Source organism: Clostridium sp. CM028 (assembly GCF_030585565.1).
GTDB lineage: Bacteria > Bacillota > Clostridia > Clostridiales > Clostridiaceae > Clostridium_AD > Clostridium_AD estertheticum_B.
Window position 1 is genome coordinate 3,251,887 of the sequence record NZ_CP077766.1, and the last position, 57,671, is coordinate 3,309,557.

Annotated in this window: 51 protein-coding genes, 1 pseudogene and 1 other annotated feature (1 of these 53 running past the window's edge); of the genes and pseudogenes, 31 read left to right on the forward strand and 21 right to left on the reverse strand. The window is 31.9% G+C overall.

Translation table 11 applies throughout. The features are described from left to right. Positions 1–155: 155 nt before the first annotated feature. Positions 156–302: pseudogene (locus tag KTC94_RS15355) on the forward strand (ATP-binding cassette domain-containing protein); the annotation flags it as partial. A 7-nt stretch (positions 303–309) separates the two neighbouring features. On the opposite strand, the gene KTC94_RS15360 reads toward KTC94_RS15355, so the two are convergent. From KTC94_RS15360 to rsxC, 7 genes are all read right to left on the reverse strand, one after another. Continuing rightward, positions 310–693, reverse strand: coding sequence for a DUF3888 domain-containing protein (locus KTC94_RS15360; RefSeq protein WP_220319636.1), 384 nt, complete (start codon positions 691–693; stop codon positions 310–312). 340 nt (positions 694–1,033) lie between these two features. Then, positions 1,034–1,885: an RnfABCDGE type electron transport complex subunit B gene (locus tag KTC94_RS15365; protein WP_220319664.1), complete on the reverse strand. Its 852-nt coding sequence runs from the start codon at positions 1,883–1,885 to the stop codon at positions 1,034–1,036. A 6-nt stretch (positions 1,886–1,891) separates the two neighbouring features. Then, positions 1,892–2,479, reverse strand: coding sequence for an electron transport complex subunit RsxA (gene rsxA / locus KTC94_RS15370; protein WP_220319637.1), 588 nt, complete (start codon positions 2,477–2,479; stop codon positions 1,892–1,894). Positions 2,480–2,504: 25 nt separating this feature from the next. After that, positions 2,505–3,197, reverse strand: coding sequence for an RnfABCDGE type electron transport complex subunit E (locus KTC94_RS15375; RefSeq protein ID WP_216301992.1), 693 nt, complete (start codon positions 3,195–3,197; stop codon positions 2,505–2,507). Continuing rightward, the gene (locus KTC94_RS15380; RefSeq protein WP_165411699.1) at positions 3,197–3,763 is read right to left on the reverse strand and encodes an RnfABCDGE type electron transport complex subunit G; all 567 of its coding nucleotides are present in this window, start codon (positions 3,761–3,763) and stop codon (positions 3,197–3,199) included. The genes KTC94_RS15375 and KTC94_RS15380 overlap by 1 nt, the downstream gene beginning before the upstream one ends. Next, positions 3,764–4,684, reverse strand: a complete 921-nt coding sequence (locus KTC94_RS15385) for an RnfABCDGE type electron transport complex subunit D (protein ID WP_216301993.1) — start codon at positions 4,682–4,684, stop codon at positions 3,764–3,766. 15 nt (positions 4,685–4,699) lie between these two features. Continuing rightward, the gene (gene rsxC / locus KTC94_RS15390; protein WP_220319638.1) at positions 4,700–6,022 is read right to left on the reverse strand and encodes an electron transport complex subunit RsxC; all 1,323 of its coding nucleotides are present in this window, start codon (positions 6,020–6,022) and stop codon (positions 4,700–4,702) included. A gap of 387 nt (positions 6,023–6,409) precedes the next feature. On the opposite strand from rsxC, the gene KTC94_RS15395 reads away from it, so the two are divergent. The 3 genes from KTC94_RS15395 (at position 6,410) to KTC94_RS15405 (ending at position 10,619) form a co-directional block, all read left to right on the forward strand. Then, positions 6,410–8,041 carry a YceG family protein gene (locus KTC94_RS15395; RefSeq protein WP_304518661.1) on the forward strand — a complete coding sequence of 544 codons (1,632 nt, stop codon included), beginning with the start codon at positions 6,410–6,412 and terminating at the stop codon, positions 8,039–8,041. Positions 8,042–8,147: 106 nt separating this feature from the next. Then, entirely contained in the window at positions 8,148–9,248 is a 1,101-nt protein-coding gene (locus KTC94_RS15400; protein ID WP_220319640.1) for a toxic anion resistance protein, read from the forward strand. A gap of 51 nt (positions 9,249–9,299) precedes the next feature. Next, positions 9,300–10,619 (forward strand): replication-associated recombination protein A, encoded by a 1,320-nt coding sequence (locus KTC94_RS15405; RefSeq protein WP_220319641.1) that lies wholly within the window; start codon positions 9,300–9,302, stop codon positions 10,617–10,619. Positions 10,620–10,863: 244 nt separating this feature from the next. Here the strand turns inward: KTC94_RS15405 and KTC94_RS15410 are convergent, their stop codons facing one another. The 4 genes from KTC94_RS15410 to KTC94_RS15425 all read right to left on the reverse strand — a co-directional run bounded on the left by KTC94_RS15410 (position 10,864) and on the right by KTC94_RS15425 (position 14,176). Further along, positions 10,864–11,205 (reverse strand): hypothetical protein, encoded by a 342-nt coding sequence (locus KTC94_RS15410; RefSeq protein WP_220319642.1) that lies wholly within the window; start codon positions 11,203–11,205, stop codon positions 10,864–10,866. Between the two features lie 30 nt (positions 11,206–11,235). Next, entirely contained in the window at positions 11,236–11,712 is a 477-nt protein-coding gene (locus KTC94_RS15415; protein ID WP_220319643.1) for a YtxH domain-containing protein, read from the reverse strand. A 174-nt stretch (positions 11,713–11,886) separates the two neighbouring features. Beyond that, complete coding sequence (locus tag KTC94_RS15420; RefSeq protein WP_220319644.1) at positions 11,887–13,494, reverse strand: Na/Pi cotransporter family protein; 1,608 nt, start codon at positions 13,492–13,494, stop codon at positions 11,887–11,889. Between the two features lie 148 nt (positions 13,495–13,642). Then, complete coding sequence (locus tag KTC94_RS15425) at positions 13,643–14,176, reverse strand: ECF transporter S component (RefSeq protein WP_216302001.1); 534 nt, start codon at positions 14,174–14,176, stop codon at positions 13,643–13,645. A gap of 361 nt (positions 14,177–14,537) precedes the next feature. Here KTC94_RS15425 and hcp point away from each other — a divergent pair, with 361 nt between their 5' ends. The 16 genes from hcp to KTC94_RS15505 all read left to right on the forward strand — a co-directional run bounded on the left by hcp (position 14,538) and on the right by KTC94_RS15505 (position 29,282). Continuing rightward, positions 14,538–16,181 carry a hydroxylamine reductase gene (gene hcp / locus KTC94_RS15430; protein ID WP_220319645.1) on the forward strand — a complete coding sequence of 548 codons (1,644 nt, stop codon included), beginning with the start codon at positions 14,538–14,540 and terminating at the stop codon, positions 16,179–16,181. Between the two features lie 299 nt (positions 16,182–16,480). Beyond that, the gene (locus tag KTC94_RS15435; protein ID WP_216302003.1) at positions 16,481–17,317 is read left to right on the forward strand and encodes a PRD domain-containing protein; all 837 of its coding nucleotides are present in this window, start codon (positions 16,481–16,483) and stop codon (positions 17,315–17,317) included. Between the two features lie 304 nt (positions 17,318–17,621). Next, a complete protein-coding gene (locus KTC94_RS15440) occupies positions 17,622–18,113 on the forward strand; it encodes a PTS glucose transporter subunit IIA (RefSeq protein ID WP_165411712.1) in 492 nt (163 codons plus the stop codon). A gap of 12 nt (positions 18,114–18,125) precedes the next feature. Continuing rightward, positions 18,126–18,389 carry an HPr family phosphocarrier protein gene (locus KTC94_RS15445; RefSeq protein ID WP_216302004.1) on the forward strand — a complete coding sequence of 88 codons (264 nt, stop codon included), beginning with the start codon at positions 18,126–18,128 and terminating at the stop codon, positions 18,387–18,389. A gap of 12 nt (positions 18,390–18,401) precedes the next feature. Continuing rightward, complete coding sequence (ptsP, locus tag KTC94_RS15450; protein ID WP_216302005.1) at positions 18,402–20,111, forward strand: phosphoenolpyruvate--protein phosphotransferase; 1,710 nt, start codon at positions 18,402–18,404, stop codon at positions 20,109–20,111. Positions 20,112–20,297: 186 nt separating this feature from the next. After that, entirely contained in the window at positions 20,298–21,503 is a 1,206-nt protein-coding gene (locus KTC94_RS15455) for a DNA polymerase IV (protein ID WP_216302006.1), read from the forward strand. 120 nt (positions 21,504–21,623) lie between these two features. Continuing rightward, entirely contained in the window at positions 21,624–22,487 is an 864-nt protein-coding gene (locus tag KTC94_RS15460) for a hypothetical protein (RefSeq protein ID WP_165411716.1), read from the forward strand. A 35-nt stretch (positions 22,488–22,522) separates the two neighbouring features. After that, on the forward strand, positions 22,523–23,890 hold the full coding sequence (locus KTC94_RS15465; protein WP_253198084.1) for a CCA tRNA nucleotidyltransferase: 1,368 nt from the start codon (positions 22,523–22,525) through the stop codon (positions 23,888–23,890). 369 nt (positions 23,891–24,259) lie between these two features. Beyond that, positions 24,260–24,490, forward strand: coding sequence for a DUF1292 domain-containing protein (locus KTC94_RS15470; protein ID WP_165411717.1), 231 nt, complete (start codon positions 24,260–24,262; stop codon positions 24,488–24,490). A gap of 67 nt (positions 24,491–24,557) precedes the next feature. Then, the gene (locus KTC94_RS15475; RefSeq protein ID WP_165411718.1) at positions 24,558–24,716 is read left to right on the forward strand and encodes a hypothetical protein; all 159 of its coding nucleotides are present in this window, start codon (positions 24,558–24,560) and stop codon (positions 24,714–24,716) included. 173 nt (positions 24,717–24,889) lie between these two features. After that, a complete protein-coding gene (locus tag KTC94_RS15480) occupies positions 24,890–25,519 on the forward strand; it encodes an HD domain-containing protein (RefSeq protein ID WP_220319646.1) in 630 nt (209 codons plus the stop codon). Between the two features lie 147 nt (positions 25,520–25,666). After that, positions 25,667–26,536 carry a radical SAM protein gene (locus KTC94_RS15485; protein WP_220286035.1) on the forward strand — a complete coding sequence of 290 codons (870 nt, stop codon included), beginning with the start codon at positions 25,667–25,669 and terminating at the stop codon, positions 26,534–26,536. A 47-nt stretch (positions 26,537–26,583) separates the two neighbouring features. Beyond that, positions 26,584–27,573 carry a biotin--[acetyl-CoA-carboxylase] ligase gene (locus KTC94_RS15490; protein WP_216302009.1) on the forward strand — a complete coding sequence of 330 codons (990 nt, stop codon included), beginning with the start codon at positions 26,584–26,586 and terminating at the stop codon, positions 27,571–27,573. 135 nt (positions 27,574–27,708) lie between these two features. Beyond that, on the forward strand, positions 27,709–27,951 hold the full coding sequence (locus KTC94_RS15495; RefSeq protein ID WP_216302010.1) for a DUF1292 domain-containing protein: 243 nt from the start codon (positions 27,709–27,711) through the stop codon (positions 27,949–27,951). A gap of 110 nt (positions 27,952–28,061) precedes the next feature. Beyond that, positions 28,062–28,553 carry a UPF0158 family protein gene (locus KTC94_RS15500; RefSeq protein ID WP_220286034.1) on the forward strand — a complete coding sequence of 164 codons (492 nt, stop codon included), beginning with the start codon at positions 28,062–28,064 and terminating at the stop codon, positions 28,551–28,553. 27 nt (positions 28,554–28,580) lie between these two features. After that, positions 28,581–29,282: an MgtC/SapB family protein gene (locus KTC94_RS15505; RefSeq protein ID WP_165411724.1), complete on the forward strand. Its 702-nt coding sequence runs from the start codon at positions 28,581–28,583 to the stop codon at positions 29,280–29,282. Between the two features lie 310 nt (positions 29,283–29,592). On the opposite strand, the gene KTC94_RS15510 is transcribed toward KTC94_RS15505, so the two are convergent. Both KTC94_RS15510 and KTC94_RS15515 read right to left on the reverse strand, forming a co-directional pair. Beyond that, entirely contained in the window at positions 29,593–31,164 is a 1,572-nt protein-coding gene (locus KTC94_RS15510) for a DEAD/DEAH box helicase (protein WP_216302048.1), read from the reverse strand. A gap of 121 nt (positions 31,165–31,285) precedes the next feature. Further along, the gene (locus KTC94_RS15515; RefSeq protein WP_187351392.1) at positions 31,286–31,810 is read right to left on the reverse strand and encodes a QueT transporter family protein; all 525 of its coding nucleotides are present in this window, start codon (positions 31,808–31,810) and stop codon (positions 31,286–31,288) included. Positions 31,811–32,097: 287 nt separating this feature from the next. Here KTC94_RS15515 and KTC94_RS15520 point away from each other — a divergent pair, with 287 nt between their 5' ends. From KTC94_RS15520 to KTC94_RS15530, 3 genes are read left to right on the forward strand one after another with little or no spacing between them, the layout of a single operon-like run. Then, entirely contained in the window at positions 32,098–33,348 is a 1,251-nt protein-coding gene (locus tag KTC94_RS15520; protein ID WP_216302012.1) for a pitrilysin family protein, read from the forward strand. Between the two features lie 2 nt (positions 33,349–33,350). Further along, on the forward strand, positions 33,351–34,235 hold the full coding sequence (gene recX, locus KTC94_RS15525; protein WP_258876395.1) for a recombination regulator RecX: 885 nt from the start codon (positions 33,351–33,353) through the stop codon (positions 34,233–34,235). Next, a complete protein-coding gene (locus tag KTC94_RS15530) occupies positions 34,210–35,394 on the forward strand; it encodes a transglutaminase domain-containing protein (protein ID WP_220319647.1) in 1,185 nt (394 codons plus the stop codon). The genes recX and KTC94_RS15530 overlap by 26 nt, the downstream gene beginning before the upstream one ends. 19 nt (positions 35,395–35,413) lie before the next feature. Here the strand turns inward: KTC94_RS15530 and KTC94_RS15535 are convergent, their stop codons facing one another. The 3 genes from KTC94_RS15535 to KTC94_RS15545 form a co-directional block, all read right to left on the reverse strand. Then, a complete protein-coding gene (locus KTC94_RS15535) occupies positions 35,414–35,770 on the reverse strand; it encodes a tetratricopeptide repeat protein (protein ID WP_216302014.1) in 357 nt (118 codons plus the stop codon). Between the two features lie 92 nt (positions 35,771–35,862). Next, positions 35,863–36,663 (reverse strand): ABC transporter permease, encoded by an 801-nt coding sequence (locus KTC94_RS15540; protein ID WP_216302015.1) that lies wholly within the window; start codon positions 36,661–36,663, stop codon positions 35,863–35,865. Further along, entirely contained in the window at positions 36,647–37,390 is a 744-nt protein-coding gene (locus KTC94_RS15545) for an ABC transporter ATP-binding protein (protein WP_258876398.1), read from the reverse strand. Before KTC94_RS15545 ends, KTC94_RS15540 begins: the two co-directional genes overlap by 17 nt. A gap of 754 nt (positions 37,391–38,144) precedes the next feature. Here KTC94_RS15545 and KTC94_RS15550 point away from each other — a divergent pair. Then, complete coding sequence (locus KTC94_RS15550; RefSeq protein WP_220319649.1) at positions 38,145–42,425, forward strand: 2-hydroxyacyl-CoA dehydratase; 4,281 nt, start codon at positions 38,145–38,147, stop codon at positions 42,423–42,425. Between the two features lie 391 nt (positions 42,426–42,816). On the opposite strand, the gene KTC94_RS15555 is transcribed toward KTC94_RS15550, so the two are convergent. The 4 genes from KTC94_RS15555 to KTC94_RS15570 form a co-directional block, all read right to left on the reverse strand. Continuing rightward, positions 42,817–43,215: a hypothetical protein gene (locus KTC94_RS15555; protein ID WP_220319650.1), complete on the reverse strand. Its 399-nt coding sequence runs from the start codon at positions 43,213–43,215 to the stop codon at positions 42,817–42,819. Between the two features lie 2 nt (positions 43,216–43,217). Then, positions 43,218–43,430, reverse strand: coding sequence for a helix-turn-helix transcriptional regulator (locus KTC94_RS15560; protein WP_216302022.1), 213 nt, complete (start codon positions 43,428–43,430; stop codon positions 43,218–43,220). A 197-nt stretch (positions 43,431–43,627) separates the two neighbouring features. Continuing rightward, positions 43,628–44,221, reverse strand: a complete 594-nt coding sequence (locus KTC94_RS15565) for a hypothetical protein (protein ID WP_220319651.1) — start codon at positions 44,219–44,221, stop codon at positions 43,628–43,630. A gap of 348 nt (positions 44,222–44,569) precedes the next feature. Further along, positions 44,570–45,592, reverse strand: coding sequence for an ABC transporter substrate-binding protein (locus tag KTC94_RS15570; RefSeq protein WP_216303287.1), 1,023 nt, complete (start codon positions 45,590–45,592; stop codon positions 44,570–44,572). A gap of 173 nt (positions 45,593–45,765) precedes the next feature. After that, positions 45,766–45,991 (forward strand) — a binding site (T-box leader). Positions 45,992–46,074: 83 nt separating this feature from the next. Between KTC94_RS15570 and KTC94_RS15575 the strand changes: the two genes are divergently transcribed. The 7 genes from KTC94_RS15575 to KTC94_RS15605 all read left to right on the forward strand — a co-directional run bounded on the left by KTC94_RS15575 (position 46,075) and on the right by KTC94_RS15605 (position 56,944). After that, positions 46,075–48,717, forward strand: a complete 2,643-nt coding sequence (locus KTC94_RS15575) for a valine--tRNA ligase (protein WP_216303286.1) — start codon at positions 46,075–46,077, stop codon at positions 48,715–48,717. An 892-nt stretch (positions 48,718–49,609) separates the two neighbouring features. After that, on the forward strand, positions 49,610–50,527 hold the full coding sequence (locus KTC94_RS15580; RefSeq protein WP_216303284.1) for an ABC transporter permease: 918 nt from the start codon (positions 49,610–49,612) through the stop codon (positions 50,525–50,527). Positions 50,528–50,543: 16 nt separating this feature from the next. Next, entirely contained in the window at positions 50,544–51,482 is a 939-nt protein-coding gene (locus KTC94_RS15585; RefSeq protein WP_165413896.1) for an ABC transporter permease, read from the forward strand. 14 nt (positions 51,483–51,496) lie between these two features. Further along, on the forward strand, positions 51,497–52,507 hold the full coding sequence (locus KTC94_RS15590; protein WP_216303283.1) for an ABC transporter ATP-binding protein: 1,011 nt from the start codon (positions 51,497–51,499) through the stop codon (positions 52,505–52,507). After that, positions 52,507–53,484 carry an ABC transporter ATP-binding protein gene (locus tag KTC94_RS15595; RefSeq protein WP_220319652.1) on the forward strand — a complete coding sequence of 326 codons (978 nt, stop codon included), beginning with the start codon at positions 52,507–52,509 and terminating at the stop codon, positions 53,482–53,484. Before KTC94_RS15590 ends, KTC94_RS15595 begins: the two co-directional genes overlap by 1 nt. A 95-nt stretch (positions 53,485–53,579) precedes the next feature. Continuing rightward, the gene (locus KTC94_RS15600; protein WP_253198198.1) at positions 53,580–55,268 is read left to right on the forward strand and encodes a peptide ABC transporter substrate-binding protein; all 1,689 of its coding nucleotides are present in this window, start codon (positions 53,580–53,582) and stop codon (positions 55,266–55,268) included. Between the two features lie 323 nt (positions 55,269–55,591). Further along, positions 55,592–56,944, forward strand: a complete 1,353-nt coding sequence (locus tag KTC94_RS15605) for a folylpolyglutamate synthase/dihydrofolate synthase family protein (protein ID WP_216303281.1) — start codon at positions 55,592–55,594, stop codon at positions 56,942–56,944. Positions 56,945–57,482: 538 nt separating this feature from the next. On the opposite strand, the gene KTC94_RS15610 is transcribed toward KTC94_RS15605, so the two are convergent. Then, a protein-coding gene (locus tag KTC94_RS15610) for a TIGR03905 family TSCPD domain-containing protein (RefSeq protein WP_216303280.1) crosses the window boundary here: on the reverse strand, positions 57,483–57,671 show its 3' portion. 60 nt of this gene lie beyond the right edge of the window; the window shows 189 of its 249 coding nt (coding positions 61–249); the start codon falls outside the window, past its right edge; it ends in the stop codon at positions 57,483–57,485.

Genomic DNA, 57,671 nt, shown 5'->3' on the forward strand with positions numbered 1-57,671 from the left:
TGAAATTTCAATGTTCCTGCACTTCTTATTTCAAGTCACTTCCGGAGAAATTTCCTATCCTTTTACTATGCTTCGAAGGGGGAGAACACCTTTTCACAATATTACAAGTTTCATAAATCATAATTCTATGATTTATGAAACTTGTAAAAAAGAGTATGGACGTATTATCAATACAAAATTTAAATAAGAGATATGAGAAATTTGAATTGAAGAATGTTTCGTTTTCTGTGCAGCATGGAACGATTATAGGTTTTATCGGACGTAATGGTGCAGGAAAGACTACCACATTAAAAGCTTTACTTAAGCAATTTATTCCGCCTTATGTTTAAAGTTTACGACTTTAGTACCCATTGGACTTGTTAGTATAGTTATTGTTTCTATAGCCATTGGAGGGTTATGTGGCCCAGTAAAGGTTTCAACTTGTACGGTTATTTCGTACTCAAACATTTCTGGCGTTTTTTTTATACTTGATATTTTTGCATCCCATAAGTCATATTGTTTAGGGTGACCATAATATTTATCTACTTCATCAGAGATATAAGGACTTAAAAGAGACAACAGACTACCTTTGTATAGTTCTTGTTGATTAACATTTTTCACTTGACTTGTATAACAATTAGTATAAGAATAAACATTTTTTGGACTTAAACTTATTAATATTATTAATAATACTGAAATAAATGCTTTTTTCATAAAATCAACTCCTTATGTATTATAGTTTGTGTAAGAAGTATTATTTTATTAGTAAATCATATTTTTTCATATGATACTCAGTAAATAAAGAAAGTATAATAATAAAATTTAGTATTATAGTTAAGACGTCTTTTTCTTAAATAGTTAACCAATCGTAATTATACGATAGTTAAACAATTGTATATTGTGGATTTAAATATGAAAGAAAAAGTAAGAATAAAATTTTATCGGAAAAAAATTCGTTGAATTTCTTGATTAAAAGATACTATAATATTACACAACATTCCTGAAATGAAAAAGATAAGCAGAAGGTTTAAAACCTTCTGCTTATCTTTTCTCATTATTTACTTACTACACTCTCGTCTTTAATAGTGACTTTACTTAAGTTTTCACGAGCTTTTAATGGTTTTGAAATAACCTTTGTAGGACATTTAGTAGAACATAGTCCACACTGTGTACATTTTTCAAAGTCTATTACAGGTAAGTTATTAACCATAACAATCGCCTTAGATGGGCAAACTCTTGCACACATTCCGCAAGCAATGCATCCAACGCCGCAATTATCTTTTACTGTTTTACCCTTTGATTTTGAGTTACATTCAATAAGTACTTCTTGAGTAGCGGGAACGAATTCTATTAAGTTCTTAGGGCATACTGCAATGCAGGCGCCACAAGCTACACAATTATCATTATATACTACAGCTACACCATCAATGATGTGAAGGGCATTGAACTCACAAGCTCTTACACAACTTGCAAAACCTAAACAACCATCAGCGCAAGCTTTAGGACCACCACCAGGAGCAATAACTGCTTGGCGGCAATCTTTGATTCCATCATACTCATATTTTTCTTTAGCAACCGTGCAAGTTCCTTTACATTTAACAAAGGCAACTTGTGGATTAGCGGTTTCAACGGATACGCCCATTATTTCCCCGATTTTTTCAGCAACTGAAGCTCCACCTACTGAACATAAATTTAGGGGTGTATCACCCTCAACTACGGCTGCAGCATAAGCATCACAACCAGCAAATCCACATGCACCACAATTTGCACTAGGCAATGCTTCTCTAACTATTGGTATTTTAGGATCAACTGGTACATGAAATTTTTTATTTGCATAACCAAGTACTACTCCAAATACAAGTCCCATACCACCAATGCTTATTACTGGGTAAATTAAATTATTTATGTCCATTTAAATACCCCCCAATTTTAAACCACTAAAGCCTAAAAATGCGATAGCCATGAGTCCAGCTGTAACTAGAGAAATAGGAAGACCTCTAAATGCCAATGGCATATTATCATTCTCTTCCATTCTTTCTCTTAATCCTGAAAGAAGTACAATGGCAAGCATGTATCCAAGGGCAGCTCCAAGAGCATTAACCATGGATTCTACTAGGTTATATTTTTCACCTATATTTATAACTGCCATACCAAGAAGTGCACAGTTAGTTGTTATTAATGGGAGATATATTCCAAGAGCTTTATAGAGACTTGGCTGAGTTTTTTTGATAACCATCTCAACAAATTGCACGAGTGCTGCAATAACTAGCACGAATGATAGTGTTGATAAATAAGTTATGTTTAAAGGAACTAAAATCCAGTTATAGACTCCATAAGTCATGAATGAGGCTATGAACATAACAAACACAACTGCTAGTCCCATACCTTTTGCAGTTTCGGTTTTTTTAGAAACTCCAAGAAAAGAACATACTCCAAGGAATTTAACTAATAAGAAGTTATTTACCAAAAATGCACTTATAAAAATTGAAAAAAGTCTCATTTCCATCCACCTTTCTTAAAAAAAATTATTTTTTGCAACTATGAGCACAAGACCCACATCCAGTACACGCGCCAGTCACTGGATCGATTTCATGAAAATGTGCAATTTTATCATTAACTTTATTTGTTTGATTAATTGCTTTTTGGTTTAATAGAGCCATTAAAATTCCTAGAGTAATAAAAGCTCCAGGTGCTAGAACCATAATTATAGCAGGTTGAAAAGAGGCTCCCAATAATTTAAATCCGTATATTGAACCAGCGCCTAGTAATTCCCTTATTGCACCCAGAATTGCTAAAGCTACTGTAAACCCAAGTCCCATTCCGATAGCATCAAAAATTGAAGGAAGTGCTTTGTGTTTTGAAGCATATGATTCAGCTCTTCCAAGAATTACACAGTTAACAACTATAAGTGGAATAAAAATTCCGAGTGACTTATATAGAGATGGAACAAAACCTTGCAATAAAAACTGAATTAATGTTACAAAAGCAGCTATTATTGTAATGTAAGCTGGTATACGAACCTTATCAGGTATTGCATTTCTTAATAATGATATAAAAAGATTAGAAAAAATCAACACTGCTGTAGATGCTAGTCCCATACCTATGCCGTTTTTTACACTTGTGGTAACAGCTAGGGTAGGGCACATAGCGAGAACTTGCACAAATATTGGATTTTCGGTTACAATACCATTTTTTAATCTTTCAGAAAATACGCTCATTATTTTTCAGCTCCTTTCAATGAAGAGTTGTAAAAATCAATAGCATCGCTAACACCAAGAGTTACAGCTTTTGATGTAATAGTTGCACCTGTAATAGCTTGTATTTGGTTGTCCTTTGAAGGAGCTACTTTTACAACTTCTAATTTTTCGTTTATAGGTTTATTCTTAAATTGATCTGAAAACTTAGGTTCTGGAGCATTAGCACCAAGACCGGGAGTTTCAGTGTGGGCTAAAATTTTAATCCCAGTAACTTTTCCCTCGTTTGATATTCCAACCATGATTTCTACTGGGCCAGCGTATCCTTTTGGAGCAACTTTTATAGCATAACCAGCTATTTCATTACCCTTTAGGCCAGAGTTAACCTCAGAAATTTTTTCATTGATTTTCACGTCTGTCTTTTCAAATTTATCAGCTGTGGGTAATATTGCTTTCATAGCAGCTTGCTTATCAGCAGCAATCGAATTAGCAATAGGTGCTTTTGTTATTTCATAGGCACCGCCTAGTAAGAAGCCCGCAACTCCAGTAATTAAAAGTAAAATCAAACCTAATTTAATATTTTCTTTCAATTATTTCACCTCCCCAAAAATACGTGGAGCAGTAAACTTATCAATAAATGGAACAAATAAGCTCATTATTAATATAGAGTAGGATACTCCTTCAGCATAACCACCATATAAACGTATAATTGTGGTTAAAACTCCACATCCAAGTCCAAAGATAAGTTGTCCTTTTTTAGTCATTGGCGAAGTTGAATAATCAGTTGCCATAAAGAAAGCACCAATCATTAAGCCTCCAGCACAAATTTCATATAATGCATTTCCAGTCATTAAACCATCTCTACCTAATATAGCAGTTAAAACAAATACAGTACCAATAAATACTACTGGAGTATGCCAGCTTATTATTTTCCTATATAGTAGATAGGCTCCACCGATTAGTAATGCAAGTACAGAAGTTTCACCAATGCAACCACCGACATTACCAATAAAAACGTTCATTAGACTAGGTAAATTGTCACCACCAGTTTTAAGTATTCCAAGTGCCGTAGCAGCGGAAGTACCATCAACGGTAAAATTAGTCATGTGAACTGGCCAAGAAGCAAGTAAAAATGCTCTAGCGGCTAAAGCGGGGTTCATTACATTTTGTCCAATTCCACCAAAAAATTGTTTTACAATAATTATTGCGAAAAATCCTCCAATTGCAGGAAGCCAAAGCGGAACAGCAGCGGGCAAATTAAATGCAAGTAATAAACCAGTTACCACAGCACTAAGATCTCCTATTGTAATTTTTCTATGAGTTAGTTTCTGCCATAAAGCCTCTGCCGCAATACATGATAGCACAGATACCAATGTAACTAAAAATGCTTGCATTCCAAAAAAATATATGCCGGCAAAGGTAGCAGGTAGTAATGCTATTATTACGTCTCTCATTATGCCCTGCACAGAATCATTTGATTTTATGTGTGGGGATGAAGATACTGTATACATATAAGTCACCTCTATCTATTTTTTTCGTCTATTGATATTTACTGTTTGTTTACCTTCACGGCAAGTTTGAGTTAAATGACGTTTTGCTGGGCATACATAAGAGCAACAAGCACACTCAATGCAATCCATACCATGGTATTCTTCAAATTCATCGTACTTACCTCTTAAAACTAAAGAGTTAAGTTTTGTAGGGTTTAAAAACATAGGACAAGCGTTCATGCATTTTCCACATCTTATGCAGCTAGATTCTTGTTCTAATTTAGCTTGCTGTTTTGTTAAACAAAGTATCCCCGAGGTACCTTTAATAACGGGAGTTTTTAATGAACTTAAAGCCATTCCCATCATAGGTCCACCGGATATTACTTTAACGGGGTCTTCTTTAAATCCACCAGCAGCCTCGATAACTTCTTCTATAGAAGTTCCAAATTTTACTCTTAAATTAAGTGGTTCTTTAACTGCTTCTCCGGTTACGGTTAGTACTCGCTCCATAAGTGGTCTACCGTTTACTACAGCGTTATATATCTCAAACACAGAATCAACATTTTGAACTATGCATCCAACGTCTGCAGGGAGCTTACCAGAAGGTAATTCTCTACCAGTAATTGCATAAATTAATTGTTTTTCTGCACCTTGAGGATATTTTGTAATAAGTGGAGTAACTTGTACATTATCCATGCTTTTGCAAGCTTTTTTCATAGCTTCAATTGCATCAGGCTTATTATCTTCTATTCCAACATATCCCTTTACACCAGGGAACATTTGAAGAATAATTTTTAAGCCGAGAGCTATTTCAGCGGATTTTTCCATCATCATTCTGTAATCGCAAGTTAAATATGGTTCACACTCTGCAGCATTTATTATAATGCTGTCGATAATTTTTCCCTCTGGAGGAGTAAGCTTAATATGTGTAGGAAAACATGCCCCACCCATACCTACTATACCAGCTTCTTTAATGATAGTTACGATTTCATTTTTTGATAGCTTTTCATAATCATTGTGAGGTGTCATGGTTAGCACTTCTTCATAAGTGTTATCGTTTTCGATAATGACAGACAACACCATTGCTCCATTACTATGTAGCCACGGCGCTACGTCTTTTACAGTCCCAGATACGCTTGAATATATTGGCGCAGATACAAAAGCTTTGGATTCACCTATTTTTTGTCCCACCAATACTTTATCACCTTTTTTTACTAAAGGTTCGCAAGGTGCACCTATATGTTGTTGCATAGGAAATACTAAGTTGCCCTTTGGAAGCAAATCTTGAATTGCTTTGTGCATACTTAAGTCTTTACTACCACTCGGGTGAATACCTTTTTTAAAAGTCAAAAGTCCCATAATAAACCTCCTTGTAGTTCTCTGAGAGGCATAACAATTATCAATTGTTACCCTCTTTAGTGGTTTATAGTAGTATAACAATAATTAACTGTTATACTACTATAAAATTATAGCTAAGATTGTAAAAAATAAAAAAGTGTAAAAGCTTAATGCAGTTACAACTAAAATCCACTATACCATATATATTATACCTTTTGTATGTATAAAAGAATACCTTTTATGAAAAAAAACTTTTATGAAAAAGTGAGATTATTCCAATAACTCCACTGGTATAAAATGTGTTCTTAAGGAATATTACAATGAAAAATATAAGATTAATATGGATAATAAACTATATTTACGAGAAAATATAATTGAAAAGGTAAGGTGAATATGGAGAATAATAGTTTGAATAATTTGGAGATCCAAAGTGTGAATTTAGACATTAATGAGGATATCATAAATAGTTTAAAAACAGAGATTTATAAAAGAAGCAAATTTGAATATAATTCTAATGTTATTACTATTCCCAATTATTTTTATAGGTTTATAGGTATAAAAAACAATGAGAAAGATTACTATGAAAATTTACATAGTTTAGACAGTGAATTAAAGAAAATAGGGTCATGTTACATACGGTTTGGTGAGGGATTAGATAAAGACATTAGCATAAGACTTCAAAATGTATTAAATGACATTTGGATAAAAGTATTCAAAAGAGAAGTTCTAGATGTATCCTTAATTATAAATTTAATAAGTGATAATGGACTTTTTCCGAATTTATCTAATAAAGTTTTGCTCAGACAAATTAAAAATAATTTAAAGGGACTAATAGAGTATTATATTAAGAGCAATGAAATAATTGATAATCATAAAATTAAAGTTATTATCAATTATGTGATTCATTGGATAAATATTTATTCTAAAGAGTTATTCGAAGAGTTTGATTATATGAAAATTAATCCTAAGGTAGTCTTTTATGGAGAAATTTCAAGAGAAGAAGTTTTTTATTTAATATTATTATCAACCTTGGGTTGCGATATTTTATACTTTAATCCGAAAAACGCTGGAGCTTTTCATGAAATTGATAAATATAATGCTTTTTCAAATGAAATTGTTTATAATTGTAACTATGAAATAAAACCGTTCCCTTCTAATATTGAGGATAGAATTAAGACCACTGCATACAATGCTAAAGAAGAGCTTAATAAGACATTGTATACGGATGATTCTGGGTTTTATAGACCGTGGCAGTTTTCAGATTATAATGTAGAGGCAGTAACCCTTAATACTACATATGAGGAAATATATATTTGGATTAAGGAAAAGGCATACATAAGGGAAGGGTTTAAGGTTAAAGACTCAACTGTAGTCGTGCCCAACATGTTCTCAAAAATTTGTGGCACTCATGAAAATATTGATATTTACTGGAAGGAAATTAACGAGGTATCAACTGGGAAATTTACTAAGTTTTATAATGAACTACCTATAATGGATGTAGTACATTTGGAATATGGAAAATTTAATAAAATATACCCGAGTAATATTTTTTCAGGGTTCAATGTTTCGGAAATGCTTAATTCATCTTGGTGGAAATACAAGGAGCTCAGGTCTGGACTTCAAAAAACTATGGCAGAAAAAATTAAAGACTTATGCCTTAATCCTGTAATAATAAACGTTGAACAGGAAGATTTAAGGGATTTGCAAGTGGATATTTTCTCAGTGTTAATAAATTTAGATACAACATTACTTGAATTACTGCAAGCATATGATTACCCAGAAGAAGTTCCTAAAATTGTAGTTTATAATAATGAAGAAAATGGGAACTTATCTTTCGAAGATTGTATAATGCTTGCCTTTATGAATTCTATGGGAATAGATATAATTATATATAACCCTTCAGGGTATAACGACATAGAAAATTTTATATTTCCTGAGAAATATGACATTCATAGATTAGAAAATGTAAGTTTTAAGTTGCATTTTAAAAAACATGTTGAGAAGAAGAAAGGTTTTTTTGAAAATTTGTTTCGTAGTTAATATTTTGATAGTTGAAAAGTGAAAGCTGATTTTTATGCTATAGCACAAAAATCTTAAAAATAAGTTAGAAAAACATAGGCGCACGAGATATTAGGGGGAGAAAAACATGGAAAAAAATAATCAAATACTTAAAATCGAGGATGAAAACATTGAAGATAAGGCTATAGAGCAAAAAGCAATAAGCATAAGTCGGCAGCTTAAAGTCTCACCACAAGTGATGCAAATTGCAGCCAATATAAATATTAAAGATGCAAATGCAATATTAGAATTTGGAAATGAACCGGCTCAGCAAATATCAAAATTTGCGGATCAAATATTAAATTCTATTAAAAGCAGTAGTGTTGAAGACTCAGGTGTTATGATAAAAGAACTTACAAGTATAATGAAGAAATTTGATAAGCAAGATTTTGAGGAAAACAAAACGGGTTTCCTTGCAAAGCTATTTAGTAAACCAGGTAAGGCAATTGACAAAATGATGGGTAAGTATAAAACCATCGGAGGAGAAATAGACAAAATTTACACGGCGCTTAGTGGTTATAAGGCGGAAATAAATAGTTCTAACTTATCACTTGAAAACTTATATAATCAGAATTTTGAGTATTATGGAGAATTAGAAAAATACATTGCAGCAGGAAATATGGTTGTTGAAAAAAATGAAAATGGAGATATTCCTAGACTTGAGGCGTTAGCAGCGAGTGGTGAACAAATAAATATGATAAATTACGAGAATGCTAAAGCCACTGTTGAAATGTTAAAACAGAGAATTTATGATTTGGAAATGGCTAAGATGGTATCATTACAAACTGCCCCTCAAATTAAAATGATTCAAAGAGGAAATTATAAGTTGATATCTAAAGTTCATTCTGCTTTTATAATAACTATACCTGTATTCAAAAATGGAATAATTCAAGCTATTGCTTTAAAAAAGCAAAAGCTAGTATCAGATTCTTTAGCAGAGCTTGACAGAACTACTAATGAATTATTAATGAAAAATGCCGAAAATATAAGAAGTCAAAGTGTTGACATAGCGAAACTCGCTGGAGGAACAAGTGTAAAAATAGAAACGCTAGAGAAAACTTGGAATACTATTATGCAAGGGATAGAGGAAACAAAGAACATTGAAGATGAGAATAAAAAATTAAGAGAAGCCGGAATAGTTAAATTACATGATATGACAGAAAAACTAAAACAAAAATCTTTAAGCTAATTAATTATAATAGAGCGTTTTAAACTAAACGAAAGATTTAAAGGTGATTATATGGATCTGTTTGAATTACAAGCACAAAAGAACTTACAAAAAGAAGCACCGCTCGCTGAGAGATTAAAACCTGAAAAATTAGAAGACTATGTAGGACAAGAGCATATTTTAAGCAAGGGAAAGCTTTTACACCGAGCTATAAAAGCGGATAAGATAACTTCGTTACTACTTTATGGTCCGTCAGGTACAGGTAAAACTAGCTTGGCTAAAGTTATTGCAAATACAACGAAATCTAATTTTGTTAGACTTAATGCTGTAACAGATGGGCTAAAAGAATTAAGAGAAGTGGTAGCTGACGCTAAGAATAATTTAGGCATGTACAATACTAAAACCATATTATTTATAGATGAAATTCATAGATTTAATAAAGCTCAACAGGATGCATTGTTACCTTTTGTAGAAAAAGGCACAATAGTTTTAATTGGAGCAACTACGGAAAACCCGTATTTTGAAGTCAATAATGCATTAATATCTAGATCTATGCTATTTAAATTAGAACCATTAAGGAAAAAACATATTGAAAAGATTATTGCACGTGCGCTTGTTGATAAAGAAGTAGGATTTGGGAACACCGATATTTGTATGGAGAGTGAAGCTATAAGTTATCTTGCAGATATGGCAAATGGCGATGCAAGACGTGCACTTAATGCTTTGGAATTATCAGTACTCACTACGGATAGAGATGAAGATGGTAAAATAAAAATAACCCTTGCAGTTGTTCAGGAATGTCTCCAAAAAAAGCATATAAAATATGATAAGAATAGAGACGAGCATTATGATGTAATTTCTGCGTTTATTAAAAGTATGCGAGGATCGGACCCTGATGCTACAGTACATTACCTTGCTAGAATGATATACGCTGGGGAGGATCCAAAGTTTATTGCCAGGAGAATTGTAATAGCTGCATCCGAGGATGTGGGAAATGCTGATCCTATTGCGCTACTCGTAGCAAATAATGCAGCACAAGCGGTTCAGTTTATAGGCATGCCAGAAGCAAGAATTATTTTAGCACAGGCTGCAATTTATATAGCTTCAGCTCCCAAAAGTAATGCATCTTATATGGCTATAAATAATGCAATTAAAGATGTAGAAGAAAAAAATATAGGGGAAATACCTGTACATCTAAGGGATCAAAGTTATAGTGGTGCAAAGAAACTAGGACATGGAGTAGGATATTTGTACCCGCATGATTATGAGGGGAATTATGTAGCGCAGCAATATTTGCCTGATGAGCTAATTGGCAAAGTATATTATGAAGCCCTTGACAATGGATATGAGAAAAAAATTAAAGAACGCCTTAAGTCACATTCAAACAAATGAAGCCGATAACATAAACTTAGGTTTATGTTATCGGCTTCATTTGTTTGAATGCGCAAAAAAAAGTATATATTACGTATAATGCATTTAAGCGAGCTTTAGAACTTCTTGTTTTATTTTTAATTAAGATGCGTTAAGAAAAACATATGTTTGAGCGACAGCGAGTTTATGTTTTTAAGCAGATTAACTAAAAATAAAATTAGTAGTTCTTAGCGAAGTGAACGCATTAATAGTAATATATACTTGTTTATTTTTTAGTTGAAAATATTTTTTTTATAATAGTTAAAATATCTACTATATATACTAAATATTTTTCAAAATATTCTGTTGTACCAATGGCAGAGGCAGTTGTTTTAACTACTACTTCAGTAACATCTTTTATGTTGTCTGTTACCTCATATAAGTTTTTAAATGTTTTTGGTAAAACAGACAATATTTCATCTATATTATCTTCATTTTTTTCGATAATTGAGTTTACACTTGATATAGTTTTAATAAGTTTTAATAACCCTATTATAAGTATAATTAAAATGACTACACCAAGAAAAAGCAATAAGCCTTGTCCTAATTTAAAAAAGTTTATATACATTAATAACACCACTATTCTATAAAATTTTGATTATTTTTTAGTTTCATTTTCAACTATAACAGGTTGTCCTACAACGGTATCTAAATCTTCATTGTCAGTTATAGTCATATCATCTTTTGTTTCAGAAATTACTTTTGAAGTCTTTTTTTCATTTAAATATTGAGAAACTTTAACTTTAGCATCTGTTACACTATCTTTGGCATCTGAGACTTTACTGTTAAGAGATTCTTTAAGGTCAGCACTTTTTTGTTTAATTTTAATTTTAGCATCTGTTACACTATCTTTAGCATCAGAGACTTTATTATCAATGGTTCCCTTAAGCTCTTTTGATGAACGAGCAATATCTTCTCTAGTTTCTTTTCCGGATTTTGGCGAAAAAAGTAAACCACCTAATAAACCACTAAGACTTGCAGCTGCGGTAGCAATAAGTATTTTTTTCGCAGTTTTAATTTTTGATTTTCTTTCTTTTTCTTTTTTTTGTTTTTTATACCAATTTGAAAATATCATAAATGTTTCCTCCTCTAAATATAAAAACATTATATGGTTGTATATTATACAATATGTAGACTTTTGTCAATACATATAGGAAATGTAAAAAAATATACTGACAAGTACAAATTAAAACAAAAAGATTAGGACTTAGTTTTACACTAGGTCCTAATCTTTTTTGTTTTCATATGATTAATTAGAGCTTACAACCATTTGTGCAATATTATTTGAATGGTCTCCAACTCTTTCAAGATTGGTTAATAGTTCTAGATACACAGAGCTACCAGCAGGAGTGCATTCAAGGCGACTTAACCTAGATATATGCTCCTTTTTAAGCTGTCTTTCCATGGTATCTATCTTTTTTTCTACGTTCATTGCTTTGCGAGCAGATTCTAAGTCGGAATTTTCTAAAGCGGCTATTGCGTTATCAACACAGTATTTTACAGTTTCAAACATATATGTAACATCAGATAGTGATTTTTCTGAAAAAATGAGTTTATTAACCATTCTGCTTTTAGCAAGCTCACCTAAGTTGTCAGCATGATCTCCAATTCTCTCTATATCATTTACAACATTGTAAAGAGAAGTAATAATTTCAGATTGATGTTCGGATAGAGATGTGTTTGAAAGCGACACCATATAACTAGTTATTTCTCTCTCAAGATAGTTAATTGTAACCTCATGATCAATAACTGAGTTCATCATTTTTTCATCACAATTAAGGAAAGATTGCATCGCATTAGAAAGATTTACCGAGGCTAATTGACCCATTCTAGTAACTTCCTTAATAAGTTGTCCAACTGCGATAGAAGGAGTTTCCAGTAGTCTTCGATCTAAGTATTCGAGTACTAGAGCAGATGATTTTTCATCCTCACCAGGTACTAATTTATTAACAATTTTAACTAAAGCATTTATAAACCAAACTTGTATAAACACATTTGATACATTAAACAATGTGTGAGCATTTGCAATTTGTCTTTGAACATCTCCACCAAACATCGGAACAACTTTTAATACTAACTTGAAAGCTACCATAAATATTACTGTGCCTGTAAAGTTAAAAATCAAATGTAACAGTGCAGCTCTTTTAGCATTTTTAGTTGTGCCTATACTTGCAAGTAGTGCAGTAGCACAGGTTCCAATATTATCTCCGAAAAGTATAGGAAGTGCAACAGCAAGCGTTATACTGCTATTTGAAGCAAGTGCCATTAATATTCCAATAGTAGCACTACTACTTTGAATTGTTGCTGTCATACAAAGACCAACAATAACTCCCATGAATGGGTGCTTTCCTAAAACTAAAATAAGATTCTTAAAGCTATCTAGTTCACTTAAAGGACTCATAGCAGCTTCCATCATTGACATACCAACAAATAATATACCGAAACCCAAAACAATCTCGCCAATGTCTTTAGTTTTCTTATTCTTGCAAAATAAGACTAAAGCAGCACCTATTGCAAGAATAAAGGGTGCGACATCTGTAAGTTTAAAGGCTATAAGTTGAGCAGTCATTGTAGTACCAACATTTGCTCCCATAATAACCCCAGCAGCTTGGAATAAATTCATAAGCCCTGCATTTACAAAACCTATAGTCATTACTGTAGTAGCACTACTGCTTTGAATAATTGCAGTGACACCTGCACCAACGAGTACAGCGAAAAACCTATTGCTAGTTAGAACCTCTAGCATTTTTTTTAGCTTTTCGCCAGCAGCCTTCTGGAGACCATCGCCCATTAGCTTCATTCCGTATACAAATAGTCCTAAACCACCTAAAAGTTGAAAAATCATTTTATAATCCATATTTTAATAACACTCCTCTAAATAGAATATTCCGATGAAATTTTATCACAACAATGTTAAGTTAGTGTTAAGTTTCGATAATTTATGTTAATTTTTTAAAAAAAATGTACATTATTTCAACAAATATTGCGAAATATTAAAGAAAGGTCTATAAGATTCTTCTTTTTGTTAAAATTTCAATTAGTATTAATGCAAAAGCTCCTCCAATGAGCGCAGTTATAAGCTGAGGTGACCCCATAGTAATAACTAGTTTATTAACTATTTTTGGAGGCATATTTAGATTGAATAAGGGAATAAGTTTTGATGCGGAAATTGATAGAAATATGTATTTTATAAAAGCCCCAGTTATAACTCCTAAATGTTCACCATATTTTCCACGTTTATTTAAAATTACAAAACTAAGAACAAATATTATGTTACCAATGATTATAAAGGGGAGGAAGGGTCCTAAAACGCTGGCAAGTTGTCCAGTTAACCAGGCGAGTAGCGGAGTTAAAGAAGCTACTAATACTCCGTAACCACCTCCACAAATTGCAGCTGTAAGTATAAGGATAGCATTAACAGCTGGTCCAACAAAAAATTGGCTTATTCCAGGTAAAGTCTTTCCTACTACTTGAAAAACTATAGCTAGAGCAAGAAAAAGACTTGCTTTTACCAGGTTAGTAACATTTCTATTTTTCATTTTATTCACTCCTAAATAGTTTTTTAAATACTAATTATACCATAATAATAGACAAATGCTGAAGTGCATACTAATAGAAGCAGTGGAGAATATCATATTTGGTAAATAATAACAAAGAACAGTGAGAAAATATTAATGCTGTAACATTTGTTACCGACTTTCAATCTGTGCGCAACTATAATAAAGGTAGTTCAACAATAAAGGACAGATTACTTATGTTGATGTTAATTATTCAAAATACTAAATTTTTATATGGAAGATAATTAGTGCATTCAAATAAATACCAAGTTAATATGTGGCTATTTATTTGAAAGCGGCATTATAAAATTATTATCTATCCAAAAAACAGGAGGAATTTACAATGAGTATGTTTTGTTATCAATGTCAAGAAACTTCAAAGGGCACAGGATGCACATCACGAGGTGTTTGTGGTAAAACAGAGGATTTAGCTAATATGCAGGATTTATTAATATATGTTTTAAAAGGAATATCAATTTATAGCACAAGAGCAAGGGAACTAGGGGTAGAAAATCAGGAAGTAAATAAATTTGTAGTAAATGGATTATTCATGACTATAACAAATGCAAATTTTGATAAAGTTAGATTTATAGAAACAATAACAAAAGCATTAGAATTACGTGAAGTAATTAAGGCAGAACTCGTAAATGCCGGTGGAGTAATAGATGGTAAAATACCTGAATGTGCAATATGGACAGGTACTTCTGAAGAATTTGAGAGCAAATCTATGAATGTAGGAGTTCTTAAAACAGAAAATGAAGATGTAAGATCTTTAAGAGAACTTGTAACTTATGGTATCAAAGGAATGGCAGCTTATGCTGATCATGCATATAACTTAGGGTATGAAAACAATGACCTGCATGCATTTATGCAAAAAGGACTTGCACAAACTACTAATGATAACTTATCTGTTGATGAATTAGTTACATTGGTACTTGAGTGTGGTAAATATGGAGTAGATGCTATGGCACTACTTGATGGAGCTAATACAACTACCTACGGAAATCCAGAAATTACAAAGGTTAATATAGGAACCCGTAATAACCCAGGAATATTAATTAGTGGACATGATTTAAAGGATATGGAAGAATTGTTAAAACAAACAGAAGGTACAGGAGTAGATGTATATACTCATAGTGAAATGTTACCAGCAAACTACTATCCAGCTTTTAAAAAATATGATCAACTTGTAGGTAACTACGGAAATGCGTGGTGGAAACAAAATTCAGAGTTTGAAAGCTTTAATGGACCAATACTAATGACAACAAACTGTATTACTCCTCCAAAGGATTCTTATAAAGAGCGAGTTTATACTACTGGAGCATCTGGATTTGCTTCCATGAACCATATAGCTGATAGGAAAGATGGAACTGCAAAAGATTTTTCAGCTATAATTGAGCATGCAAAAAAATGTAGTGCACCAATTGAAATTGAAAAAGGAGAAATAGTTGGAGGATTTGCTCACAATCAAGTAATAGCATTAGCTGATAAAGTTGTAGAAGCTGTTAAAACAGGAGCAATTAAAAGATTCTTTGTAATGGCTGGTTGTGATGGAAGAATGAAAGGCCGCGAATACTATACTGATTTTGCAAAAGAATTACCAACAGATACAGTTATTTTAACTGCGGGTTGTGCAAAATACAGATACAATAAATTAGAACTTGGAGATATTGGTGGAATTCCTAGAGTCCTAGATGCAGGACAATGTAATGATTCATATTCATTAGTTGTTATTGCAATGAAGCTACAAGAAGTATTTGGACTCGATGATATCAATGAATTACCAATAACATATAATATTGCATGGTATGAGCAAAAAGCTGTAATAGTGTTATTAGCATTACTTCACCTAGGCGTTAAAAATATTCACTTAGGACCAACATTACCAGCATTTTTATCCCCAAATGTTGTCAATGTATTAGTAGAGAACTTTGGAATAGCTGGAATTTCTAGCGTAGAAGAAGATATAAAAATGTTTATGGCTTAAGAAGTTGAACAAGCATCCTAAAAAGGGTGCTTGTACTTATTTAATGACATTTCAGAAGGAAAGTCTCCAATTTCTATAAGTGGGAGTATATGTGCAGCGACCCAGGAGATGATTTAATTACATTGCATAATAAGTTTACATTAATTTAATAGTTAAAAGCAAAATAATAATGATTAATCTTTAAATTAAGTGAAATCCGACAATTTAAGTGGCTATATTTAAATTCTCGAGAATATATTTTAAAAAACCCTTGAATAATTCCAAAATGTATTTTAAACTATAGAAGAGGTAATTTTAACATGAATATTGATTATAAGGTATTAAAATCTCTTAGTAGTAATGTTGTTGTTTCAGAGAAAGACGATAATGTCTATGTTCTTTTTGGTAAAGGAATAGGATTTGGTAAAAAACCTGGTGAACTTATAGCTAAAGGGAGTGCCATAGACCAGAAATTTATTAAAATAGATGATAGTGAAAAAGCTAACTATGTGGAAATCATTCAAAATGTAGAAGGTAAAATATTGGCAGTAGCAGAAGAAATAATTTCTTTTGCGGAAGATAGGTTACAAGAAAAATTAAATTCACATATACATGTTGGTCTAAGCGACCATATTAGTTTTGCAATTAAAAGAATGGAACTTGGAATTAATATAGTTAATCCATTTCTAAATGAAATACAAACATTATACCCTAATGAATATAGCATAGCAGAAAAAGGAACAAAATTTATCAAAGAAAAATTAAATGTGGCTTTGCCAGAAAGTGAAATCGGTTTTATTACTCTTCATATATATTCTGCAAGAGTTAACGAGGAAGTGTCTCAAAGCCTTAAGTATACTAGAATCGTTAAAGAAGTAATGGAATATATCCAAGAGTTACTTGGAATAAAAACTAGTGAAAAATCAATGGAATATGGGAGATTAGTTTCTCATTTAAGGTATGCTTTAGATAGAATAGATAATGATAAGGTTCTAAAAAATGTAATGCTGGGATCTGTTAAAGCTCAGATGAGCGAAGACTTTGAAATTTCTAAGAAAGTATGTGAATTTATATCAGAAAAACTTTCAAAAGAAGTTTGTGAAGATGAAGCTTCATATATTTGTATGCATGTACATAGATTAAAGCAATCAAATTAAAAAACAAAGTTTATAATGTTAGGTGTGTTACTGATTAGATCAGGCATGAGCCATATAAAATGCTAATGAGCATCTTATTAGTTTATGTCTTTTTTTAGAACGTTTTAAAAAGAATGTATAAAGATACTAAAGTAGATAAAGCTACTTTAGTGGATTTTAAAATGTATTTGAAATTCGAAAGATTGCATAAACTAATGTTTATATAATTATTTAAGATTTAAAGTGAAATCTCATAATAAAGAAATTTTAGGTGGATAATAATTAATAATTGAATCTACCTTAGAGAAAGGCGAGGATGATAAAAATGTTTAGTTTTTTAAAAAAGAGCAAAGAAGGAAAGAGTATGATTTTAAAATCTCCAGTTGTGGGAAGATGTTTTGACATATCAGAAATACCTGATGAAGTTTTTTCATCTAAAATGTTAGGTAATGGGATAGGATTTGAATCTACAGAAGGAGTATTATATTCACCAGTTGATGGTGAAATTCTTCAAGTATTCCCTACAAAACATGCCTTAATTTTAAAGAGCAAAGAAGGTATAGAGATACTACTTCACATAGGTATTGATACTGTAGAGATGAAGGGTGAGGGCTTCGAAGCTTTTGCGCAAAAAGGACAACAAGTTAAGGCTGGAGATAAATTATTAACTTTTAATAATGAATTAATAAAAGCTAAAGCTAAAACTAATTTAAGTGTTCTAGTTCTTACAGATAATGAAATAATGGAATCTGTAGAATTTAAGTTAGGGACTGTAGATAAAAATGATGAAGTTATAACAATAAAAATAAAAAAATAGGGAGCGTATATTATGATGGAAAAAAAAGCAATAGTTAAAAGTGAAAGTGGAATACATGCAAGGCCGGCATTATCAGTAGTTAAAGAGGCTTCTAAGTTTAAATCAGAAGTTCTTATAGTAAAAGAGGGCAATGAGTATAATGCAAAAAGTATAGTAGCTATAATGTGTATGGCAGCTGTTAAAGATGATGAAATAACAATAAAAACTACTGGTGATGATGAAGAAGCCGCTGCGGTAGCTATGGTAAAACTTATAGAAGAAGGACTTGGAAAATAGGGGGAATAAGCTATGTTAAAGGCAATAGGTGCATCTCTTGGAATAGCTATAGGCAAAGCATTAGTTATTAGAGAAGAAGTCTTAGAGATAAAGGAAAGCAAGGTAATAGATTCAGAGGTTGAGCTAGCTAGGTTTAATGATGCCTTGCAAGAAGCAATTACTGAACTTGAAAAAATAGTTAAAAATGTAAAAGAAAAGCTAGGCAGTGAGAAGTCAGAAATATTCGAAGCACATTTATGTATGCTTGAGGATCCAGAATTCATAGGATCTATTCAAAAGAAAATAGCAAGCGATAAATTCAATGCTGAATACTCACTACAAACTGTAGCAGCACAAACAGCAGCTATTTTTGAAAATATGGATAATGAATATATGACTGAGAGAGCAGCAGACATTAGAGATGTAAGCAAAAGAGTGTTAAATGTGCTAATGGGTATAAAAGTAGCTTCTATTTCAGAAATTAAAGAAGAGTGTATAATAATAGCAAAGGATCTTACTCCGTCAGATACAGCACAAATTGATAAAGCTAAAGTTTTGGCATTTGTAACTGAAATAGGTGGGAAAACTGCACATACCTCAATTATTGCACGTTCTTTAGAGTTACCAGCAGTCGTAGGTGCAGGTAATGGCATAAGTGAAATTAAAGATGGCGATTTAATTATTGTAGATGGAGAAGAAGGTATAGTTATAATTAATCCTGATGAAGCGACTTTAAACGATTATAAAGAACGCCGAAAAGAATTCATTGAATCTAAACATCAGCTACTTAAATATGCCACTATGAAATCTACTACAATAGATGGCAAAACAGTTGAATTAGCTGCAAATATAGGATCATCGGAAGATTTAGAATCTGTTTTGAAAAATGGTGCAGAAGCTATAGGATTATTTAGAACAGAGTTTTTATATATGTCAAAAGATGCACTTCCAACTGAGGAAGAACAATTTAAGGAATACAAGTCAGTTATTGAAAAAATGGATGGAAAACCTGTTATTATAAGAACCTTAGATATTGGTGGAGACAAGAAATTGAATTACTTACCTATGGACGAGGAAATGAATCCATTTTTAGGATATAGAGCTATAAGACTTTGCCTTGATAGAACAGACGTATTTACAACTCAATTAAGAGCTTTAGTAAGGGCATCTGCATATGGCAAGCTTAAAATAATGTTTCCTATGATATGCAATCTTCAAGAACTTAGAATGGCTAAAAAAATACTCGCGCAGTGTAAAAATGAACTTAAGTCAGAGGGCGTAGTATTTGATGAGAATATTGAAGTGGGTATTATGATAGAAATACCATCAGCTGCAATAATGTCAGATGTATTAGCTAAAGAAGTAGACTTCTTTAGTATAGGTACTAATGATTTAATTCAATATACATTGGCAGTTGATAGAATGAATGAGAAAATATCATATTTATATGATTTTTATCATCCAGCTGTTTTAAGACTTATTAAAATCGTAATAGATAATGGTCACAAGGCAGGAATAAAGGTAAACATGTGTGGTGAAATGGCAGGGGATACAAATCTTATTCCTGTACTACTTGGATTTGGATTAGATGAATTCAGTATGAGTGCCTCTTCAATATTAAGAGCACGTAAAACTGTTACAAATTCTAGCTATGAAGAATGCATAAAGCTATCAGAACCAGTATTATCATTTGGAGATTCAGATGAAATAAAGGAATATATAAAAGCTAATATTAAGGCATAAGGCCTATATTAGTAAATAAGGCTTATACTAACGTATAAGTAATAAAATCAATCGTTTCACTAAAGCAATCTATTCTTAATAAAGGATAGGTTGCTTTTTTGCACTAAAATTCTATATAATATATTTATGTGAAAAATATTTTAAGGATGCCTTCATAAATGTCCATTATGTAAAGGATGAGATTAGATGATTAAATTAAAAGAGAAACTTATATTTCATATAGATGTTAATTCAGCGTTTCTTTCTTGGAGTGCTACGGATAAACTTAGAAAAGGCTCGGATATTGATTTAAGAGATATAGCCTCGGTAATAGGCGGAGACGCGGAGTCTAGAAGAGGAGTAGTACTCGCAAAATCTATGATAGCTAAAAAAAGTGGAATAATAACAGGAGAGAGTTTATTTACTGCAAGAAAGAAGTGTAAAAACATGATAGTTATATCACCTGACTTTAGGTTATATGAAAGATGTAGTAGAAGTATGAGAGAAATTTTTGGAGACTATACACCTTATGTGGAGAAATTTTCTATAGATGAATGTTTTCTAGATATGACAAGTTATAATACCTCAAAAGAAGCAGCACTCAAGATAGCTTGGGATATTAAGGACAGAATAAAAAATGAACTTGGATTTACAGTAAATGTGGGCATATCAAATGTTAAGCTTCTAGCTAAGATGGCATCTGATTTTGAGAAACCTGATAAAGTGCATACGCTTTATGAAAATGAAATAGAAAAGAAACTGTGGAATCTTCCAGTTGGTGAGCTTTTCATGGTTGGAAAGAGAACCGTTCCTAGGCTTAATAATTTAAACATATTTACTATAGGAGATTTAGCTCAGTATGATGTTGGATTTTTGAAATACCACTTTAAAAGTAGTGGACTTATGATGTGGAAATATGCCAATGGTATAGATAATAGAGAGGTAAAGTCAAATAAACATGAGCTAAAAGGAATAAGCAATTCGACTACATTATCAGAAGATGTTAAAAGTAAAGATGAAGCCTATAAAATATTATTAGCATTAGTAGAGCACACAGCTTCTAGATTAAGAAATATAAAAAAATGCTGTTACTGTATTTGCATAACTATAAGGAATCATGAATTTGTTGATTATTCGCGTAGCACGACTTTAAAAAGTGCTACAGATTCAACGCAGGAAATACTAAAAACAGTAAAAAAACTTTTTGATGAATTATGGAAGGGAGATCCAATAAGACTACTAGGAGTTTCTCTTAATAATCTAAGTGAGGATAATTTCAAACAAATATCAATTTTTGATATTGGTAATGATTCTGATGAAAAGAAAAGGGCAATAGACAAAACTATAGACAGTATTAGACGCAAATATGGTGAAACTTCAGTTATGAAATCAGTATTTCTAAAAAATAAATAGTTTATTAAGTCGCAAAGATAATAAACATATATTATACGCTGTTGTTCTAAATAATAAAAAAATGATATAGACTAGGTAAGAAGTATTATTTGAGAAAATGTAACGGAGGTATATGTAAATATGGATAATCGAGCACTTATACCATTATACCTTAATGAAAATATGATAAATAATTTATATACAATTGTAATACAGGAATTTGCCGAAATCAAAAGTGAAAGTACGAGGAAACAGTTAACTATTAGTACCAATACACCATTATATGAACTTACTTGTGGTAAAATAAGGCAAGGAGATTTAAATGTTCAACTTCTTAATGAATTCTCGTCGCAGAAAATTGAAGAAAGAGTCTCAATTGTAATAACAATACTATCAAGAATAAAAAATATACTAAATGACCAAAGCTTGTTAAAAGTTATAAATAATGAGAGTGATGTAAAGAATATGAAGGAATTTGATTTTGTTCAGTTTACTAGTGAGTTGTATAAAAATCCAGTTATAGAATATATAGAAGATATGATTAGGGTTATGGAAATGCAATTGGCTTTTTCACCGGAAACTGTGGAGAACGGTGCTGAAAGCCAAGAGCAAAGAGTTAAGAAGCAAGTTTTAAAGGTCTTGAAAGATGATATGGAAAATTGTAAAAGAGAAAAATGTTTAAAATTCATTAGTAGTAATATAGGGACGAGCAATACAAAAGTTGTAGTGCCCTTAGAGATAAAAAATATGGCAGACAATTTAGATTATATTGAAGGTGCTAAAATCACTGTCCTTGGTAAGGTGGTAAGAATTCCAAAGGAAAATGAAATTAATAACTATAGTTTACTAAGTGGCACATACTTTGATTATTTGAATGAAGAGTATTTTAAAGAATTTAAAAATAGATTTCTAAAAGATACAAGTTTAATTAGTGATTATGATAAAAAACAAATAGAAATTACCGGATCTGTCATTGAAATTATACCTATAGCAATGTATATTTAGAATTAAGATTACAGTGAAAATAAAGGGTGAGTGGAATGATTAAAGATAATACTATATTTGTAGGCTTTATGTTTATACCAAATGATGTAAAAGTAATTTTAGACACTTTAAAAAATAATGGATATGAATCTTATATAGTGGGAGGAAGTATACGTGATTCCAAAATCGGGACATCCATGCCCAAGGACTATGATGTAACTACCAATGCCCTACCACAAGAGGTTATCAAACTCTTTGACAAAACTGTGCCTACAGGTATAAAACACGGAACTGTTACTGTTATGATAAATGGAGATGGATACGAAGTTACAACTTACAGAATAGATGGTGAATACTTGGACAATAGAAGACCGGATGGTGTTACTTTTGTTTTAAATTTAAAAGAAGACTTATCAAGACGTGATTTCACTATAAATGCTTTAGCTTTTAATGAGGAAGATGGGCTTATAGATTATTTTGGTGGCACCGAAGATTTAGAGAATAAAATAATTAGAGCCGTAGGTGAGCCTAATAAAAGGTTTCAAGAAGATGCGCTAAGAATGCTTAGAGCTATTCGGTTTTCAGCCAGGTTAGATTTTGAAATAGAAGAAAAAACTTTAGAGGCTATAAAAGCAAATTCGTTACTTATATTAAATGTAAGTAATGAAAGAATTAGAGATGAATTATGCAAAATGATGGTATCTAATAATACTACTAAAGCTTTAAGATTACTTGAAGAGACTAAACTATTAGAGGTCATACTACCAGAGATTCAATTAGCTGTAGGGTTTAATCAGCAAAATCCTCATCATGATAAAGATATATTTGAACATACTTTGTCGGTTGTGGAAAAATGCCCACATTCACTTAATGTGAGAATAGCAGCATTATTACATGACATAGCTAAACCTTACTGTTTCACTATTGACAAAGATGGGATAGGTCATTTTTATGGACATGATAAAAAAGGTGTTATATTATCTGAGCAAATACTAGGGCGTCTTAGATTTGATAATCAAAGTATAAGTGAAATTAGTGTTTTAGTAAGGGAACATATGAATGTGCTTACAAAACCAACAGATGCATCTGTAAAACGTCTTATTAATAGAGTGGGTGTAGATTTAGTATGTGATCTCTTCGCCTTGCAAAGAGCGGATGCACTAGGTTCACGTTTTCCAGAAGTGAGATTAAAAGAAATTAATAAGGTAGAAGAAAAAACATTAGCTATCTTAGAATCTAAAGTTCCACTATCTATAAAAGAACTTGCAATAAACGGTGGAGATTTAATGAGTGAATTTTCTATTAAACCAGGAGAAAAAATAGGTGATATGCTTAGATTTCTTTTAGATAAAGTATTAGAAAATCCGCAATTGAATAGTAAAGAGAAACTTTTAGCTATAATTTATGATGAATATGTAAAGTGAAAAACTAAAATCGAAGACTACTCTTCTCCTATTTCTTCAAGTAAAGGTTCTTTACTTCCCTTATTTTTCATAGTTTTTAGAATCATAGGTATTAAATCCTTTATAGGAGTTCCTTCAATAGGTGAAATATCAAAATGTAATGCTCCATTTGCTTCAAAGAGTGTTAGAAGCTCTTGAATAGTATCTCCTTCGAATATAGATATGCATAATAGTATGAACTTTCTCTGGAAATGATTTCAGGTCGCACAGGGGAAAGTTATACGGATGCATTTTTTTTTATCCTAGGAGATTTCCTTTTGAGTTATTATGAAAATTTGGTATAAAACATTTACTTAGGCACAAAATAATACATGAGAGAAGGTGTAGTGTTTGAAAGCTAGTGAAATAATTACTGTACTAAATGAAAATGGTGAGAAAGTCGACTTAGAACTGATCGATGCTATTAAAATGGATGGAAATGAATATGTGATAGTTGGTCCTAAAGATTCGGATGAGGCATATGCTTACAAGTCAGTTGTAGTTAATGGAGAAACAGAATACTTGTCCATAGGACAGGGCCAAGAGTTTAAAAAAGTATTACAGAAGTTTAGCGAGCAGTAATACTGCGGTGGCAGAGGCAACATATTTAGAAGTATGTAGTAATAATAAGTAATTAGGAGGAGTATATATGAAGAGTCGTGAAGAAGCTAAGAAGGAAAATTTACGTGATTATATTAAGAAAGATACAAAAACACAAAATGGACATTCTAAAAATCAAATTATTCAAACCGTTGAAGAAAGCGCATATAACGAAAGTGTTTTTGAAACCAAAAAAAATGGATATTAGGTACATGAAAAAAAATAAATAATAAAAGATACATTAATAAAAAGAGCAGGTGTTTGTTATCTAAGCTATGATAGTATATAGTTTAAATAAAGGTTAGCTTGCTCTTTTTGTTATAATAACAAAATGTGATGTAAATAAAAAAATATCAATAATAGATAGAAAGGACTTAATATATGATAAAAATGTTTGAAGAATTTGAAAGTCATTTAATGGAAGATGATAAGCCGTCTATATATTTCGATAAAATAATAAATAATAAGATCATCTTTAATGAATATCCATATACATTGTTAAGTCGTTTAGTAGATATTCCCCAATCTCCACAGTATCACCCAGAAGGAAATGTATGGATTCACACAATGTTAGTTGTGGATAATGCAGCAAAAGTAAAGGAGAAAAGTGAATGTCCTAGAGCGTTTATGTGGGGGGCATTATTACATGATTTAGGGAAAGCACCTACTACAAAAATCAGGAAAGGAAAAATAACGTCTTATGACCATGACAAGGTTGGTGAAGATCTTAGCATAAAATTTCTTGAAGCGCTTACAGATGAGGTCGAATTAATTAATCAAGTTTCAGCTTTAGTTAGATGGCATATGCAAACTCTTTTTGTAAACAAAAAATTACCTTTTGGGGATATGAAAAACATGTCGCAAGAAATATCTTTTAAAGAAATTGCCTTATTATCACAGTGTGATAGACTTGGTAGAGGGGAAATCAGTGAGGATAAAGTTAAAGAGGAGAAAGAAAATATTAAATCTTTTATTCGCACTTGTGAAGAGTATTTATCGCGCTCAAAATAATTTACATAGATTAAGCACTAAATTACTTTGTGAGTTTAACGAGTATAGTATAAAAAGGATTTATTTTTATGGAAAAACCTATGATATACTAATAAAGTATGCAACAAATAAAATTCATTGAATTTACGAAGTTTGGAGATGATTACAGTGAGGTATGAAGGAACAGTATACAGACCACCAAGTGAGGCCTACAGTCTTATACTGCAAGTTACAATCGGATGTTCACATAATGCGTGCAGCTTTTGCAATATGTACAAAGATAAGAAGTTTAGAATACGTGATTTAAAAGATATTATGGTTGATTTACAGCATGCTAAATCAACATATAGGGTAGTTAAAAAGATATTTCTAGCAGATGGAGATGCTTTAGTTATTGAAACTAATAAATTGAAATTGATTTTATTAAAAATAAGAGAATTGTTCCCTCAGTGTGAAAGAGTAGGGATTTATGCTGCTCCTAGTGATATTTTGAGAAAATCTTTAGCGGATCTTAGGCAGCTTAAGGATCTTGGCGTTGGGATTGTGTATCTAGGTGTTGAATCTGGAAGTAATGAAATATTAAAAAGTATAAATAAGGGCGTAACTGCTGAGGAAATGATTATTGCAGGCTGCAAGGTTAAAGAAAGTGGGATAAAGTTATCCACTACCTTGATTTCAGGAATAGGTGGCACAGAAAAAATAAGTGAACATGCAATAGAATCGGCTAAACTTATAAGCGCTATAAACCCAGATTATGTAGGATTTTTAACTTTAATGTTAGAGAGGGGAACCCCTATATATGAGGATGTACAGAACGGGACTTTTCATATATTAACGCCAGAACAAATAATGTATGAGATGAGAGAGTTCCTTAAAAATGTAGAAGTTGCTAACTGTGTTTTCAGAAGCAATCATGCTTCAAATTATATGGCACTTTCTGGAACATTGCCACAAGATAAGAATCAGTTAGTGGGAGACATTGACCTTGTACTGAAAGGAAAATATAGGTATAGGCAAGAGGAATACAGAAGACTATAAAACGACTTTCCTCAGAATTTGGTAAAACAAAAAAGGGTGTGGATGTTATGAAGGAAAAAATCATTAGGCTACTTAAGGACAGTGGAAATAATTTTGTGTCTGGTCAAAAAATTAGTGAAGATTTAGGCGTTAGCCGTGCAGCTATTTGGAAACATATAAATATAATTAAAGAGGATGGCTACGAAGTTGAAGCAATTTCAAGAAAGGGTTATAGAATAATTTCCTCACCGGATATACTTACATTTGAGGAAATTAAAAATTTTTTAAGTACAAAATACATAGGTAGAAATATTATTCACTATGATTCTATAGGGTCAACTAACTCTAAAGCTAAAGAGCTTGCGGAGACAAAGCAAGATCACGGCACAGTTATAATAAGTGAAGAACAAACATTAGGACGTGGAAGGCTCGGACGAAATTGGGTATCTCCAAAGCACAAGGGCATATGGATGTCCATAATACTTAGACCAAATATTAACACAGAAAATATATCACAAATAACCCTACTTGGGGCAGCAGCAGTTCAAAAAGCTATTATGAAAATGGGAATTAAAACTAGTATTAAGTGGCCTAACGATATAGTATTTGATGGTAAAAAAGTATGTGGTATATTAACAGAAATGAGTGGTGAAGTAGATCATATTAATTATCTAGTTATGGGAATTGGTATAAATGTAAATTTGGAAAAAGAAGATATACCAATTGATCTAAAAGATGTGGCTACGTCTATAAAGCTTGCGAGTGGTAAATACATGGAGAGGAAGCTTTTGCTTGCCAACATATTAAACATTTTTGAGGAGCTATATAGTGATTTTGTCCAAAATGGAAATATAGAAGAAACTATACAGATTTGCAGAAAAAATTCCATGCTTATAGGTAAAGAAATCCAATTGATTAATAGAGGAAAAGTAACAACAGCTAAGGCAATAGATATAAGTGATCAAGGAGAATTAGTAATTGAAAATTACAAAGGGATAGTAGAATATATTGTTTCAGGAGAAGTTTCTATAAGAGGAATTTCCGGATATAGTAAATAAACTGATGTTTCATATGTTTAAGGGATAATGTAGGATAATTTCCTTTTGAAATGTTATTTAATCTATATTTTTATATAGACAGTATAGCTAGATTAACGGTATAATGTGGTTATTAAGGTTGAAAGGAGAATAGACATGGAAGAAAATAAAATTATAACAATGTTAGATGAAGATGGAGCAAAGGTTGATTTTGAATTAATCGAAATTATTGAGTTAGATGAAAATAAATATGCTTTATTAGCTCCTATAGGAGAAGAAGATGATGCTTTTGTCTATAAAATAGAAGTGGTTGATGGTAAAGAGCAATATATTGCAGTAGAAGATGAAGAAGAATTTGAAAGAGTTTTAGAAGAATATGATTCATCTTTTGAGGAATAAATAGTAGACCAATAACCCAATAAATCGGTAAGGTTTATTGGGTTTTTACTATAAATTTATAATTTTTTTAGATATTAAAAATTATTGTAGTAACTGGAGGAGGTGAAATTTTGAATTTAGTAGAAATTAATATGGAAGCACTTATAGAAACAATTTCGCATGTTGATGACAATTTAGGGAAAAGCTTTCTAGACACAGCTACTGGTGAGGTTATATATATTCCTACAGAAGTAAGTGTAGCATTAGAAAATGGGACTTTAAAAGAAGATACATTTGATAAGTGGTTAAAAGAATTTGTCATCACCGCTATACTTATTAGCGAAGATGAGGTTAATAGATATTTAAGCACTCCTCTAATAGATGAAGACTTTTATATAAGTGCAATGAAAAAATATGTTAATAGTATAATTAGTAATTCAGATTTAAAGCTAGAATTAAAAAGGGCACTAATAAGTGAAGAACCTATAAAAAGTTTTAAACATATTCTAATGGATAAACCAAATGCAACAGATGGATGGTATGAATATGAAGATAAATGCATAGAAGAATTTGTTAGAACATGGTTAATGTCAATTGGTATTGAATTAAAGTATTTAAATTAAAGCAACCTATTTGTTGGAGGTATATATATGTTAGTATATGAAGTAGCAATAAGGCTCGCGCTTGCAGTTTTAGTTGGTGGCTTAATTGGATATGAGAGAGAATATAAGAATAGACCAGCTGGTTTTAGAACTCATATATTAGTATGTCTAGGCGCGGCAGTTACCTCAATGATACAATTATATTCAATTCAAGAAACAACTAATATGATACTGCGGCACCCAGAACTCCAAAATGTCATGAAAGCAGATATTGGAAGACTTGGGGCGCAAGTTATATCGGGAGTAGGATTCTTAGGGGCAGGGACTATTATACATGAGAAGGGATCAGTAAAAGGACTTACTACTGCAGCAAGTTTATGGACTGTGGCATGTATTGGACTTGCAGTTGGTCAAGGTTATTATACTTTAAGTATATTATCAACTATATTTGTTTTTATAGTATTAGTATTTCTTAAGACTTTTGAAGCTAAGTTATTTAAAAACATTAATATTCTTAAAATAGAAATTCAATACGTTAACAAGAAAAACATGGTGGAAAAATTAGAACAGTACTTTGATGGTATGGGCATAAAAGTTAAAAATATAGATTTTTCAATTGATGAGGAAGATGAAAATCCAGATTACAGCACAACAATGTATACAATTTTAGCACCCAGACATATAAAGAGCAGTGGGATTGTGCAAAAACTATGTGCTTTTGAAGAAATATACAAAGCAACTATATTATAAGAGAAAAATAATAAGTGTACTTATTTATAAATTACATATATTAGCGAAATCTCAATTAACAAGATAAAAATCAATGTGTAAATAAGTTTTTTAAATTTATTCATTATTATCACCCCATTTATATTGTATGTTAAAAGAGACGATAAAATAATCAAATCATCGCCTGCGGAGCTGGAATATTAATGACTTCAGAAGGTGATTTATACTCCAATTTATAGAAGTGGGAGACTTTCCTTCTGAAATGCCGTTAAAAGTAAATATACGCGAAAAAAGAGCACTTATTAATAAGTGCTCTTTTGATTTAACAAATCTATCTTCTAGATTTAGCTACTTCAATATTTACTTTTCTACTATTTAATTTCTTACCTGAACTATTGTTTAGAATAGAATCTACTAAGTTCGCAGGAACATCTAAGAAAGAAAATTTATCTAAAATATCAATGCGGCCAAGTTCATTTTTATTAATGTTAGCAGTCTCGCATAGGAAAGATATAATATCTTTAGTCATAACTTCATCCATTCTTCCTATAGATAAGAATAGTCTAACATTATCTGTAGTTGTAGTTGTAGCATCATCTGCATAGTTATAGTTAACTTCTTTATCAAAAATAATTTTGATTAGGGAAGCAGCTACATCTTCATCACCAAATTCTTTTATAAGATTTTGTCCTAGTGGAAGAAAGTTTTCATATAAATTTTCTTTTAGAACTAATTTTATAGAATCTAAAATAGTTTCTGATTTTGCAGCGAATATATCTGTTATAGTAGGTACAGTTTTTTTAGCGATGATACTTTTAGTATCACGTTCAATTTGTCTTATAGCAGATGCTTCTCGTCTTGTAATAAGACTATAAGCTGTGCCTTCTTTACCAGCTCTACCTGTTCTACCAATTCTATGTATATATGATTCGCTATCTTGTGGTAAATCATAGTTTATTACATGAGTAACATTTTCAACGTCGATTCCTCTTGCAGCTACATCTGTTGCAATTAAGAAATTCAGATTACCATCTTTGAATTTTTTAAGAGTATTCATTCTTTGACTTTGTTTCATGTCTCCGTGCATACCTTCTACTGTATAACCTCTAGGTTGTAATGCATCAACTAATTCATCTACACCCTTCTTAGTTTTACAGAATAGTATACAAGTCTTAGGAGCATCAACGTCAAGAATTCTACATAATGATTCAAATTTATTTTTTGGGTTTACTTCATAATAATATTGTTCAATCTTAGAAACAGTCAAAGATTTCTTTTCTATTGCAATAAGCTTTGTTTCAGGATGCATATATTTTTTTGACAATATTTTAATAGCTCTTGGCATAGTAGCTGAGAAAAGTAAAGTCTGTCTATCTTCACTTAAATTACTTATAATGCTTTCAATATCTTCAATAAAGCCCATGTTTAACATTTCGTCAGCTTCATCTAAAACAAGAAACTTAGCATTAGCGAGTTTTAAAGTGCCTTTTCTAATATGATCTAATAATCTTCCTGGAGTTCCAACTACAATATCTACTCCTCTTTTTAAAGCGGATATTTGTCTATCAATAGATTGGCCACCATAGATTGGTAATATTTTAATTCTTTCATGTCTTGCAATACGTGAAAGTTCTTCAGCAACTTGGACAGCAAGTTCTCTTGTTGGAGACATTATTATTGCTTGAACTTTTCCATTTGGTCTTTCCATTAGGCTTAAAATAGGTGCACCAAAGGCTAATGTTTTACCAGTTCCTGTTTGAGCTTGACCTATAATATCAAAGCCATCTAGTACAACTGGAATAGCTTTTGCTTGAATATCAGATGGATATTCAAATTTTAGATCTTGTATAGCGTGGAGTACGGATTCGCTTAGTCCTAGTTCATCAAATTTAAGTTTGTCAATTTTGTTCATTAAAATTCCTCTTTCTTCTCATAAAGTATCAAATACATCTTATTATTACAAAAATATATACAAAATAATAAATATTAAATCAAAAAAGCAAATTCAAATTGCTTTTTTATAATTATTTAAAAAAATTCCTCAAAATTGAGTTCTTCTCAATAACATAAATAAGAGGCAATCCAATTCCATAACAGCAGACTAATTCTCCCCATGCAACTTGCAGCATACAAACTATAAGGGGCATGTCATTAACATATAAAAGCTTTAACAGTATGCCTATAATAATGGCATTAACTACTACAGCCGGTAATGGAGCAAGTATTCTTTTGAATTTAAGTTTGCTTTTACCAATATAGTAAGTTGAAATCGCAGCTATAAGCGTTGCAAGGGAACCGAAAACCATATCCATAATACCTAGTGGACTTATAATATTAGAAACTATACAACCAATTAGCAGCCCAGGAATAGAAAAGGATGCAAAATAAGGTAAAATAGTAAGTCCTTCAGCGATACGATATTGAATAACTCCAAAGCTGAAAAACGATAAGCTTAGAGTTAAGGCTACATAAATAGCAGCCACCATTGCTGCAAAAACGATCTTTCTTATTTTTACAGACATAGTTCCTTCATTTAATTTAATATTCATTTTTGTGCCTCCGTAGTTTTATTTTAAGACAGGATGGTTACGAACTGTCTATGAGTATTTGACTCGAATCTTTATTTTACTCCATATTTCGCAATTAGTCAATAGGGCTTTCAGATTTTCTGAGGTTGTAGGGGATTAATTCTAGTTTTAAATACGTTGAAATTATGGTCTAAAATAGTTAAAAGTATGATATAGTTAAAATATATATGAATTTGTTTTTTGAAGTTAGTATTACAGCTTCGCAGGTGATGATTTAATAACATAGTTTTTGGTTAAAGGAGAATATGATGAGTAAAGAAATTTTTAATACAAAACAAACACAATTAAGTAATGGTATTAAACTTATTACTATTAAAAAGGATAGTCAAATTTCAGCAGTTCATGTTGGAGTAAACATAGGTTCTCTTTTTGAAGAAAAAAATGAAAAGGGAATAGCACATTTTATAGAACACATGCTTTTTAAAGGAACTGAGGGTAGAACTAACGAAGAACTAAACAGCAATCTAGAAAATTTAGGTGGGGAATATAATGCATACACGGATTTTAATTGTACAGTATATACTGCTACAATTTTAAATGAAGAATTAGAGAACTCGTTAACACTTCTCGGAGATATGCTATTAAATTCAACCTTTCCAATTGATGAAATTGAAAAGGAAAGGGGTGTAATACTCGCTGAAATTAGAACGATTAATGATGACATTGAAGATTTAAGCTTTAAGAGAATTAATGAAATTGCTTTTAAATATAGTCCACTTAGAGAAGATACTATTGGTAGCGAAAATATTATAAAAAAAGTTACAAGAAAGCAACTTGTTGATTTTTATAACAAATATTACTTGCCTAATAATTCATTCATATCTATTGTATCGTCGTTTGAACATGAGGATATAATAAACATGGTTAACAAATATTTTGGTGATTGGACAAAGAGGAAATTTGAAAAGAAAAAAATAACTTTTGAACATCATAAGTCTATAAAAAAAATCTCATATAAAAAAGAAATTGAGCAATGCACTATACTGTATTTATATACCTTTAATGGACTATCTAAAGATGAGGAATTAGCACTTAGAATATTAAACTATAAATTTGGAGAAAGTTCTAATTCTATATTATTTAGAGAACTTCGAGAAGAAAGAGGATTGTCATATGATGTTTACACTCATTTAGATACTTCAAATAACGTTAAAATATTATATATTTATACATCGGTGTCAGAAGAAAATGTAGAGGAAGCAATCGATGTAATAGATACTGCTATTAAAGATATTGAAAGTAAAAAAATAGTTTTTGACGATAATACGATAGCCTTGATGAAAAAAATAATGAAAACTGCTATAGCTTCAACCTTAGAGGACTCAACAGACCTTGGAAGTTATGTAATACATCAAGCTATGGACGATGAAGATATATATCAGTTTACTGATGATATGGATAACATGGAGAATATTAAAAGTGAAGACCTATATAATATTTCAAGAAAAGTATTGCAGGAGCCAACAATTCACATATTTTTACCAGAAAAGAGAGTGTAAAATTGAGTAGTATTATAACAAAAATTGAAATACAAAAAAAAAATAAGCGGAGAGTTAACATCTATATGGATGGCGAATATACATTTGCTTGTGATGCAGAACTTATATATATCCATAATATTACAAAAGGTAGAGTTATGGACAAACAGAATTTAGAAGATATAGCTAGTGAAGATAATTATATTAAGGGGAAAACCTGCGCACTTCACTTTTTGGAGAGAAGCAATAAATCGGCTAAACAAGTAGTTGATAAATTAACGATAAAGGAATTTGATACTAAAACTATAGATAGAGTACTGGAGTTTTTAAAGCGGTATGATTTTATTGATGATAAGCGGTTTGTTGAATTATTTATAAAAGAAAAAATCAGGTCTAGTGGTAAAAATAAAATAAAGTTTGCTTTATTAAAAAAATCTCTTCCAAAAGAATTAATTAAAGAAGAACTTAATAAGATAACTAATGAGCAACAGCTCGAAACAGCTTTGAAATTAGGCGAAAAAAAAATCGTCACAATATCTAAGAGTGAGAAGGATACAAAAAAACTTTATAAAAAAACATCAGACTATTTAGCTCGCAGTGGATATGATTACGAAATAATTAAAGAGGTTTTGGCTAAGATAACTGAAAATGACAAAGGAGAGGAATCATGCGATAATGCGCCCTCCGAAGATACTTATCAAGAAGATTATGATAAATTATACGAGTTAGCTAGTAAAAGATACAGCATATTAATCAAGTCAGAATCGCACAAAATAAAGCTATATAAAAAGCTAGGAGACTATCTTTTAAGAAGAGGATTCCAGTGGGATCAAATTAAAAAAGTATTAAAAGATTTAATTAATGGCACAGAAGATATTGTTAATGAAAGCGGTGATAGGAGTGTTTAAAGAGCCCGTAAGCTTAATTTTACTGTTATTATTTATATACCCAATAATTAAGGGGTTTATATATAAATTCTCATCGGAACATTTAAAAGGCGGCATTGAGGGAGTTTTTCAAAGTATATCTTTTTTGCTTTCTTTATGTCTAGGTATTTATTATACGAAAAAAGTGCTTATTCAGCACGATGAAGGTATGTATGAGAAAATATATAAAAGTATACCAATGAATGTTATAGGGTTTATTAATAGCAAACCATTAGTGATTTATATATTAATAATGCCAATAGTGATATTAATAATTTATAGTGTTATAAATTTTGTGATTAGTATTATTGCTCACATTACTTTTTATCCTTTATTTGATAGCATAGAGCGCAAAGTAAAGCAAAAAAGTGTTTTATTTAATAGGATTATAGGTGCAGTATTTCAGTTGCCTAAAGCAATATGTTATGTAATTGTTATTACTTTCATATTTAATTTTTTATCACTTCTTAATATAACTGATACATATAATAAGTATTTGGAAGAATCACAAATATATAATTATATATCCAAAGAGGTAGTTATTCCATTGACTAATTCAAAGCTTGCAAAAAAGCTTCCGAATGTTGTAGATAACTCTTTTAAAATTGTAGTAAAAGAGGCTTCTACTTTAGAACCTAATTTACAAAACAAGCCAAAAGGTATAATTTATTACAATGGCATTACTCTGGATCAAGGGGTTAAGTCTAATGATGAAATTAATAAGTTTGCAATTACCCTGGCTGAAGGTAAAAGTGGAACAAGGGAGAGAGCAAGGGTTATTTATAAATGGGTAGGTAGTGAAATAGCTTATAGCGATGAAAAAGCAAATAGAATATTAAATAACGATTTAGAAGCGAAATCTGGTGCCATCCCAACTTTTAACTCGAAAAGTGGTATATGTTTTGATTATGCATGTCTATATGTAGCTATGTGCAGAGCTAATAATATAAAGGTGAGAATTATAACAGGCCAAGGATTCAACGGAAGTAATTGGGTTAGCCATGCTTGGAATCAAGTATATATAGAGGAAGAAAACACCTGGATTAATGTAGATCCAACATTTTTAATTGGTGGGGATTATTATGATAGTAAAAGATTTGATATAGACCATAAAGGAGAGAATATAGCTGGAGAATGGTAATAGAATAGCTCCCTAAGTTTTAGGGAGCTATTCTATAGCTTTTTAATAATAAATTAATGGCTTTTTCGCAATCTGTATCTTCATTATTTAATGACCAAGCTGTATTGAAATAATATAATGCTTTTTGCTTGTTAACACACATAGCATAGCAGTAAGCTAAGTTGAAAAAATATTTGCTTTCACGGCGCAGGCTTATAGCAGCATGCAATAAAGGTATTGCCTTTTCGTATTTTTTTAAGTGAATAAAACATACTGCGGTATTATAAAGTGAACCAGCCTCATTATCTTTCATTTCTGCGGATTTTTTATAGAGAATTATTGCTCTATTATAATCTTTAGTATTGTATATTTCGTTAGCTTTTTGAAAGTATTCCATTATTATCCTCCTTGTAATTCTCCGAAGAATTATAAATTTGTTATTCTAAATACTGTCCAAGGGTTTTAAAATGTATTCATTTAAGTGGAATTTTATTTGTTTTTATTAACTACTTTTTTTTCGAAAAGTGCAACCATTTCATACATAAGATAAGCTAAGATAGAAAGTATTACTATGCTCATCATTACCATATCTAGTTGGGAAACTTGACCACCATAGATTATTAAAAATCCTAAACCTTCTTTAGCCACTAAGAACTCACCCATAATTACGCCCACCCATGAGAGGCCTACATTGATCTTAAGTGCAGAAATAAAAGCTCCAATAGATGAAGGAATAATTAGATTAATTAATATTTGGTATTTAGAAGCTCCGAAGGTTTTTAAAAGTTTAATTTTATCTTCATCCACTTCTCTAAAACCGCTTAGTATGCTAATTATGGTTACAACTATTGATATTAAAAGCGCGATTACTATTATTGCCTTTACCCCGTTGCCTACCCAAAATATAATAATAGGTGCAAGAGCTACTTTAGGCAAGGCATTTAATACTATTAAGTATGGATCCAAAACTTTTGAAACAAAATCGGACCACCACAATAAGACTGCAATTAAGGCCCCTAATATGGTTCCAAGTAAAAAACCTGTTATTGTTTCAAAACATGTTACTGATATATGAGTTAGCAGTGTACCTTCATTATATATTTGTATAAAGGAATTATACATTTTTGACGGTGTGCTTGTTAAAAAGGAATCAATCCATTTAAGTCTGCCAGCTATTTCCCAAAGGCTAAAAAAAACAATTAGTATTATTATCCTTGTGAAAATAATAGTGTATTTCTCTCTTTTTACATTTTTGATATAATTCTTTTGCTCATCACTTTGAATCAGCATTGCTATTCAACTCCTTCCAAATTTCATTGAAGTAAACTCTGAAATTTGGAGCTTCTCGACGCTTGAGAGGACAAGGGAAATCTTCTCCAAATTCAATATTCATCTCTTTAACGATTACAGCAGGTCGATTTGAAAGGATAATAATTTCATCTGACATAGCGATAGCTTCAGAAATATCATGAGTTACCATTATAGTAGTCTTTTTTTCTTTTTTTATAATTTCATAAACTTCATCACTAATGTTTAATCTAGTTTGGTAGTCTAAAGCTGAGAAAGGCTCATCTAAAAGAAGGACTTCGGGGCTTAAAGCTAGGGTGCGAATTAAAGCAACTCTTTGGCGCATGCCTCCGGATAATTCTCTAGGATGATGATTTCTAAATTCCCAGAGACCATAGCTTATTAAAATATTTTTTACCATTTCCTTATTGTCATCTGTAATACGGTGGTTAATTTTGAGACCCAAAAGTACATTGTCCCATATGGTTAACCAGTCGAATAATTGATCCTTTTGAAACATATATCCAATTTTTGAAAGGCTTGAGCTATTATCGTGACTTTTAATTACTATTTCGCCATATGACGGAGTAATTAAGCCTGCTATTATATTTAACAGCGTAGATTTCCCACAGCCAGAAGGGCCTACAATACTTAAAAAGTGACCTTCTTCTACACTAAATGAGATATGCTTTAAAGCAGGAGTTTCTGCAGTTAAAGAGTGATAATTCATGCATATATTATTAATTTCTACTTTAATCACTTTGTCATCCCCTTGAGAGTTATAGTTTAGTATATGAGGGTAGATAATGTATTGTTAACGACATTTCAGAAGGGTCACCCACTTACTTAAGTAGGAATATACATCTATAATAAAAATAAGAGTTAAGTAGAAATATAAAACGCCTTCTGAAGTCGTTAATATTGCAGCATCGCAGATGATGATTAACAACATTTCAGAAGGGTTACCCACTTACTTAAGTAGGAATATACATCTATAATAAAAATAAGAGTTAAGTAGAAATATAAAACGCCTTCTGAAGTCGTTAATATTGCAGCATCGCAGATGATGATTAACAATATTTCAGGAGGAAAGCCACCCACTTATATAAATAGAATATAAATACCATAATAAATAGATAGGGATGTACATACTATAATAAAGAAAAAATAGGTTGAAAATATTATGGTTATTGAGTTATAATTTTATATACTTATGTTTTAATTTTATACAAATACAATTAATAATTACAAATTTTATTAATAACATGAGATTAATAGAAAAAATATTATAAGTATTTGTAGCAGAGGGAATAAATTCGGTTTTTGAAGAATAAAGATATATATAAATAAATAGGATATTTACTGAAATATTAGGTTATTTTAAAAAAATGGAGATTGAATCCAACTGCATTAACATATATAATAAAATATTAGGGTCAAAAAACACAAATAAATCCAGACTTGCGGGGAAAGAGAAGATAATTATGAAAAAAATATTACATGTTGGATTAGATGTAGGATCTACCACTGTTAAAATAGTAGTGTTAAATAATCAAGAAAAAATAATATATAGTAAGTATCAAAGGCATTTTTCTGATATAAAAAGTACAATAGCCGAGCTTTTATATGAGGCTTATGATGCATTCAGTGAATGCGATATAACTATAGTGGTAACGGGGTCTGGTGGACTAGCCTTATCTAAATGGCTCAATATCACATTTATTCAAGAAGTAGTTGCCAGTACTTATGCTATAGAAAATATTATCCCAAGAACTAATGTGGCTATTGAACTAGGTGGAGAAGATGCAAAGATTATATATTTTGATGGAGGAATAGACCAAAGAATGAATGGTACTTGCGCTGGTGGTACTGGCGCATTTATTGATCAGATGGCATCACTGCTTCAAACGGATGCAGCGGGACTTAATGAACTTGCAAAGAAGTATAAAACTATATACCCAATTGCAGCTAGATGCGGAGTTTTTGCTAAAACTGATATTCAACCCTTATTAAATGAAGGTGCTGCGAAAGAAGATATTGCTGTGTCAGTTTTTCAATCAGTAGTTAATCAAACTATTAGTGGACTTGCTTGCGGTAGACCGATTACGGGAAATGTTGCATTTTTAGGTGGGCCATTATATTTCTTGTCTGAACTACGACAAAGGTTTATTGAGACATTAAAGCTCTCAGAGGATCAAGTTATTTTTCCTAAGGATTCTCAGTTATTTGTTGCGCTAGGGGCTGCTATGTCATCAAAGAATGAGGGCATTATTTCTTTTGAAGAACTAAAGAGGCAGCTTCCAAAGTTAAAGGAAGTATCGAGCCTCGATGTTCGAAGACTTAGGCCTTTATTTATAGATGATGCGGAGCTACAAGTATTTAACAAAAGACAGAGCGAATATAAGGCAGCAAGAAAAGAATTAGCGGATTACACGGGGAATTGTTTTTTGGGAATAGATGCTGGATCTACAACTACCAAAGTTACACTTATAGATGAGGAAGGCGCAATTTTATACTCTTACTATGGAAGTAATGAAGGCAATCCATTGACCGTAGTTAGTAAAATATTAAAACATATATACACTATTTTACCGAGTGAAGTAATCATCAAAAATTCAGCGGTAACAGGTTATGGTGAAAGGCTAATAATGGCTGCATTAAAAGTGGACATTGGAGAAATTGAAACTATAGCTCATTACAAGGCAGCAAAATTCTTTTTGCCAGGAGTAGACTTTATATTAGACATTGGCGGGCAAGATATGAAGTGTTTAAAAATAAAAGATGGGGTAATCGATAGTATAATGCTAAATGAAGCATGTTCTTCTGGTTGTGGTTCTTTTATAGAAACTTTTGCTAATTCTTTAGATATGCAAATATCAGATTTCGCAAATGTAGCCTTGTCTGCTAAAAGCCCAGTGGACTTAGGTTCAAGATGTACTGTGTTTATGAATTCAAGGGTTAAACAGGCTCAGAAGGAAGGCGCCTCTATAGGGGATATATCATCAGGACTTTCTTATTCGGTAATAAAAAATGCACTGCTTAAAGTTATTAAGATAAGAGACCCAAAGGACATGGGTAAGAAAATAATAGTTCAAGGCGGAACATTTTATAACAATTCAGTACTTAGGGCTTTTGAAATTATTTCAGGACGAGAGGCGGTTAGGCCAGATATTGCAGGACTAATGGGTGCATTTGGTGCCGCACTTATTGCAAAGGAAAGAGCAGTAAAAGGCAAAATTTCTACATTGTTATCACTCGAACAATTGGATAGTTTTAATGTAGAAACTTCAATGGGTAGATGCAAGCAATGCGCAAATCAATGCGTTCTTACAATTAATAAATTTGATAATGAAAGGGAATTTATAACTGGTAATCGCTGTGAAAAAGCATTAGGAAAAAGCAGTAAAAAAGAAGAGGTTCCTAATCTCTATGACTATAAGTATAAAAGAATATTTGATTATACTCCATTAAAGAAGGAAGAGGCATTTAGGGGTGTAATAGGCATTCCAAGAGTACTTAACATATATGAAAATTATCCGTTTTGGTTTACCTTCTTTACCAATTTAGGATTCAGGGTAGAAGTATCCCAAAGATCTTCTAAACAGGTATATGAAATGGGAATTGCAACTATTCCCTCAGAATCTGCTTGCTATCCGGCTAAAATAGCACATGGGCATATAATGAGTCTTATAAATAAGGGGGTAGACACTATATTCTATCCTTGTATTCCATATGAAAAAAAGGAGCAATCAGGCGCGGATAATCATTATAACTGTCCTATAGTAACTTCATATCCTGAGGTAATAAAAAATAATATGGATATATTGAAGGAACGAGATATTAAGTTCCTGAATCCTTTTATTTCTTTAGATAATAAGAAAAAAATAATTGATAGATTAGCGGGTGAGCTAGCGAGTTTTGGAATTGATAAAAGAGAAGTTGCTATGGCGGTTAAAAAGGCATGGATCGAAACTGAAAAGGTAAAATTGGATATTCAAAGTAAAGGTGCGGAAGTCGTACAATATATTAGGAGGACCGGAAAGAGGGGTATTGTTTTAGCAGGGAGACCTTATCATATAGACCCAGAAATTAATCATGGAATTCCTAGTTTAATTACGGGATTTGATATGCCCGTGCTTACAGAGGATTCTGTAGCTCATCTAGGTGTTGTTGAAAGACCTTTAAAAATAGTAGATCAATGGGTATATCATTCTAGGTTATACGCAGCGGCGAGTTTTGTAGCAAAAGAGCCCAATATTGAGCTTATTCAGCTAAATTCTTTTGGGTGTGGACTTGATGCAGTTACCACGGACCAAGTTGGAGAAATTTTAGAAAATAGCGGCAAGATATATACAAGCTTAAAAATTGATGAGGGAAATAACTTGGGAGCTGCTAGAATTAGAATTAGATCCTTAAAAGCCGCCCTCGATGAAAGAGACAAGAACGGAACTTTGCCGAGTAAAACTGAGGAAATCAACAGTAGAATTATTTTCACCAAGGAAATGAGAAAAAATCACACGATTTTATGCCCACAAATGTCTCCGGTGCATTTTCAATTTGTACAGGAAGCTTTTAATTCATCAGGATACAATTTAGAAATTTTACCTTCGGTAGATACTAAAGCTGTAGATGAAGGCTTAAAATATGTAAATAATGACGCTTGTTATCCAACAATAATTGTAGTAGGACAAATAATTGCTGCTTTAAAATCAGGTAGATATGAAATAGATAATACCTCCGTTATAATTTCTCAAACCTGTGGAGGATGTAGAGCTACAAATTATATTGGATTCCTTAGGAAAGCCTTGAAGGAAGCGGGGTTTCCAAAGATTCCAGTAATATCCTTAAATGCTGCTGGTCTTGAGAAAAATCCGGGTTTAAAATTCACATATCCAATGGTTAAAAAATCGATAATGGCTTTAGTGTACGGAGATTTGTTTATGAGGGTACTATACAAGGTTAGACCTTATGAGAAGATACTAGGCTCAGCTAATTTACTTTATGAAAAATGGGTGAAAATATGTAAAGAAGCCGTGACAAAAGGTAATAGTCGCGAGTTTAATAATAATATATCCTCTATAGTAGCTGATTTTGACAATCTAGAAATCAAAAACATTTCGAAACCTCAGATAGGTCTAGTAGGAGAGATTTTAGTTAAGTTCCATCCTACAGCTAACAATAATATTATAGATGTTATTGAAAATGAAGGTGGGGAGGCAGTTATGCCGGATTTAACGGACTTTTTCTTATACTGTGCATATGATGCTGATTTTAAATATAAGTATTTGGGTAAGAGTAGGACTGATAAAGTACTAAGTAATATAGCAATTCGATATATAGAAGGTTTCAGAAAATGTATGAAATCGGCTTTAGAAAGTAGTAAAAGATTTCACGCACCTAAAACTATACAGGAATTAGCGAAAGGAGCAGCACCTATTTTATCACTAGGTAATCAAGCAGGTGAAGGATGGTTTCTCACCGCTGAAATGGTTGAGCTTATTGAAAGTGGAACAAGAAACATAGTGTGTATGCAACCTTTTGCTTGCCTTCCAAATCATGTAACAGGTAAAGGGATGATTAAGGAATTAAAGCGGAGGTATCCAGGATCGAATATAACTGCTATAGATTATGACCCAGGTGCAAGTGAAGTAAATCAAATTAATAGAATAAAGCTTATGATGTCCATTGCTTTTAAAAACCTTAAGAGTGAGGAAGAAGTTAAAATTGCGCATCAAGAAGTAGCTAGTGATAAAAAAACAGATTAAAAATCTAATGAATTGTTAATTACAAGTTTTTTCTTAAATTATGCTACAACGAAAAGTATATATTGCTAAGTGATTTCACATCGCGAAGTAATTCTAAAATCTATTTTATTTACAGTTGCTAAAAAATACAAACTCGCTTACGCTCAAACATATATTGTTCTTCACCCATCTGTAATTAAAATAAATTAAGAATCACTAAGGCTAGTTCAAATGCATTTTACGCAATATATACTTTTGTTAGCATAATCCAAGAAAAAATATTCAAATCATCATAATCCAAGAAAAAATATTCAAATCATCATATTCCACACAATGTATTATGATGAAAAAGTATGGAATATAAGAGAGGGGTAATACCTTCTTTTTTTATGCAATGAATTAATTATCTGATTTATAACCATTTTGTTATAATAGCTCCAACCCCAATTAATATATATAATACCATCATATATACGATCAACATACCAGTTTCAATAGAATGAACACCCATTGAATATAGAATAAGTAAAATAGCCCCACTACCCAAAAGAACAACGTAAAGTACAATCATAAGATAACGTTTCAAAAGTAGCAGAGTTCGTTCATCAGCATCTGGAATATTACCATTTCTTTTTTTATTCCACTTATATAAAATCAAAGTTATGATATTTCCGAATGCTAACCCACCTATAATAGGCATAACATATTCAATAGGGTCTTCACCAAAAATATACATACCCCAAAAACCACCTATCATCATACATAACATGATAAACACCCAACCAAAGATTTGCAATTTTTTATTTTTCATAGTTATTCCCCCTTTGATTTTCCTAAATAAAATAATTCCTCAATTGGCACATCAAAATACTGTATTAATTTTAGTGCTAACTCCAAACTGGGATTATATTTATTTTTCTCAATTGCATTTATAGTTTGCCTCGTAACTTGTAAATCTTCTGCCATTTTAACTTGTGTTATCATCTTTTCTTGACGAATTTCACGAATATGATTTATCACCCTCATTTGTAGCCCTCCAATCAAAAGTAAAGATATCTTTACTTATATTATAAAGAAAATATTACTGAGTGTAAAGATATATTTACACTAAATATATCTCTATATCTTAGAAAAATGGTATAATAGGGTATATTAAAATAACAATTAAAGAGGGAAGCCATTTTATTTGTGACTTCCCTTAATTTATATATTAATATTATCATTTATTTTTTAATTTTTTTCATTAGCTCAATATACAATTTTGGGTCTGCTTCTGATTTGTAAACAAATACCTTCCACTTACCATTTTCGTTTAAAAGCCCTATATATCCTTTTGCTGTATCAGTTCGTTCAGCCTTCCCATTAGTAGAAATAAACTTCAATTTAGCTTCATAATAATATCCAGCTTTATCTTCTTTCTCACCATACAAATTTTTATCTAAGATAAAGTCTGTAACATGTAAAGTATAATTATTGTCATTACAGAACTTTGTAGCCACAATATTGTAATGTCCCGCAATAGTTTCATACCCCTTTGCTGTCATTAAAGGTAATAAATTTTTATCAAGGGACTGTATAATTTTGATATATTCCTGTGTATGTGGTATAACTCCATCAGTATTTGTGGGATTTCCACTTGCTATATCCATTTTTTTACCTTCCCTAAGAAGTTTCTTATACTCAGCAACTTTTTCTGTATTTACTGTGTAGAGATTTCTTCCAAGTTCTTGAGCAACTTTTTGTGCATTGTTTTCATCTGAACTTTTACATCCAGTAGAAGCTATAGTTATTAAAAATAGTAGACTGAATAATTTCATTATTTTTTTCAGGATTATTCCCCCTTTATTATATATAAATTGCTTGCCGTTAAACTTGCCATAATAAAACCTCCGTAATCCTTCATATAGTCTTATTATATCCGAATATTCATAAAATGTTAATTATTAACATTAAATTTAAACATAGCCTTTTTTATAGTTGAGAGTTGATAATTGAGGTTGAGTTTTCATTTGGAAATTCTTATTTTATTTTTAATTAAGATGCGTTACGAAAAACATATGTTTGAGCGACAGCGAGTTTATGTTTTTTAGCAAATTAATTAAAAATAAAATTAGTAGTTCTTAGCGAAGTGAATGCATTAATAGTAATGTATACTTTTTTACTTTTTATTTTAAGTCTTTTACGGCTTTGTCGCTAAAGGAATTGTTGACGATTTTATTAAAAGATGGTCTTTCGGGAATTAACGCTGCGTTATAAGATTGTATTATATCCATAAGCTTTGTTAAGTCATCTGATTTTAATATTGGGTTCGGCGCAAAAGCATTTATATCTCTATAGTTTTTAATGGATGAAGTAAGAACAGCCTCATCTGCGCCAGGGAAATAAGATTTAATTGAAGTCATTACTTCTTTATCGGAATGACTACTTACCCATTTTTGACCTTTATATATTGCATTAGTGAATTTTTGAACCATTTCTGGATTTTTTTCTATATAAGATTTTGTGGAAAAAAAACATGTATAAGGTATGGTTCCAGCGGACGCTCCGATGGAGGCTACAATATGTCCAGAATTATCTTTTTTCATCATACTAGCACTAGGTTCAAAAAGAGTAACATAATTACCTGCTCCGCCCTTGAAAGCACCGGACGTAGCTGTGAAAGCGAGGTTTGTAACAAGATTTATATCAATAACTGGTTTAATACCATGATTTTTTAAGACATACTCAAAAGCCATTTCAGGTACGCCGCCAGGTCTTCCTCCTATTACAGTTTTACCCTTTAAGGATTCCCATTTGAAATTCGCTTCAGCATTTCTGCCTACTAAGAAAGATCCATCTTTTTGTGTTAATTGTGCAAAAATAACAGGATAGTCTTCTCGGTGTTGATTATAGATGTAAATAACTTGCTCAGGTCCACAGAAACCTATATCTACAGATTTGCTTAATACCTGCTGCATAGTTTTGTCCGCTCCTTGCCCAGTTGAAAGGTTGATTTCAATACCCTCTTCTTTAAAGAAGCCTTGAGAAATAGCTGCATACATAGGGGCATAGAAAATAGAACGAACTACTTCACTTAATTTTACTTTTACTAAAGCATCACTAGGTTTCTTTTTACAGCCGGAAAATAAGGTGGTTATCAAGGCGAGAGAAAGAAACAGGGAAAAAATCGAAATTTTTTTAAGCTTCATAGATACCTCCATATTATATAGTTGATATAATTATATAATATGAAAGAGCGTGTAGATGTGACATTTTAAATTCAAAAATGAAATACCTTGACATATGTAAATTAAGAGGTATACAATAAATGAAAGACAAGTGAATAATAATTGAACAACTAGATAATAATTTCATAAAACATTCAAAAGCGTAGATGAAGAGGAGTAGGGGAAAATAATATTAAGAGAGGAAGATCCAGAGGCTGTAAGATCTTCTATATGAAAAACCTTGAAGGTAGCTTCGGAGCTTCTTTGCCAATTCATGTAATTATGAGTAGATGGCAAAGACGGTTTTCTTAATCGTTAAATTTTAAAGAGCCTGCAAAATTGTAGGAAAAAAGGTGGTACCGCGAGCTTTTCGTCCTTTTATAGACGAAGGCTCTTTTTTTATTGTTTGAAATTTATTGCTAAAATAAATTGACATACTAATTATTGTTTAGGAGGAGTTAATAATGGAAGAAAATAATAATATTGCTAAGAATTATGATCCAAAAGAGTTTGAAGAACGACTTTACGCATGGTGGGAAGAAAAAGGATTTTTTACTCCAACCGTTGATAAAGATAAAAAACCATTTACAATAGTAATGCCCCCACCAAACATTACAGGAAAATTACATTTAGGGCATGCTCTTGATAATACTCTTCAAGATATTCTAATAAGAACTAAAAGAATGCAAGGGTACAATACCTTGTGGCTTCCTGGTGAGGACCATGCTAGTATTGCAACAGAAGTAAAGGTTGAAAATGAACTTTTAAAAAAAGGGCTTAAGAAAAAAGAAATGGGAAGAGAAGCCTTCCTTGAAAAAGTTTGGGAGTGGACTAATGAATATAGAGAAAAAATAAGAGGACAAATAAAGAAAATGGGATGTTCTGTTGATTTTACTAGGGAAAGCTTTACCATGGATGAAAACTTAAACCATGCAGTAAGAGAAGTTTTCGTTAAATTATATAAGGATGGACTAATATACCAAGGCAATAGGATAACAAATTGGTGCCCAAAATGCATGACGGCAATTTCAGATGCTGAAATAGAGTTTGAAGAACAAGAGGGGCACTTCTGGCATGTTAAATATCCAATAATAGGTAGCGATGAGTTTTTAGAAATAGCTACCACGAGGCCGGAAACTATGCTTGGAGATACGGCGGTAGCTGTAAATCCTAAAGATCCACGGTATACACATTTAGTAGGAAAAAAAATAATGCTACCTCTAGTAAATAGAGAAATACCAATAATTGCAGATGATTATGTTGATATAGAGTTTGGAACAGGCGCAGTTAAAATTACTCCAGCACATGATCCTAATGATTACCAAGTAGGAAAAAGACATAATCTTCCAGAAATAGTGGTTTTGGATGAAAATGCAGCTATATGCGAGGGTTATGGAAAATATTCAGGTCTTGATAAATATGACGCAAGAAAGGTCATGGTAGAAGATTTACATAATGCAGGACTACTTGTTAAAATAAAAGACCACGCTCATAATGTAGGTACTCATGATAGGTGTAAAACCACTGTAGAACCAATGTTATCAAAACAATGGTATGTTAAAATGAAATCACTTGCAAAACCAGCTATAGAGGCTGTACGGGAAAATAAAACTAAATTTGTTCCTGAAAGATTTGAAAAAACATACTTCAATTGGATGGAGAATATTCAAGATTGGTGTATATCAAGACAGTTATGGTGGGGACATAGAATACCAGTATGGTATTGCAAAGATTGTGGGGAAATTATAGTTACAGTTAATGCGCCAACAAGTTGCAGTAAATGTAATAGTACAAATCTTAATCAAGATAAAGATGTGCTTGATACTTGGTTTAGTTCAGCATTGTGGCCTTTCTCAACACTTGGCTTTCCAAATAACACAGAGGATTTAAAACAGTTCTATCCAACAAGTGTTTTAGTAACTGGATATGATATTATATTCTTCTGGGTAGCAAGAATGATTTTTTCAGGGATTTATAATTTAGGGGAAGTGCCATTTGAAACAGTAGTAATACATGGAATGGTTAGAGATGATCAAGGAAGAAAAATGTCTAAGTCTCTGGGAAATGGTATTGATCCATTAGACGTAATAGACCAATATGGTTCAGATGCGTTAAGGTTTTCGCTCGCAACAGGAAACTCTCCAGGCAGTGATATAAGGTTCTATGAGTCAAGAGTTGAAGCAGCTAGAAACTTTGCTAATAAAATTTGGAATGCTTCTAGATTTGTTATGATGAACAATAATTGCGAATTAATGGAGAAATATAAAGATAATAAAAATTACACTGTTGCAGACAAATGGATATTATCAAGAATGAACACTGTAATAAAAGAAGTTACAGAAAATATTGAGAAATATGAAATAGGGATAGCACTTCAAAAGACTCATGATTTCATGTGGACAGAATTCTGTGATTGGTATATTGAACTTGTTAAACCAGTATTATACGCAGAAGATGGAGAGGCTAAAGGCATCGCATTAAATGTATTAAACAATGTATTAAAAACTGGGCTTAAATTACTTCATCCTGTTATGCCATTTATAACAGAAGAAATTTATACTCACTTAGATAATGAGTATGAATCTATAACGATTTCTAAGTGGCCAGAGTATGACGATGCTCTTAAAGATGAAAAAGCGCAGGAAAATATGAATTATATCATAGAAGCGATAAAAGACGTAAGAAATGCTAGATCGGATATGAATGTAGCACCTTCAAGAAAAGCTAAAGTATTTATATATGCTACAGAGGCAAAAGAAGCATTTGAGGAAGGTATGGTTTATTTTCAAAAACTTGCATCAGCTAGTGAGGTTAAGTTTCTAGCTACAAAAGCCGAAGCACCAGAAAATGTAGTTACAGTAGTAACTAAGGGCGCGCAGGTATATATGCCATTACTTGAGCTTGTAGACTTAGAAAAAGAATTAGAAAGATTAAATAAAGAAAAAGAAAAACTAAAAAAAGAAATAGATAGAGTAGAGAAAAAGCTTTGTAATGAAAGATTCACAGCTAAAGCTCCAATTGAAGTGGTTGATGAGGAAAAAGCTAAGGGCGAAAAATATAAAGAAATGTATGATTTAGTAATTAAAAGTATAGAAAACTTGAAATAATCTTTAATAAAAAGCAAGATAAACTATAGAATAGACACTTGAAAAGTCTATTCTATAGTTTTTTTTGTTTTTACCATACAAATAAAAAGTTGGAATATTGAAAAAAATGAATGGTGTGAGTTCAGCATACCAATAATTATGCAAGGTGTATTGATAAAGAACAGGAGAAAAGATTCTCTAATTTGATCTACTATAAGATAAGTGAAAAAAGGTGAATCTAATTTAGAGGTGGCCAACTATTAAAATAAATGAAACATATAAAAATATATTTCATTAGTTTAATTCTATTATTAATTCCTTTTTCATAAATAGAAATATAGATTACTATGAATTTATTTTCATAATGAAACCTGTTATATATACTAATGTATTTTACAAAACATACAAAATATATAAAAAACACGAAGGAATCACAAATAAAATATGGATAATATATGGATTTACTTACAAAAAATACATTGACTTCTGGAAAAATATTATTATACTTAAAATAAGATTAAAGGGGAGGACCTACGATAGTGCAAAATAATACTGTGAATATTTTTCAAATCAGCATTTATAAAGGTTAAGATGGCTATGAAATATGAAGGAATATAAAAGATATATGAATAATATATTTAATTATTTTATTGTTGTAAAATGGACATGTTAAAAAAAATCGGATAAATCAAATGATTTGATAACGGAATAGTTACATGAAAATATTTTAAAATGAAATATTTATCCGGAGCAACTTAAATAGTGTAAGTAATTCGAATCTTTCAACAACGAGATAATCTTGTATTCTTAAAATTAATAAAGGTAAGATAATAAGCTATAATTCAAAAAACAAGATTAGTGTTTATATAAGGGGGAAGAAAAGTACCAATATTATAAGATGGGGGGGCAAAAGATGTTAAATTTCTTTGTTAAAAGACTATTTTCAACTGTGATTACAATCTTCGTCGTTATCACAATAACTTTTTTCTTAATGCGATTAATGCCTGGCGGACCATTTTCTGGTGAAAAAAAGCTTAATCCACAGGTTTTAGAGAATTTGAACAAGAAATTTGGTTTGGACAAACCTGTATTTAAACAATACACTATGTATCTAAAAAATCTTTCGCATGGGGACCTAGGTCCTTCAATGACATATGAAGGAAGAACAGTTAATGAAATTATAGGATATTCTCTTCCGGTTTCTGCTAGATTAGGTGTGGTTTCTGTAGGGTTTGCTATGGTATTAGGTGTATATCTAGGAATAGTTGCAGCCCTCCATCAAGGAAAATGGCCGGATAAATTATGTATGTTTATTTCAACCATTGGAATTACGGTACCAAGTTTTGTAATTGCGACACTAATGATTTATGTATTCGCAATAAGGATGGGTATATTTCATGCCATAGGGCTTGAATCTCCTATGGATTATGTTCTTCCGTCAATTGCTCTTGGAGCATCTTCGATGGCCTTTGTTGCAAGACTTGGAAGGTCGGCTTTACTTGATGTTATAAGGACGGATTATATTAGAGTTGCAAGGGCTAAGGGACTTTCTAAAAATGCAGTTATATATAAACATGCTTTAAGAAACTCATTAATTCCTATTGTAACTTATATTGGACCACTTCTTGCTGCTGTTTTAACTGGTAGCTTTGTAATTGAAGGGCTGTTTGGTATCCCAGGTATGGGCCGAGAATTCATTACAAGCATAACAAACAGAGATTACACCGTGATAATAGGTTTTGTAACTTTAGATGCTACCTTCTTAGTACTTTCTAATTTTGTTGTTGATATACTTTACGCAGTAATTGACCCAAGAATAAAAATTGAATAATAGGGGGTGCATAAACATGGAGATAAATAGTGAGTTATTTGAAAAAATACCAAATGACAAGAAAAAAATGAATGAGATAGTTAGACCAAGTGAAACTTATCTACAGGATGCTTGGAGAAGATTAAAACAAAACAAGCTTGCGATGGGAGGATTAGTTTTTGTTATATTAATAACTATACTTGCTATAGTTGGCCCAATGTTATCAAAGTATAATTATTATTCTCAGAATTTTAGAATTGCAAACCAAAACCCTAGTGCGACTCATTGGCTCGGTACTGATAAGTTTGGTCGCGACCAATTTGTAAGAATATTATATGGAGCAAGAATTTCACTTATCATTGCATATGTTGCAAGTATATTAAATCTTGTTGTAGGAATTTTGTATGGTAGTATTGCAGGATATGCAGGTGGTATTGTTGATAATTTAATGATGAGGATTGTTGATGTAATTTGGTCAGTACCTAGTATGATTTATGTTATTCTCTTGATGGTTATACTTACTAAACCAAATCATCCATCAGCCGATGGGGGTATGTTAAATATTATAATTGCAATGGCAATATCCTTTTGGGTGGTAATGGCAAGAATAGTTCGTTCGCAAGTTATGGCACTAAAGGAACAGGAATTTGTCCTTGCTGCAAAGGTTTCAGGTGCGTCTAGCATGAGAATAATACTAAAACATCTTATTCCAAATAGTATGGGACCGATAATAGTAACAATGACAATGTCTGTACCGGGTGCTATTTTTACAGAAGCTTTTCTTAGTTTTATAGGACTTGGAATTTCTGCACCTCAAGCATCATGGGGAAGCCTTGCGTCAGAAGCATTAGATGGATACCAACTTTACCCATTACAATTGTTTTTCCCGGCGATGGCAATATGTTTAACAATACTTGCATTTAATTTCCTTGGTGACGGCTTAAGAGATGCTCTAGATCCAAAGATGAGAAAATAAGTAAGGGGGGAATTATGGAAAAATTACTTGAAATAAATAATTTAAAAACATCTTTTTTTACACATGTAGGAGAGGTGCAGGCTGTAGGTGGAGTATCCTTTTACTTAAATAAAGGTGAGGCTCTTGGAATAGTTGGAGAATCCGGAAGTGGAAAAAGCGTTACTATGATGTCACTTATGAGACTACTTGCTGATACAGGGAAAATAATAGATGGTGAAATGCTATTCCAAGGAAAAGATTTAGCAAAGATTTCCGAGAAAGAAATGGAAAAAATAAGAGGAAATGAAATTGGAATGATATTTCAGGACCCCATGACTTCCCTAAATCCTGTATTCAACATAGGTAATCAAATAATGGAACCATTACTTAAACATAGAGGATTAAGTAAGCAAGAAGCTTTTGATAAGTCAGTGAAAATGCTTTCATTAGTTGGAATCCCAAGTCCTGAAAAAAGAATGAAACAATACCCTCATGAATTTTCTGGTGGTATGAGACAACGTGCAATGATTGCTATGGCATTATGTTGTGAACCAAAATTGTTAATTGCAGATGAACCTACAACAGCCTTAGATGTTACTATACAGGCACAAATTCTTGAACTTATGAAGGATATTAAAGAAAAATTAAACACTTCTATTATTCTTATAACGCATGATTTAGGCGTGGTTGCAGATGTTTGCGACAGAATAAATGTTATGTACGGTGGATTAATTGCAGAGACGGGTTCTACTAAGGACTTATTTTATAATCCAAGGCATCCATATACTTGGGGGCTTTTAAATAGTATTCCAAATCCCCAAAGTACCATAAGGGAAAAACTGAAACCAATAGAGGGTCAACCGCCAGATTTGTTAAAACCTCCTGTGGGATGTCCATTTGCAGCTAGATGTAATTATTCTATGAAGATTTGTGAAAAGCAAAGACCGCCATTATTTCAAATTAGTCCTGAGCATAATGCAGCTTGCTTTCTAAATCACCCTAGTGCACCTAAGGTAAAAGCACCTGTTGGAAGGGGGAGTTTATAATGAGTGTTGAAAAAGTGTTAGTTGAAATAAAAGATTTGAAAAAATATTTTCCTGTTAAAAAGGGATTGTTTGGTACAGCTCATAGTTATGTAAAAGCAGTAGATGGTATTTCTTTTACGATCAATAAAGGTGAGACTTTAGGGCTTGTGGGAGAATCAGGCTGTGGTAAAACAACCTGTGGAAGAACAATAATAAAGCTATATGAACCAACTGGTGGACAAATAATATACGATGGACATGATTTATCAAAGTTAAGTCAAAAGCAGATGCTTCCTTATAGAAAAAAAATTCAAATGATATTCCAAGACCCCTATGCTTCGTTAAATTCAAGAATGACTGTTGGCGACATAGTTGGTGAATCAATTGACATTCATGGTGTTTATAAAGGTAAGGATAGAATGGCAAGAATTCAAGAACTGTTAACAACGGTGGGATTAAACAGTGAACATTCTAGCAGATATCCACATGAATTTTCTGGCGGTCAAAGACAAAGAATTGGTATAGCTAGGTCTCTAGCAGTGCAACCAGAATTTATAATTTGTGATGAACCTATATCTGCACTTGATGTTTCCATACAAGCACAGATTATAAATATGCTCGAAGAGTTGCAAGAAAATATGGGATTAACCTATCTTTTTATAGCTCATGATTTATCAATGGTTAAGCATATATCAAATAGAATTGGAGTTATGTATTTAGGTAAAATGGTTGAAATAGGTAAAAGTGATGAGGTATATAGCCGCCCAATGCATCCATATACTCAGGCGCTACTTTCGGCTATTCCAATACCGGACCCTGAAGGTGCAGCACTAAGAAAGAGGATTATGCTTGAGGGAGAAATACCATCACCTATAGATCCTCCACCGGGATGTAGATTTAAAGGTAGATGTAAATATGCTAAGGCAATATGTTCAGAGGTAGACCCAGAGCTTAAAAATTTAGGGGCAGACCACTTTGTGGCTTGTCATTTATTTTAAATGGTATAAAAATTTTGTTTAGCGAATATATTATTGAGTATAATTCGATGCTTTGCAACGAATAGTTATATATATAACAGGGGGGAATAATAAAAATGAATAAATCAACAAAGATTAGTGCAACTTTGCTTGCGGTAACCTTAGGGGTATCATTGCTATCGGGCTGTGGCACTAAAGCAGCACCAGAGGCTAATGGCAAGGTGCCGCAGGTAATAACTTTCAATTTAGGTGCAGAACCTAAGACTATCGATCCAGCATTAAGTCAGGCAAGTGACAGTGCAGATGTTATCGGAAATGCTTTTGAGGGTTTGATGAGATTGGATGATAAAGATAAACCAATTCCAGGTATGGCTGATAGGTATGAAATGTCAAAAGATGGTTTGACTTATACGTTTCATATTAGAAGTGGCGCTCAATGGTCAGATGGCAAACCAGTTGTTGCTGGTGATTTCGAATATGCGTGGAAAAGAGTTTTAAAGCCTGCAACTGCTTCTGTATATTCTTATCAACTTTTTTACTTGAAGAATGCCCAAGGGTATAATGAAAGCGAACTTGCAGCTGACAAGAAAACAGCTGGTGTAAAATCAGCAACTGTTGATGAAGTCGGAGTTAAGGCTAAAGATGATTCAACTCTTGTAGTTACCCTCGAGAACCCAACTGCTTACTTCTTATCACTTATGGCTTTCGAAACATATATGCCGATTAGAAAAGATGTAGCAGATAAAGATGCTTCTTGGGCAACCAAACCTGCAACTTATATTACTAATGGTGCATTTAAAATGAAAGAATGGAAACCTAAGGATGTTTTGACTTTTGTAAAAAACGACAAATATTGGGATGTTAAAAATATTAAACTTGATACTCTTAACTATAAAATGTTAGAGGATCAAACAGCAGCACTTTCAGCATATAAAGCCGGTCAAATGGATCTCATTAAAGACCCACCACAATCAGAAATTCCTGCGCTTGTAGCAGATGGTAGTTGCAAAATCACTCCTAATTATGCAACTTACTACTATGTGCTAAATCTTACAGCAGAGGCGGTTAAGATAAATCCAGAGGCTGCTAAGGCTATACAAAACCCTAAAGTAAGAAAAGCATTATCGCTTGCCCTTAACAGAAAAGACATAGTTGATAACGTTAGTAAAGGTGGGCAAACCCCAGCAACGTCATTTGTTCCAAAAGGGAGTCTAGAACCAAATGGTAAGGATTTTGCAAATAAAGCTTACTACCCAGCGGAGGGAGATATAGCTCAAGCTAAAAAATTACTAGCTGAAGCAGGGTATCCAGATGGAAAAGGATTCCCTAAAATAACTTTACTCTATAACACCCTTGCGGGACACCAAAATATAGCTGCTGCAGTTCAAGATATGTGGAAAACAAATCTTGGAGTAAATATAGAACTTAAGAACCAAGAATGGAAGGTATTCATACAAACAAGAAATACTAAGCAATATATTCTTGCAAGAAATGGCTGGAATGCAGACTACACAGATCCAATGACATTCCTTGATTTATTTACAACAAGTTCAGGAAATAATGACGCTGGATACAGTAATCCAGCATATGATGCAAAAATAATAGCTGCAAAAAAGGAATTAGATCCAGCTAAGAGAATGGCTATTTTGCATGAAGCAGAAGACATTATTATGAACAATGATGTTGTAATTCCTATTTATGGGTATACAAATACAATGGTTTCAAAACCAAATATTATGGGAGTTCGTACATCAGCTTTAGGAAAACATTGGTTCCAAAAAGCCTACGTAACTGCTGCTAAATAACATAAAATAGCAAAATAATAAAATGCCCTATAGAGTAGATAAAAGTCTATGCTGTAGGGCATTTTTATGAAAATAAAAGAGGTGGGTTAACAGATCTAATGGGGGAATAGATGTTAACCGTCTCTAATATTTTCTCAGGTATTAGTACGCAGTATCTATACATAAAATAATTCCTAAAAAGAATTACTTAGAATATTTTATTTAAGTAATGATTAAAGTGTTACAAATTTTTTGGATTTTTTATAAAAAAGGTTGTTAACTGCCACTAAGTTGGTATAAAATTTAACCGGACATAGTTATTTATTTTGAAAGGAAGGATAAGCATGAATTATAATGAATCTATAGCTTACATAAAAAATACAGCAAAGTTTGGTAGCAAACTTGGGCTTGAGAGAACTGAAAAAATATTAGAACTTTTAGGAAACCCACATAAAAAATTAAAGTGTATACATATTGCAGGAACTAATGGGAAAGGTTCAACTACTGCTATGGTGACTACGATTTTGGTCGAAGCTGGATATAAGGTAGGCTCATATATTTCGCCATTTATTGAAGAGTTTGAAGAACGAATGCAAATAAATAATAAAAACATCTCTAAAGGAGATTTAAGTGATGTTGTGACAGAGGTTTCTAAAGCGGTAGAAAAGGTAGTGGAACTAGGATATAGTAATCCAACAGAGTTTGAAATCATTACCTGCGCGGGTTTTTTATATTTTTATAAAAACAATATAGATTTTGCAGTGGTTGAAGTAGGGATGGGTGGAAGGCTTGACTCAACAAATGTAATTACACCTATTTTAAGTATTATTGCATCTATTAGTTTGGACCATACGCTAATACTCGGAGATACCATCGCTAAAATTGCTTGTGAAAAGGCAGGTATTATTAAAGAGGGGATTCCCGTAGTTATGTTTCCACAACAAAAACAAAGCGAAGAAGTAATAGAAAGAATATGTAGAGAAAAAAAATGCAAATTAATAAAAGTATCACAGGATTCAGCGGTATATTTAGGGAAGGGAAATTTACAATATAGTGCAGTGGATTCAATGGAAGAAACAATGTGTACTAGTAATAATGCTATAATTCAAAAATTGAAAGTGCAAACTTCAAATAATGATTATACTATTGATTTATCACTTTTAGGAAAACATCAATTACTAAACTGTTCTGTAGCGGTTCATGCTATAGAGGAGCTTATAGAGCAAGGCGCAATGATTAATAGAGATCATATAATAACAGGGCTTGGGAGTGTAGTGTGGCCAGCAAGGCTTGAGGTGATGCATAAAAAGCCTTTAGTAGTTATAGATGGTGCACACAATATAGATGGTATAGAAAAACTTACGCAGAGTATTGATATGTACTTTAACTACAAAAAAATCATATTAATTTTAGGAATCCTTGCGGATAAGCAAGTGGAAGAGATGATAAAAACTATAGTTCCAAAGGTGAGTAGAGTTATTACTGTTACCCCCCATAGCGATAGGGCAGAACTCTGCGAAGAATTAAAAATCCAAGTAGAAAAATATACTATGAGTTGCGAGGCAATTGAAGATTATGAGGATGCATATAAAAAAGCTTTGAGCTACTGCGATGAAGATGATTTACTGTTAGTGTCAGGTTCTTTATACATGGTGGGCGATATGAGAAAAATAATACGAAATGTTCATAGCCATTAATAGTAATAAAAATAAATTGACACATATTACTAGATAATATGTGTCAATTTATTTTTATTATATAGGAAACAGCTTGCGGAAAATATTAAATTCAAAACATATGTACCGCATATGCAGCCTACCGGCTAAAAGACTTTTGGTGGGGATTAAAGAAAATTATTATTTTCTTTATCAGAAATTAATCTTAAATACATCTTAGGGCACTTCGTCTGTCACAAAATATCCTCAGAATCTTTGGTTTGTTATTTTCTTTAAGTTCCCTTAGTGTAAATATGATATAGTATGAAGTTTCTCCGGAAGTGGCACCAAATAAGAAGAGCAGAAACATTGAAATTCCATTTAAAATTCTTCTTTTGCAAATATAAAATTCTCGTGAGACTGACTGGAAGGAAGGCTAGCGAACCGGCGCACGCCGAATGTGAGTGTTAGAGAATTTTATATTTGCAAAAGATTAGAATTTCTTAATGGAATTTCACGTTTCAAACTCTTATTTGGTGCCACGCAGGGGAAACTTCATACGAATCGTATTCTTATTTGGTTAAGCTTTTGCAACTAATTCTTCCAGTGCCAAAGCTAATTGGTCTGGGCAAGAAGTGCTTTTACCACCACAGTTAATACCCTTAAGTTTTTTTATAACTTCGGAAACTTCCATACCTTTTACTAAGGTTGAAATTCCACTTAAATTTCCAGCGCATCCTCCTGTGAAAACAACATTTGTTATTTTATC

Bases quoted from the DNA above. Each gene is read 5' to 3' on its own strand.
- KTC94_RS15360 (WP_220319636.1), bottom strand. From the start codon at position 693: ATGAAAAAAGCATTTATTTCAGTATTATTAATAATATTAATAAGTTTA.
- rsxA (WP_220319637.1), bottom strand. From the start codon at position 2,479: ATGAGACTTTTTTCAATTTTTATAAGTGCATTTTTGGTAAATAACTTC.
- KTC94_RS15375 (WP_216301992.1), bottom strand. From the start codon at position 3,197: ATGAGCGTATTTTCTGAAAGATTAAAAAATGGTATTGTAACCGAAAAT.
- KTC94_RS15385 (WP_216301993.1), bottom strand. From the start codon at position 4,684: ATGTATACAGTATCTTCATCCCCACACATAAAATCAAATGATTCTGTG.
- rsxC (WP_220319638.1), bottom strand. From the start codon at position 6,022: ATGGGACTTTTGACTTTTAAAAAAGGTATTCACCCGAGTGGTAGTAAA.
- KTC94_RS15400 (WP_220319640.1), top strand. From the start codon at position 8,148: ATGGAAAAAAATAATCAAATACTTAAAATCGAGGATGAAAACATTGAA.
- KTC94_RS15405 (WP_220319641.1), top strand. From the start codon at position 9,300: ATGGATCTGTTTGAATTACAAGCACAAAAGAACTTACAAAAAGAAGCA.
- KTC94_RS15410 (WP_220319642.1), bottom strand. From the start codon at position 11,205: ATGTATATAAACTTTTTTAAATTAGGACAAGGCTTATTGCTTTTTCTT.
- KTC94_RS15415 (WP_220319643.1), bottom strand. From the start codon at position 11,712: ATGATATTTTCAAATTGGTATAAAAAACAAAAAAAAGAAAAAGAAAGA.
- KTC94_RS15420 (WP_220319644.1), bottom strand. From the start codon at position 13,494: ATGGATTATAAAATGATTTTTCAACTTTTAGGTGGTTTAGGACTATTT.
- KTC94_RS15425 (WP_216302001.1), bottom strand. From the start codon at position 14,176: ATGAAAAATAGAAATGTTACTAACCTGGTAAAAGCAAGTCTTTTTCTT.
- hcp (WP_220319645.1), top strand. From the start codon at position 14,538: ATGAGTATGTTTTGTTATCAATGTCAAGAAACTTCAAAGGGCACAGGA.
- KTC94_RS15435 (WP_216302003.1), top strand. From the start codon at position 16,481: ATGAATATTGATTATAAGGTATTAAAATCTCTTAGTAGTAATGTTGTT.
- KTC94_RS15440 (WP_165411712.1), top strand. From the start codon at position 17,622: ATGTTTAGTTTTTTAAAAAAGAGCAAAGAAGGAAAGAGTATGATTTTA.
- KTC94_RS15445 (WP_216302004.1), top strand. From the start codon at position 18,126: ATGATGGAAAAAAAAGCAATAGTTAAAAGTGAAAGTGGAATACATGCA.
- ptsP (WP_216302005.1), top strand. From the start codon at position 18,402: ATGTTAAAGGCAATAGGTGCATCTCTTGGAATAGCTATAGGCAAAGCA.
- KTC94_RS15455 (WP_216302006.1), top strand. From the start codon at position 20,298: ATGATTAAATTAAAAGAGAAACTTATATTTCATATAGATGTTAATTCA.
- KTC94_RS15460 (WP_165411716.1), top strand. From the start codon at position 21,624: ATGGATAATCGAGCACTTATACCATTATACCTTAATGAAAATATGATA.
- KTC94_RS15465 (WP_253198084.1), top strand. From the start codon at position 22,523: ATGATTAAAGATAATACTATATTTGTAGGCTTTATGTTTATACCAAAT.
- KTC94_RS15475 (WP_165411718.1), top strand. From the start codon at position 24,558: ATGAAGAGTCGTGAAGAAGCTAAGAAGGAAAATTTACGTGATTATATT.
- KTC94_RS15480 (WP_220319646.1), top strand. From the start codon at position 24,890: ATGATAAAAATGTTTGAAGAATTTGAAAGTCATTTAATGGAAGATGAT.
- KTC94_RS15490 (WP_216302009.1), top strand. From the start codon at position 26,584: ATGAAGGAAAAAATCATTAGGCTACTTAAGGACAGTGGAAATAATTTT.
- KTC94_RS15495 (WP_216302010.1), top strand. From the start codon at position 27,709: ATGGAAGAAAATAAAATTATAACAATGTTAGATGAAGATGGAGCAAAG.
- KTC94_RS15505 (WP_165411724.1), top strand. From the start codon at position 28,581: ATGTTAGTATATGAAGTAGCAATAAGGCTCGCGCTTGCAGTTTTAGTT.
- KTC94_RS15515 (WP_187351392.1), bottom strand. From the start codon at position 31,810: ATGAATATTAAATTAAATGAAGGAACTATGTCTGTAAAAATAAGAAAG.
- KTC94_RS15520 (WP_216302012.1), top strand. From the start codon at position 32,098: ATGAGTAAAGAAATTTTTAATACAAAACAAACACAATTAAGTAATGGT.
- KTC94_RS15530 (WP_220319647.1), top strand. From the start codon at position 34,210: ATGAAAGCGGTGATAGGAGTGTTTAAAGAGCCCGTAAGCTTAATTTTA.
- KTC94_RS15535 (WP_216302014.1), bottom strand. From the start codon at position 35,770: ATGGAATACTTTCAAAAAGCTAACGAAATATACAATACTAAAGATTAT.
- KTC94_RS15540 (WP_216302015.1), bottom strand. From the start codon at position 36,663: ATGCTGATTCAAAGTGATGAGCAAAAGAATTATATCAAAAATGTAAAA.
- KTC94_RS15545 (WP_258876398.1), bottom strand. From the start codon at position 37,390: ATGAATTATCACTCTTTAACTGCAGAAACTCCTGCTTTAAAGCATATC.
- KTC94_RS15550 (WP_220319649.1), top strand. From the start codon at position 38,145: ATGAAAAAAATATTACATGTTGGATTAGATGTAGGATCTACCACTGTT.
- KTC94_RS15555 (WP_220319650.1), bottom strand. From the start codon at position 43,215: ATGAAAAATAAAAAATTGCAAATCTTTGGTTGGGTGTTTATCATGTTA.
- KTC94_RS15560 (WP_216302022.1), bottom strand. From the start codon at position 43,430: ATGAGGGTGATAAATCATATTCGTGAAATTCGTCAAGAAAAGATGATA.
- KTC94_RS15565 (WP_220319651.1), bottom strand. From the start codon at position 44,221: ATGAAATTATTCAGTCTACTATTTTTAATAACTATAGCTTCTACTGGA.
- KTC94_RS15570 (WP_216303287.1), bottom strand. From the start codon at position 45,592: ATGAAGCTTAAAAAAATTTCGATTTTTTCCCTGTTTCTTTCTCTCGCC.
- KTC94_RS15575 (WP_216303286.1), top strand. From the start codon at position 46,075: ATGGAAGAAAATAATAATATTGCTAAGAATTATGATCCAAAAGAGTTT.
- KTC94_RS15580 (WP_216303284.1), top strand. From the start codon at position 49,610: ATGTTAAATTTCTTTGTTAAAAGACTATTTTCAACTGTGATTACAATC.
- KTC94_RS15585 (WP_165413896.1), top strand. From the start codon at position 50,544: ATGGAGATAAATAGTGAGTTATTTGAAAAAATACCAAATGACAAGAAA.
- KTC94_RS15590 (WP_216303283.1), top strand. From the start codon at position 51,497: ATGGAAAAATTACTTGAAATAAATAATTTAAAAACATCTTTTTTTACA.
- KTC94_RS15595 (WP_220319652.1), top strand. From the start codon at position 52,507: ATGAGTGTTGAAAAAGTGTTAGTTGAAATAAAAGATTTGAAAAAATAT.
- KTC94_RS15600 (WP_253198198.1), top strand. From the start codon at position 53,580: ATGAATAAATCAACAAAGATTAGTGCAACTTTGCTTGCGGTAACCTTA.
- KTC94_RS15605 (WP_216303281.1), top strand. From the start codon at position 55,592: ATGAATTATAATGAATCTATAGCTTACATAAAAAATACAGCAAAGTTT.